The organism is Micromonospora yongxingensis, assembly GCF_052601155.1.
Genome location: NZ_JBQXEO010000010.1, coordinates 170607 through 214892 on the forward strand (window position 1 = coordinate 170607; position 44286 = coordinate 214892).

The 44286-nt window shown below is 68.9% G+C and carries 35 protein-coding genes and 1 pseudogene; 23 read left to right on the forward strand and 13 right to left on the reverse strand.

Annotated features, from left to right (window positions below):
* Positions 1-91: 91 nt before the first annotated feature.
* Entirely contained in the window at positions 92-916 is an 825-nt protein-coding gene (locus ACTWLT_RS15050; protein WP_445318924.1) for a phytanoyl-CoA dioxygenase family protein, read from the reverse strand.
* Between the two features lie 129 nt (positions 917-1045).
* Here ACTWLT_RS15050 and ACTWLT_RS15055 point away from each other — a divergent pair, with 129 nt between their 5' ends.
* Together ACTWLT_RS15055 and ACTWLT_RS15060 are read left to right on the forward strand one after the other, a co-directional pair.
* Entirely contained in the window at positions 1046-1903 is an 858-nt protein-coding gene (locus tag ACTWLT_RS15055) for a helix-turn-helix transcriptional regulator (RefSeq protein WP_445318925.1), read from the forward strand.
* 75 nt (positions 1904-1978) lie between these two features.
* A protein-coding gene (locus tag ACTWLT_RS15060; protein WP_445318926.1) for an IS5 family transposase occupies positions 1979-2828 on the forward strand; the annotation gives its coding sequence in 2 pieces (ribosomal slippage) (positions 1979-2343 and positions 2342-2828; 852 coding nt in all).
* Positions 2829-2893: 65 nt separating this feature from the next.
* On the opposite strand, the gene ACTWLT_RS15065 is transcribed toward ACTWLT_RS15060, so the two are convergent.
* Positions 2894-3883, reverse strand: a complete 990-nt coding sequence (locus ACTWLT_RS15065; RefSeq protein ID WP_445318927.1) for a hypothetical protein — start codon at positions 3881-3883, stop codon at positions 2894-2896.
* Between the two features lie 686 nt (positions 3884-4569).
* Between ACTWLT_RS15065 and ACTWLT_RS15070 the strand changes: the two genes are divergently transcribed.
* The gene (locus tag ACTWLT_RS15070) at positions 4570-5301 is read left to right on the forward strand and encodes a class I SAM-dependent methyltransferase (RefSeq protein WP_445318928.1); all 732 of its coding nucleotides are present in this window, start codon (positions 4570-4572) and stop codon (positions 5299-5301) included.
* Between the two features lie 566 nt (positions 5302-5867).
* On the opposite strand, the gene ACTWLT_RS15075 is transcribed toward ACTWLT_RS15070, so the two are convergent.
* Both ACTWLT_RS15075 and ACTWLT_RS15080 read right to left on the reverse strand, forming a co-directional pair.
* Complete coding sequence (locus tag ACTWLT_RS15075; protein ID WP_445318929.1) at positions 5868-6224, reverse strand: VOC family protein; 357 nt, start codon at positions 6222-6224, stop codon at positions 5868-5870.
* Positions 6225-7115: 891 nt separating this feature from the next.
* Positions 7116-7610, reverse strand: a complete 495-nt coding sequence (locus ACTWLT_RS15080; protein ID WP_445318961.1) for an SMI1/KNR4 family protein — start codon at positions 7608-7610, stop codon at positions 7116-7118.
* Positions 7611-8146: 536 nt separating this feature from the next.
* Here ACTWLT_RS15080 and ACTWLT_RS15085 point away from each other — a divergent pair.
* The 3 genes and pseudogenes from ACTWLT_RS15085 to ACTWLT_RS15095 all read left to right on the forward strand — a co-directional run.
* Positions 8147-8695, forward strand: coding sequence for an RNA polymerase sigma factor (locus ACTWLT_RS15085; protein WP_445318930.1), 549 nt, complete (start codon positions 8147-8149; stop codon positions 8693-8695).
* A 1-nt stretch (position 8696) separates the two neighbouring features.
* Positions 8697-9734 (forward strand): CU044_5270 family protein, encoded by a 1038-nt coding sequence (locus tag ACTWLT_RS15090; protein ID WP_445318931.1) that lies wholly within the window; start codon positions 8697-8699, stop codon positions 9732-9734.
* A gap of 498 nt (positions 9735-10232) precedes the next feature.
* Positions 10233-10313: pseudogene (locus tag ACTWLT_RS15095) on the forward strand (VOC family protein); the annotation flags it as partial.
* A gap of 80 nt (positions 10314-10393) precedes the next feature.
* On the opposite strand, the gene ACTWLT_RS15100 reads toward ACTWLT_RS15095, so the two are convergent.
* The gene (locus ACTWLT_RS15100) at positions 10394-11020 is read right to left on the reverse strand and encodes a hypothetical protein (RefSeq protein WP_445318932.1); all 627 of its coding nucleotides are present in this window, start codon (positions 11018-11020) and stop codon (positions 10394-10396) included.
* Here ACTWLT_RS15100 and ACTWLT_RS15105 point away from each other — a divergent pair.
* The 3 genes from ACTWLT_RS15105 to ACTWLT_RS15115 all read left to right on the forward strand — a co-directional run bounded on the left by ACTWLT_RS15105 (position 11007) and on the right by ACTWLT_RS15115 (position 13373).
* A complete protein-coding gene (locus ACTWLT_RS15105; protein WP_445318933.1) occupies positions 11007-11213 on the forward strand; it encodes a DUF7919 family protein in 207 nt (68 codons plus the stop codon). The genes ACTWLT_RS15100 and ACTWLT_RS15105 overlap by 14 nt on opposite strands.
* A gap of 775 nt (positions 11214-11988) precedes the next feature.
* Complete coding sequence (locus ACTWLT_RS15110) at positions 11989-12321, forward strand: PadR family transcriptional regulator (RefSeq protein WP_445318934.1); 333 nt, start codon at positions 11989-11991, stop codon at positions 12319-12321.
* Positions 12318-13373 (forward strand): hypothetical protein, encoded by a 1056-nt coding sequence (locus ACTWLT_RS15115; protein ID WP_445318935.1) that lies wholly within the window; start codon positions 12318-12320, stop codon positions 13371-13373. The genes ACTWLT_RS15110 and ACTWLT_RS15115 overlap by 4 nt, the downstream gene beginning before the upstream one ends.
* A 264-nt stretch (positions 13374-13637) precedes the next feature.
* On the opposite strand, the gene ACTWLT_RS15120 is transcribed toward ACTWLT_RS15115, so the two are convergent.
* The 4 genes from ACTWLT_RS15120 to ACTWLT_RS15135 form a co-directional block, all read right to left on the reverse strand.
* Positions 13638-13940, reverse strand: a complete 303-nt coding sequence (locus ACTWLT_RS15120; RefSeq protein ID WP_445318936.1) for a DUF6308 family protein — start codon at positions 13938-13940, stop codon at positions 13638-13640.
* Positions 13858-14082, reverse strand: a complete 225-nt coding sequence (locus tag ACTWLT_RS15125) for a hypothetical protein (RefSeq protein WP_445318962.1) — start codon at positions 14080-14082, stop codon at positions 13858-13860. The genes ACTWLT_RS15120 and ACTWLT_RS15125 overlap by 83 nt, the downstream gene beginning before the upstream one ends.
* Before the next feature lie 216 nt (positions 14083-14298).
* Positions 14299-14871, reverse strand: coding sequence for an AAA family ATPase (locus ACTWLT_RS15130; RefSeq protein WP_445318937.1), 573 nt, complete (start codon positions 14869-14871; stop codon positions 14299-14301).
* Between the two features lie 311 nt (positions 14872-15182).
* On the reverse strand, positions 15183-15821 hold the full coding sequence (locus ACTWLT_RS15135) for a class I SAM-dependent DNA methyltransferase (RefSeq protein ID WP_445318938.1): 639 nt from the start codon (positions 15819-15821) through the stop codon (positions 15183-15185).
* Between the two features lie 589 nt (positions 15822-16410).
* Between ACTWLT_RS15135 and ACTWLT_RS15140 the strand changes: the two genes are divergently transcribed.
* The 5 genes from ACTWLT_RS15140 to ACTWLT_RS15160 all read left to right on the forward strand — a co-directional run bounded on the left by ACTWLT_RS15140 (position 16411) and on the right by ACTWLT_RS15160 (position 24577).
* Complete coding sequence (locus ACTWLT_RS15140; RefSeq protein ID WP_445318939.1) at positions 16411-17649, forward strand: hypothetical protein; 1239 nt, start codon at positions 16411-16413, stop codon at positions 17647-17649.
* A gap of 632 nt (positions 17650-18281) precedes the next feature.
* Positions 18282-20879, forward strand: coding sequence for a class III lanthionine synthetase LanKC (lanKC, locus tag ACTWLT_RS15145; RefSeq protein WP_445318940.1), 2598 nt, complete (start codon positions 18282-18284; stop codon positions 20877-20879).
* A gap of 5 nt (positions 20880-20884) precedes the next feature.
* On the forward strand, positions 20885-21004 hold the full coding sequence (locus ACTWLT_RS15150) for a SapB/AmfS family lanthipeptide (protein ID WP_013734295.1): 120 nt from the start codon (positions 20885-20887) through the stop codon (positions 21002-21004).
* Positions 21005-21074: 70 nt separating this feature from the next.
* Positions 21075-22802: an ABC transporter ATP-binding protein gene (locus tag ACTWLT_RS15155; protein ID WP_445318941.1), complete on the forward strand. Its 1728-nt coding sequence runs from the start codon at positions 21075-21077 to the stop codon at positions 22800-22802.
* Positions 22799-24577: an ATP-binding cassette domain-containing protein gene (locus ACTWLT_RS15160; RefSeq protein ID WP_445318942.1), complete on the forward strand. Its 1779-nt coding sequence runs from the start codon at positions 22799-22801 to the stop codon at positions 24575-24577. The genes ACTWLT_RS15155 and ACTWLT_RS15160 overlap by 4 nt, the downstream gene beginning before the upstream one ends.
* 21 nt (positions 24578-24598) lie before the next feature.
* Here ACTWLT_RS15160 and ACTWLT_RS15165 read toward each other — a convergent pair whose 3' ends face one another.
* Together ACTWLT_RS15165 and ACTWLT_RS15170 are read right to left on the reverse strand one after the other, a co-directional pair.
* Entirely contained in the window at positions 24599-25183 is a 585-nt protein-coding gene (locus ACTWLT_RS15165) for a response regulator transcription factor (RefSeq protein ID WP_445318943.1), read from the reverse strand.
* Between the two features lie 120 nt (positions 25184-25303).
* Positions 25304-25912 carry a response regulator transcription factor gene (locus ACTWLT_RS15170; protein WP_445318944.1) on the reverse strand — a complete coding sequence of 203 codons (609 nt, stop codon included), beginning with the start codon at positions 25910-25912 and terminating at the stop codon, positions 25304-25306.
* A gap of 1765 nt (positions 25913-27677) precedes the next feature.
* Here ACTWLT_RS15170 and ACTWLT_RS15175 point away from each other — a divergent pair.
* Positions 27678-28661 (forward strand): hypothetical protein, encoded by a 984-nt coding sequence (locus ACTWLT_RS15175; protein ID WP_445318945.1) that lies wholly within the window; start codon positions 27678-27680, stop codon positions 28659-28661.
* Between the two features lie 461 nt (positions 28662-29122).
* Here ACTWLT_RS15175 and ACTWLT_RS15180 read toward each other — a convergent pair whose 3' ends face one another.
* Positions 29123-31642: a S8 family serine peptidase gene (locus ACTWLT_RS15180; RefSeq protein ID WP_445318946.1), complete on the reverse strand. Its 2520-nt coding sequence runs from the start codon at positions 31640-31642 to the stop codon at positions 29123-29125.
* 922 nt (positions 31643-32564) lie between these two features.
* Between ACTWLT_RS15180 and ACTWLT_RS15185 the strand changes: the two genes are divergently transcribed.
* The 7 genes from ACTWLT_RS15185 to ACTWLT_RS15215 all read left to right on the forward strand — a co-directional run bounded on the left by ACTWLT_RS15185 (position 32565) and on the right by ACTWLT_RS15215 (position 42795).
* The gene (locus ACTWLT_RS15185) at positions 32565-34997 is read left to right on the forward strand and encodes a M14 family metallopeptidase (RefSeq protein ID WP_445318947.1); all 2433 of its coding nucleotides are present in this window, start codon (positions 32565-32567) and stop codon (positions 34995-34997) included.
* A 591-nt stretch (positions 34998-35588) separates the two neighbouring features.
* Entirely contained in the window at positions 35589-35930 is a 342-nt protein-coding gene (locus ACTWLT_RS15190) for a hypothetical protein (RefSeq protein ID WP_445318948.1), read from the forward strand.
* A 766-nt stretch (positions 35931-36696) separates the two neighbouring features.
* A complete protein-coding gene (locus ACTWLT_RS15195; RefSeq protein ID WP_445318949.1) occupies positions 36697-38145 on the forward strand; it encodes a serine/threonine-protein kinase in 1449 nt (482 codons plus the stop codon).
* Between the two features lie 340 nt (positions 38146-38485).
* A complete protein-coding gene (locus tag ACTWLT_RS15200; RefSeq protein WP_445318950.1) occupies positions 38486-38914 on the forward strand; it encodes an ATP-binding protein in 429 nt (142 codons plus the stop codon).
* Between the two features lie 24 nt (positions 38915-38938).
* Entirely contained in the window at positions 38939-39268 is a 330-nt protein-coding gene (locus ACTWLT_RS15205) for an STAS domain-containing protein (protein WP_445318951.1), read from the forward strand.
* A 2388-nt stretch (positions 39269-41656) separates the two neighbouring features.
* A complete protein-coding gene (locus ACTWLT_RS15210; RefSeq protein ID WP_445318952.1) occupies positions 41657-42325 on the forward strand; it encodes a hypothetical protein in 669 nt (222 codons plus the stop codon).
* A 236-nt stretch (positions 42326-42561) separates the two neighbouring features.
* Positions 42562-42795 (forward strand): hypothetical protein, encoded by a 234-nt coding sequence (locus ACTWLT_RS15215; protein ID WP_445318953.1) that lies wholly within the window; start codon positions 42562-42564, stop codon positions 42793-42795.
* A gap of 125 nt (positions 42796-42920) precedes the next feature.
* Here the strand turns inward: ACTWLT_RS15215 and ACTWLT_RS15220 are convergent, their stop codons facing one another.
* Entirely contained in the window at positions 42921-43082 is a 162-nt protein-coding gene (locus ACTWLT_RS15220) for a hypothetical protein (protein ID WP_445318954.1), read from the reverse strand.
* A gap of 497 nt (positions 43083-43579) precedes the next feature.
* Here ACTWLT_RS15220 and ACTWLT_RS15225 point away from each other — a divergent pair.
* A partial coding sequence (locus tag ACTWLT_RS15225) for an IniB N-terminal domain-containing protein (RefSeq protein WP_445318955.1) occupies positions 43580-44286 on the forward strand: 707 nt, incomplete at its 3' end.

A 44286-nucleotide genomic window follows, 5' to 3' on the forward strand; every position in this document is an offset into this window, starting at 1 on the left:
CGCGGCGGTGTCCCGTCCGGCTTGAAGTGGCACCTGGTGGTGAGCGCTGAGCCGGCGCAGCCGATGACCGGCGATCCGCGGCTGGCCCGGCTCAGCCGGCCGTCGGCAGGAGGGGGTTCAGTTCGGTGGCGGCCACGTCACCGGGCCTCGCGCCGGGCAGCCAGGTGGCCAGGTCGTTGATCTGCGCCGGGTTGGCCGGCGGGGAGACGGTCAGGCCGTCGGCGAACCAGATCACGGTCATCACCTCCCGCATGGTCGTCGACGCGTTGGGCAACGCCTTGTGCACGGTCCAGCCCGAGTGGAAGCTCGCGTCTCCGGCCGCCATTGCGATCGGCGCCGCGATCGGGAACCGCCGGTCGGAGACGAGCCGTTCGAAGTGCTCCTCGGAGGCGTCGGAGATGACGACGTCACTGAGCGGACCGGCGGTGTGACTGCCACTGGCGAAGCACATGCCGCCCGCCTCGGAACTGACGTCGACCAGCGGCATCCACATGGTGATGCACCGATGCCCGTCCAGCGGCCAGTACATGGCGTCCTGGTGCCAGGGCGTGTGACCGCCCTGCGGCTCCTTGAACAGCGCCTGGTCGTGGTAGAGCCGAACCCGCTCAACGCCCAGTAGCGCGGCGGCCACGCCCGCGAATCGGTTGGCCAGACTGAACTGGGCCGCCGCCGGGTCGTGCCGCCATAGATTTCCGACCTGCAGGAACGCGCGACGGTAGGTGTCGCGCTCGTCCATTGGCGTGTCCTCGGTGCTCAGTTGCCGTACGCCGGCCGCGATCACGTCACGGAAGGCGGAGACCTCGCCGGCGTTCGCGACGCCGCGCAGCCGGACGTGACCGTCGCGCCGGTACGACGCCAGGTCCGCGGCGGACACCGGGTACGGGCTGGTCAACGGCGGCAGGTGGGTGATGGTCATGGCGGGATTTCCCTTCGCTCGGTGATGCTGTTTCGTCGCACCGTGTTGTGCCGACAGCCCACCAGACGGCTGATGGCCACTCCCGGAACGACCTGGCAGGAGGGGTACGTTGTGGTCTACCGTCCCGGGATGGCACCCGTTGCGGAGGTGGTGTCCCGACGCGGCGTCGCGCGTCTCGGGCACATCCGACTCGCGGGGCGGATCGAGGGTGGGACCGGGATCCCAAGCCGTGCACCGCGCAGCTATCCGTCCTACGCCCTGACCTACGTCACCGCCGGGGCCGGCCGGTACCGGGACGCGACGCATGACATCCCCGTGGCACCCGGCACGCTGATCCTCATCTTCCCCGGACTGCCGCACTGGTACGGCACGGCAGGCGACGCCACCTGGGACGAGACGTTCCTCGTCTTCGACGGGCCGTTGTTCGAGCTCGCCCACCGGTCAGGCGTTGTCGATCCGGGCCAACCGGTGCACACGGCGTTGCCGGTGGCCCTGTGGCAGGCCCGCTTCGACGCCTTCCGCCGCCGCCCCCGTGCCTCGTCACCGGGGAGCGGCGACAGCGAGGGGTTGGAACTGTTGGGGCTCATCGTGGACGCAACCAGCGCCGCCGGCAGGACGAGGGAAGGCGTGCAGGCCGGCTGGTTCGCCCGTTCGGTGGAACTGCTCGAGGGTGACTTGGAAACGCACATCGGCATGCCGGAGGTGGCCCGAGCGGTCGGAATGCCGTACGAGACCTGGCGTAGAGCCTTCCGCGCTCGTGCCGGTACTGGTCCGCAGCAGTACCGGAACCGGCACCGGCTGGACACCGCAGCGGAACTGCTGGAGCACACGTCAATGAGCACGAGAGACATTGCCGCCGTCCTGGGATTCAGCGACGAGCGACACCTCATCCGTCGCTTCCGCGCCCGCACCGGCATGACCCCCCGGCAGTTCCGGGACAGCCGGCACGGTCAAGGAGCGGGTAGGCGGCCTTCACCGCGGCGGTGAACCGGTATACGTCAGCCCCGGTTGGCCGCCCTAGGCAGTGTCTTCAAAGGATCTTGGTGTCGGATGATGTAGGGCGTGGGTCGTCGCTACGAGTTGTCTGACGTCGAGTGGGAAGCGCTGTCGCGGTATCTGCCGTCGGTGGTGACTGGTGGTCGGCCTCGGGTCGATGACCGGCGGGTGCTCAACGGGATCGTGTGGAAGATCCGGGCCGGGGCGGCGTGGCGTGATGTGCCCGTCCGCTACGGGTCGTGGCAGTCGATCTATACCCGTTTCCGCAGGTGGGCCCTTGATGGCACGTTCGAGCGGATGCTGACCGGGGTCCAGGCCGACGCGGACGCTGCCGGGGACATTGACTGGCTGGTGCCGGTGGACTCCACGATCGTGCGCGCCCACCAGCACGCCGCGGGCGCTAAAGGGGGCCTGCGAATCGGACGAACCACAAGATCACGCCCTCGGTCGAAGTCGAGGTGGACTGACCACCAAGATTCACCTCGCCTGCGACGGCCTGGGTCGGACCCTGGCGTTCGTGCTCACCGGCGGCAACGTCAACGACTGCAGCCGCTTCACCCACGTCATGGCCGCCATCCGGGTCGAGCGGTCCGGACCCGGCCGACCTCGGGTCCGCCCGAACCACGTCATCGCCGACAAGGGCTACAGCTCCAAGGCCATCCGGGCGGACCTGCGCCGACGCGGTATCGGGCACACCATCCCCGAACGCGCCGACCAGCAGGCCAACCGCCACCGACGAGGCAGCCGTGGCGGCCGACCACCGGTGTTCGACAAGCAGCTCTACAAACGCCGCAACGTCGTCGAACGCTGCTTCAACCGGCTCAAGCAGTGCCGCAGCGTGGCGACCCGCTACGACAAGACCGCGACCTCGTTCCAGGCCACAGTCACTATCGCCGCGCTACTCCAATGGTTGTGAACCTTTGAAGACACGGCCTAGGGGCCTGCGTTTCGGAGGCCGGCAAGCCATGGAGGGAAACCCCGTCACTGCATAGCGGTGGCCGGGGGATGATCGAATGATTCGGGGCAGCGGAAGGTGTACAGCGAGTAGCCGCGCCCGATCTGTACGCCGACGATGTCTGGGGACGCGGTCGGGTTTTCCTCGGACGGGCGCCAGCTGCAATGCATGCCGTTCCAGTCGCCCGAATCCACGGTGAAAATCAAGGTCATCGTGGTGCCGCAGGCAGCACAATCCATCGGGTACGGATCGGTCAACGACCAGTTCGCGTACCCGCCGACCTTCCATCCAGGCGCCAGCGACAAGTCGCTCTGATAGTGGGGACGGCTCTCGTCTTCGTCGTCATCCCACTCGTCGAGCCGTTCGCGTAGGTCATCGGGGAGCAGGTCGGCGTATTGGTACTCGCGGACCTGCTCGGGGTGCACCACGCACGGAACCGGCAGGTACATGTCGCTGATCACCGGCGGTTCGGGAGGCGCTTCGAGCAGCGGGCCGACGGCGGAACTGTCGCGCCAGTAGAGGAAGACGCGAGGACTGTAGTGCCGGTCCGAGTGGTCCACCGGACACCACAGCACCTGGAGCAGGTCGGTGCCGTCCGGACCGGCGTAGTCCGGGATATCTTCTTGGTACAGCTGCGCGACCGGAACCAACGGGATGGGATCCTCGATCAGGTCGTCCAAGTCCAGAGCATCCGCCGCATCGAGCTCGGCCCGCTCCTCGACAGTCAAGAAGTCCCCGCCCGGCAGCGGCTCCCGCGCTTCTGCGGTCGCGAGGATCTCCCGCCTGCGGTGCAGGGCGGCCGGGGTCGTCAGGCCCCATGGCTCGTGCGCCCCGACGTCGTCGCAGACCGGCCATACCTCGTCGTCCGGCCACAGCAGCGGTCCACCGACCGAGCTATCCGTAACGGTCGGAGCGCCGGGCCGGGGATGCAGGCGGGTAGCCGTGACGGAATGTTCCCGCAGTTCGGGGAAGAGTGCGGTGATGTCTAGAGGACGCGGAGGCGTGGTGCGGACCATAGAAGTGAATTTTATTGCCCGCGTGCTGGTGCCTGAGTTCTTCGCCTTGCTAAGCAGCGACGGTCCCGGCTCAGCCGGATCGTCGGGATTCCGCTGCATCCACCATGCGGCGAAGTCGTGCAAGTCGTGTGGAGCCGTCCCCGTCTGCCGCACCAGGACACCTCGCCCCAGAATGCCTCTGCCGGAATGGGAGCCGGCCCAGCCAGGACAGCAGGATCGCCGCCCTGCCGGTGGCTGAGGGCGTGGCGGCGGTGAGCCGTCGACGGACATCTTCGACGTGTGTATCGGACAGCTCGCCGCATTGCTGACCGGTGGCGGGCGACCAACACGGGATACAGCGCGCTAGGAAGCCCACGCTCAATCAGGTACCGCTTGCCCTCTCGCCCGGTGGGCCGGAACTGCGGGCGGCCCTCCTGCAGGTTCAGCAAGTCGGCCAAGGGCGCCAGGAATGACGTCAGTCGATCCGGTACACCGAGCCCTGCCAGAAAACACGTGGACCTTCGACAATCTCACGGCGTGCGCCCGAGACCAGACATCGTCAAGCCACTCGATCATGGGGACCTCCTGCGCCAACCCAACGATCATCGCAGGCGCGCTCACGCCGACCACCCACTCAGGACACAGCGCACTTTCATGCCGCTGATCGAGGGTTCGGCCTGAAGAGCTGCTCCTGGGATGATGTTGGTGTGGTCGACCAACGCGCCAGTTTCGAGTTGCTTGGCGGCGACGCCTTGGAGCAATCCGCGGTGGTGGCGAACTGCGCCATGAACCGCGAGCGGCAGCTGTCCGGGGTCAACAGCTACACCCGGGAGCTGGGGTTCAACCCTCTTGACGTTCTCGCCGCCGGCCCTGTTGGCGCCGGCCGGGCTGATCCTTTTGCAGCCGCTGGGTGGTTGGATCTGTGCTGCGGCACTGGTCGAGCGCTGATCCAAGCTGCCGGGGAGCTGCGGCTGGCAGGGTTGACCGAGCGGACAGTCCTCGTCGGGGTGGACTTGGTTGACGCCTTTGATCCCGTACCGGCACCACTACCGAACCTGGAGCTGATCTGCGCCTCCGTGACCAACTGGGCACCAACGCGGACGTTCAACTTGATCACCTGTCTGCACGGACTGCACTACGTCGGAGACAAGCTCGCCGTCCTGACCCGCGCGGCCGGCTGGCTCACTCCCACCGGCCGGCTCGTGGCCGACCTGGACCTGTCCAGCATTCGGCTTCCTGATGGGCGACCCGCTGGGCAGCGCCTCACCGCCCGACTCCGCGCCGCCGGGTTCTCCTACGACTCCCGTCGCCGCCGGATCAGCTGCACCGGCCGCCGTGACGCCCGCCTCCTGTACAGCTATCTCGGCGCCGACGATCGCGCTGGTGCCAACTACACCGGACAACCCGCCGTGCATTCCTACTACGCCGAAAACCACTGACCGCACCGACAGCGTCCGCACATGCCGCGATCCGCGCGTATAGGCGACCGCGTAGCCACAGCCACGGATTCGGTCGAGGCGTCCTACCGCCTCATCGGCAAGGGTCTCAGCTCGATCGACCTACTGGTATGGAGCATCCGGTAGTCGCGCACTGACACCGGACCGTACCGGCTGCGGCCAGTCCGGTAGGGCACGTCCCCGCCTGCAAGCCGGCGTGCGGTCGATGATGCGATGTCCTGTGCCGCTTGCAGAAAGCCCTCGGCCCACATCAGAATTTCTGAGCGTCCGCCGTCGCTGCGGTGCGCGTATAGGGTCATAGACAAATTCTCTGCGTCGCTCGGATCGGCGCCATGGGCCAGAAGGTGCCGCAGCCGGCGAGCATCGAGCAGGTAGTCCCGAAGGTCGGGGCCGGCCGGGTAAGTCCAGCGCCAACGCTTGTCACCACCATGTTGGCCGGGAGCCACTCGAACCCGTGCTCTCCACGTTTTCGTCAGGTTGGGCACCGCGAGTCGCTGTTCACAACGAGCCGTTCAGGGCATTTTGTAATTGAGGATTTCCCGTCCGGATCAGTTCATGCAGAGGCAAAAGGGGTGACCTGCCGGGTCGAGGAAGACACGGAAAGACGTACCGGGTTGGTGCGGATGTTTGGTTGCGCCAAGATCGAGCACTGCCGCCTCGGCGGCATCGAGGTCGTCAACGATCACATCGAGATGGATCTGCTGGGGCAGCTCCTGGGTTGGCCACGTCGGCGACCTGTACCCATCCACCTGCTGGAACGAGATGCACTGACCGTACTCCGCGCGGGCCTCAGCCCAGTCGGAGGAGACGTCGACCTTCCAATCCAACATCGCGCCGTAGAACCGTGCGAGCGCACCAGGGTCGGGACAGTCGATGACGATGCTGGGGAAGCGAGCGATGGCCATGCCGGCCATGTTACGGGCGATTGGACGATCCACGTCCGGATGATCGTTCACCTCTCCGATGCGGTCGCACACTCCGCCGCTTGCCGATTCGACTTATCCGGATCTGCCGCTGACAAGGCGCGTGAGCGTGCTGCCCGATCGACCGAAGCGGCTGCGGGCGCCGACGCTGGCACCAACCAATGCACTGGGCCGACAGCTCACGATCGGTCGGCGGTCGGCGGCCCGGGGTGAGCCCGGTTTGGGGGAGCGGGTTGGGAGCAGCGGGCTGTCCTGAACGGCCTTGAACTGCGTCCAACGGCATCGAACGGTACTCAACTGCACCCATCACCACCTGCGGCTCCGCGTTGCCGCAGGTTAGAGTCGGCGCGGCGTCCTGTTTCCGCGGGCTTGGGCGGCAGTCGACTGCCTTCTATCTTCCCTGGCGGGGGACCGTGCGCAGGTCACGGTGGTAAGGAGCTGCTGTGTGGTGTTGCCTTGCAGGTGGGAGCAGATTGGGTGCAGGTTGGCGAAGTGGTCATCGCGACCGAAGCGCTCACCGAATCAGGGTGGGGCCGAGGGCTCTTGACCTGCGATGAGCTGGCCGAGCGGCCCGGCCTGACCTCCCAGAGAAAGACCGAAGTGGTCAGGGGTTGACGGCTGCTCGCCCGGCTGGTGCCGGCTGTCGTCCTGGGGACCTTCGACGCCAGTCAGAAAGTCCTACCGCATCGATGTATGGCGCAGGGGCGTACCGTGCTGGCGACGGCACGTATCCCGAGAGCTGAAGCTCGAATCCCGCCGACAATCCGCTGACCAGGGCCTCATGCTCGGCGACCTTTTCGGAGTACCCGAAGGCGTCAGTGACGGGCGCCCACTCTGCACTCAGGTGTCGCTGCGCGGGTGCCGAGCGGGCGATCAATCGTCTCCATCAAACTCGGTTTCGTCGACGAGGCCGCCTAGGAACGTCTCGAAGTCGGGGGCGATGATCGTGATCTGGTAGTTCCACTCCTGGTCGACGTGTACGACTGTCGGCTCGCCGGGGGATCGGTAGTCGAGGGCGATCATGTCGTGGCCCGCTGAGGGGCAGTCGGCGATGTAGATGCCGATGTCGGGGTAGCCCCACTCCGCTATCCAGAACGCGTTCCCGAGCTCGCCGCACAGGCTGAAGGAAGCAGTCCGACCGATGGCCGCCAGTGTGTACACAGCCACATAGTCTGCGGACCAGGAGGTTCGGCTGGGCGAGGGGTGGGCGTCACGGGCCAACACTCCGCCGTTGTGTCGCTGGGCCAGGTCGACGTACGCAGCGGGTAGCTTGCATCCAAGCTGCGCCTCCACCTCCCGCAGAACCTCGTCTGTGAGCGGGCTTTCCAGCGGACCGGAGGTGTCGAAGACGATCGTGGGATCGAGCACGCGCTGACGGTAGTCGCTTAGCACCAGTTGCAGGAACAACGCCAGCGCCGCGCTCTGACCGCTGTCCGTGGCGGCGCGCCCGGCTGTCTGCTTCCGGGGGATGACGCGCGCTGGGTTCATGGGTCCCTCGCGCATCGCAGCGGCGGACGTGCCATTCATTATTGAAGATTGCGCTGCCCCGCTGTGGTGAGCCGGAACCTGGTCCCCTCAGCTGAGAGCCGGGTCCCATCCGCAACGCCATCACCAGCGCATCCACTCTGGAGACCTTTTCGTCGGTGGACCCGAAATGTCAGCTATGGTCCCCGGTCGTCAGTCGGGCAACGTCCGCTCATGTCAGTCAGGCAACGTCCGCTAAGTAGCCGCGATCCGCGCGGCACGCAGCGTGACGGCTGGAGCTGCCGCTCAGGGTCAGGATCTGCCGAAGAGGTTGGACGATCGGACCCGCCTCGATGACGCGGGCGGTGCCAGGTTGGGTGGTTCCGCCGGCGAGGCGTGACGTTTTGGCTGGTGCCGGACATAAGCACGTAGGGGGTGTGATGGACGCTGCGAAGGAGCAGTTCACCGAGTTGTACGAGTGCCATCACGGTGACGTGTGGCGGTACGTCGCTCGGCGGGTGGGTGCGTCTGACGTCGGTGATGTTGTTGCCGATGTTTTCCTCGTCGCGTGGCGTCGTCTGGACGATGTGCCGGCCGGCTCGGCGTTGCCGTGGCTGTACGGAGTGGCGCGTCTGGTGCTGGCCAACGAGGCCAGAGGCCGCCGGCGATGGCAGGAACTGACGCTGCGGGTGGCAGCGGAGCCTGATCAGGCGGTGCAGGTGGATCACGCGGACGGTGTTGTCAGCCAGCGTGACGTCGCGGTGGCGTTCGACCGGTTGTCCGCCAGTGACCAGGAGATTCTGCGGCTGGTGGCCTGGGAGCGGTTGGCGCCGGCCGAGGCGGCGGCCGTACTGGGTCAGTCGCGGGCGACATTCGCGATGCGGCTGATGCGAGCCCGTCGTCGGTTACGAAGGCAGCTCGGCGTGAGCGGGGACGGGGCGGGGCGGACCTCGAGCGCGGCGCCGTCGATGTCGAATTGGGGTGGATGACATGGATGCCGTGGATGAGGTGCGTCAGGTGTTGGGCGACTTGGACCCGGCCCGTACCGTCCCGCCATGCGATGACAGCCGTCGCGGGCAGGATCTGGCTCGTATCCTCGCCGACGACCGCAGAGCCGGCACCCCCAACCGGTCAGTGCCGCGACGTCGGCTTGTGCTGGCCGCGGTCAGTGCGGTGGTCGTGGCGGCGGCCGGTGGTGGGGTAGCGGTTGAGCTGTACCGCCAGCCGGCGCCGGCCTATGCGGCCACCCCGTTGATGCTGACCTACAAGCCGCCGGCGACCGCGGAACCGGCCAGTACCCGGCTTCGGCGGCTGGCCGCCGTGGCGGCGCAGCAGCCGATGCCGCCGCGGCCCGCCGGCACGGTGGAGCACCTGGAGTCGACGAACTGGTTTCTGAACTCCTCCATCTCCGGCGGTAGGACCGTATCCGCTGTGGTGCCGCAGCAGTGGAGGTCCTGGCGGACCGATGACGACGCGGGCCGCATGGTCCGGAAGGATCTGCCGCCGGTCTTCCGTTCAGACGCTGACCGTAGGCAGTGGCAGAAGTGGGGTGGTCGCGTCGAGTCGTCCGAGGAGACGCTCGACTACGCGCCCGGCGAGTTTTGCAGCGGCTTCCGCGGTACGGTCCCGACGGACGCCGCCGCGCTGCGCGGCTGGCTGAGGGCAGGCGGGTCCGCGCCTCAGGCGCCGGTGCAGTACCTGGAGGACGCCGCCCAACTCGCCGGGATGCGGCTGTTGAACCCGGCCCAGCGCGCAGCGGTGCTCACGCTTCTTGCCGACCTCCCGGGCATCACGGTCACCGGCACCGTGACTGACCGCGCCGGACGCACCGGGGAAGCCTTCTCCATCACCACCAACGCTCACGGCCTGCCTGCCCAGTACACCCTGATCGTCGATGCGGACTCCGGCGCGCTGTTGGGATACGAGGAGGTGCTGACCACCACCGCGGGGAAGCTGAACGTGACGATTCCCGCAGTGATCACCTACCGCTCGTACCTAATAGCCGAGTACGCCGCCACGCCACGGTGACACCCCCTTGACCACCCGTGCCACCGCCGATCCAGGCTCCCGTCCAGGGTGGGAAGCCCGTGGGTTCGGCGGTCGGGGTGAACTGCGGATCAGGGGAGCCGGTGGGGAGCAACGGGGTGGCGTGAACGGCACCGAACTGCGTCCAACGGGTGTCGAACGGCCCTCAACTGCACCCACCCTCACCTGCGGCTCCACGTTTCCGCAGCTCGGAGTGGGTGCAGCGTCCTGTTTCCCGCGGAGTGCTCCGCGATTTGCGATGCAGTTGACAACGCTCTATGTCGCCTGGTGGGGGAGTGTGGACAGGTCAAGACGGTAAGGAGCCGATAGTTGGCTCGGCCTTGCAACTGGGAGCAGATTGGGTGCAGGTTGGCGAAGTGGTCTCTGCGCCCGAAGTGCTCACCGACGTCGGAGAGAGACGAGGGCTTTGGCCTGTGGTGATGCGGTCATGCGGTGCGGTGTGACCTCCCAGAGGTTGGCGAATTGGTCAGCGAGCGAGCGCCACGAACCGAGCCCTACGGCCGGGTCGCGGTCTTCCTCGACATCGCCGGCAACCGGTGGGCCCTGCTTGGGGCCACCTGACGTCGCGCACTTGCCCGCTGAGGCGCCAAGGTCACCGATCCTGATCGGCCGCTGGTCGAGTGATTTTGCCGATGACAGCGCTAGCGGAAGGGCTGTACGTCCAACGGCGCCGTGATCGCGAAGTTCTTGTCGATCGCTTTACCTAGAGCGGTCCCGCGCTGCTGCAGTCCGACCCGCGTGGCCCATCCGGTGAGGGCGTCGAGGAAGCCGACCAAGTCCCGCTGCACGCCGCTCAGCAGACCGGGTAACGCACGGTGTGGCAGGTCGACGTGGATGCCGGCCCACCGGCCGCGATTAAGGTTCGGGCCGCCGTCCTGCCACACCCGCAGACCGTCGCCGACGATCTCGACCTCGGGACCTGGGTCATGTCCCAGCCACGGCGAGTCGCCGATCAACACCTGCGCCCAGTCGCGCCAGTCCTCCAGCCCGGCACAGCAGCCCGGCGTCACCACCGTCCCAATGGTGCTGTCGCGGACCTGTAGGCCGCCGGCGGCAATGAGAAAGTCCTCAGCCAGCAGCGCGTTCACGACCTCATCGCGGCCGCCAGGAGGCTGAACATCAAGCCGACCCGCGAGCGCCGTCACGAACAGCCCGACCCGGTCATCGGCACAGCCGGCGTTGAGCACCAACCACGAACCGGGCGCCATCGCTGCCACCGGCCACGGCGATCCGCCGGTGACCGCGGGAACCTCGATGACCGCTTCCATAGTGATCACCACGGCATTCAACGCTCCCGATGTTGCGCACGGGAACGGCGAGATCTGGCTCACCGGAGTGGACGGGACGAACTTCCCTGCACCGGCGCTGATCGGCCACTACGTTGAAGAGCATAGCTACCTGCCACCTGATGGCTTCATCGAGGCGGTTCGGACCGGTGTCCCCACCCCCGGCGTCGCATAGTGGGGATCCGGCTTCTGCCGCACTCGGCTGCCAAGTGAAGGTCAGTCGGGCCGGCACCAGAGGGCCGCATAGACGCAAGGTGGTCGGCAGACGTCGCGTGCGCAGTAAGGCCGACGCCCTTGCTTAACTGCCGGACCACGTCGAAGTGGTCCATCGCCAGGCCCTCAAGCGCTGCCGATAACCGCGTAGCCGTCTGCGTCTCGGGCCGCGTCGGCCGCTCGACCCTTCTGTCACGCTCAGTGCGGTTAGCTCAGCGGGACATTCGGCTCCACGCAATCGTCGCGCGGAGGGTTACCGGATCTGCCGCGAAGCGCTCGTCACCGAAGGTGACGTCGGCACCGGTCTGCGACGTCCGGACGTGCCGACGCGGTCGTTCGCTAGCTTCCGGCCCCGTTACGGATGATCGTCGGCGCTGCCCGTGAATCCTCTCCAGCTCCGCCGCCAAGGTCACTGCTTGCGACTGGGGGCAGCGGCCGAACCCATTGCGGGGTCCGGGGCAGTATGACCTGACCGCTGTATCCGGGACCAAGAACGATGGCCGCCCCGTTGGTGGGCGGGGCGCCGACGACGCTGCTCTCCACCGCCGGTATCGCAGGAGCGAAATCCGGCCCGCCCAGGTCTCCGGCGTCCGCCGCGTCACCGTCGCCCATGATCACTCCTTCTTGTCGTGGGCCCCGCGCATGCCGGGGCGCGGTGAACCCGCCGGCGCCAGCTTGGCCTCCGGCACACAACATATCTTGTCTTCCACTATATTAGGTGGATGAGTCCTCGGGCGATGACCGAACCAGCCTTCTTCATCCTCACCGCGCTGCTCGACGCTCCACGCCACGGCTACGGGATCGTCGCGGAGGTGGCGGAACTGTCGCGGGGCCGCGTGCAGCTGAAGATCGGCTCCCTGTACGGGGTCTTGGACCGACTCGTCGGTGATGGCCTGGTCGAACTGGACCGCGAAGAGGCTTGGCAAGGACGGTTACGCCGGTACTACCGGTTGACCGAACAAGGCCGCGACGCCCTCGACGCAGAGGCTCAACGGCTGACCGCCAACGCGCGCCTCGCCTCGATCCGGTTGCGCGAGCGGCGGAACCCGATCACGGGGACTCCGTCGTGAGCCGGCTTGAGGAGCGCTACCGGTTCGTTCTTCGGCTGCTGCCCGCCGCATACCGGCAGGAATGGGAAGACGACATGGTCGCCGCCTTCCTGGACAGCATGGACACCGGCGACTCCGAGACCACCGCGTATGTCGCGGACTACGGCCGGCCGAGCCTGTCCGAGGTCGCCAGCATCGTGTCCCTCGCCGTGCGGTTGCGTCTCGGCGGGGCGGACGCGCCACCCCGCTCGTACGCCTGGGGGCAAGCCGTGCGACTGGCGACCCTGATGGCGATGCTGACCCACGCCGTCATGGTCACCGCCAGCATCGCCGTCACACTGTGGCTCTCCGGGAAGATCGCCTGGTTGCCGGCTCTTGCACCCGAATGGGCACTCATCCCGCCGGAGAGCATCTTGCACACCGCCTGGGACCTGGCCGGCTACGCCTGGTTACCGGCCTACATTGCGCTCGTCCTCGGACACCGACGCGTGGCCCAGGGAGTCGCCCTGCTCGCCGTCGTGCCTCCCGCCATCACCACCGCCGTGCAACAAGCCGGTGATATACCGCTGTCCGTGTCGCCCTGGGCGATGCTGCTCATCGACGTCGTCTTGCTACTCGCCATGGCGGCCTTTCACCACGGCGCCCCACCGGTGCCGCGCCGCCCCTGGCTCCTCGCGCTGCCGGTCGGCATCCTCCTCGTTCCCGTGCCGCTGTTCACCATCCAGGCGACCACACCGGCGCTGAGGCTCGTCGACTGGCCGGGCCTGTCCTGCGCGGCGGTTACTGCTGCCATGGTGATACACCTGGCCGTTCGAGTATCGCGTCGTCGTCCTCGCACGCTGCCGTGGTCGCTGGCGCTCACCCTGCTCGCCGTCGCCACGCTCGCCCTGCGAACCGCAACCCTGCTCGATTACAGCGACCAGGCACAGCACGCAACCCTCGCCACGATCGCTTCCGTGCAGGCAATCGCCGTCCTGGCGGTGGGCGTACCGGTCGCCGTAGCAGCCATCCGGGCGTTGCGCCGACTTCCATCGATCCCCACCGTCGGCCCAAGACCCACCACACCTTCGTAGGACTCGCCCAACCTCGGCCCCACCGGCCCGAGACGCAAGCCCCATCGGCCGCGCAGACCAAAACGGGAAGCGCTGTCATGTAGCCGCGATCAGCGCGCCCGCTCACCGGTCGCTGAACGACCGGATCTGTCGATGACAGGTTGTCAGTCGCTGCGTGTCATCGGCCGCTGAGCGCACGGACCGGAGCCTCTGGGAAACTGGCGCATGCCTCTCTCGAACCCTTGGCTCGCCGGACCGTCCCCCGATCGCGGCCGCCAGCATCACCTACAGCTGCTCCTTCGGAGGAGCGAGCACACGAAGCACGATTTCGTCATGGACGGGCACAAGCCGGGGCCGCTTGCGGGCAAGGAGCTTGCTCGCATCACCGGGCCGACTCCAGGCAGGCCGTCGAGGCACCGCCGCTGGCTGTCGGTCTTCAGGACCGGCGTTCCATAGATCTAGGTCGGCGTTGATCGCGGCGAGCGCCGCGCTGACGTGGTTGCCGTCAGCGAGGAGTGCCCGGATAGCGAGCGGGCGCCAGGAGATATTCAGCAACTGGTTGCGAGCAGGTCGTCCAGAGCAGGACATCAGGCGGGTTCTCGCCGACCAGGTCGAATGACATACCGGCGAACGGCCCGTCGGAGCTGAAGTAGGCGGCGACGAGCCCATCGACGCCGGGAACGGCGAGCACTTCACGGATCCGGGCTCGGACTAGATCCTCAGCCTGCACTGCGAAAGCATGCCACGCCGGGGTTCGTGGAGCAGATCATGTTCGACCTGCAGTAGATCGCTTCTCGCTTGCGTGGTCTTACCCGGCCACCCGAAGCAACCCTGTAGCCGCGATCCGGGCAGCGCTGGCCGCAAGACCGGGTACACGCTCATGCCGCTGAACACGCGCGACTCGCCTTGCGTCCTCGAGTGTTGCGAGTTCGATGGGCTGTAGCCCCTACAACAGCCGTCCGTGGCCGTCTTCAGGTCTCGGCGGAACAGAGCCCGGGCTTCCTTCGGTAGCTCGGAGGGCGATCTGCAGGGCGGCCTGGGCGGGCGTGAGATGCGTGGAGTCGATGACTTCGGCCTCGGCATGTAGCCAGGTGCGGGCCGCCTCGGCGTAGGGCTCAAGGTACCTGAGGCGGAACGGGGAGGGGACGGGGTGTTCCCTCTCGATCCGCCAGCGGAGGGTGTCGTCGTCGGCGTGGAGGACGAAGTGCCTTACCGGGATGGAATGGTGGGCGAGGCCCGTGCTGATTTCGCGCCAGTACTGCTCGACCAGGACGGTCATGGGTATCACCAGAGTGCCGCCGGTGTAGTCGAGCACGTGGCGGGCGGTCTCGACGACGAGTTGGCGCCACGGCGGCCAGTGCTGGAAGTTGTCGGTCGCGGGCAGCCCTGGCGTGATGTCCATGAGCATCTCGCCGACCTTCTCGGCGTCGAACACGCGTGAATCTGGGATCAGTTGCTGTATGAGCGCACTGGTTGTCGTCTTGCCCACGCCGTGGGTGCCGTTGAGCCACACGATCATGGGACACATTAACGCCCGTGAGCACCATGGTCAGGCAGAAGGTGAGTCCGACCGGCCGGGTAACCTGCGCCCACACTTCCTCTGTCAGAGGCGGAAACGGCCCTGCGTTACCACCGCCGGCGGCGCGAGGGCAGACGGCCCGGCGGTACGCGCGACCCGCATGTCGAAGGCTGGGGCCCTGCCCCTCGACGCTTAGATCAACGAACCCAGGCCACCGCTTTTCAAACCTGGGCAGTGCAAGCCCTCGCGAGGGTGGGCAGACGAGCCGTCGGGCCCGTCTGCATCCGCGGGTTCGGATGCCGCCGCCTACTTCAGCAGTGGGCGAAGACGAACCCGCCCTCGACGTTCGGCGCTGGCCGGTGGATCATCTCGGCCTCGACGGTGAAGCCGGCAGCCTCCAGCCAGGCCGCGATCCGGTTCGGCGGGCGGCGGTGCACGTAGACGTGCATCGGGTGACCGCCGTAGCCCTCGGTCTTGAGTCGACTGCCGTTGCCGGCGTGGAATCCGAGCAGCACGACCCCGCCCGGCCGCAGTACCCGGCGGAACTCGGACAGGACCCTCGGTACCTCGTCGTCGGGGACGTGGATCAGGGAGAACCAGGCGAGCAGGCCGGTCAGACAACCGTCGGGCAGGTCGAGGCGAGTCATGGAGCCCACCTCGAAACGCAGGCTGGGATGGTCGCGCCGGGCCATCTCGATCATCGCCGGTGACAGGTCGACACCGAACGCGTCCAGGCCGAGGCCGTGGAGATAACCGGTGAGCCGGCCCGGGCCGCAGCCGACGTCGGCGACCGCCCCGTTCCCTTGGGCCCGCACTAGCTCGGCGAACAGCGCAAGGATGCCCCGCTGGAACGGTTCGCCGGCGAGAGCGTCACGCAACAGGTCGGCGTAGCTGGCCGCCACCGTGTCGTATGAGGTCCGGGTGTCGTCGAGCCAACCGGTAACGACCATGCGCTGCACGATAGCGCCGACAAGGCGAACGGCATCGGCCGGGCCGACACCATGACCGGCCTGCGTCAGTCAGACCATAGGCATGTCTTCCATTAGCCCATGATCACGTGTACGGATCTGCCGCGATCCACGCGACTGCAGCTGAACTCTTAGGCCTCGGTTGAGCCGTTTCGGGAGCCCGCTCACGATGAGCGGGCTCCCCGGAGCCTGGCCCGGCTCGAACGGTGCTGCCATCCCTGAATCAGTGACGTGCGGTACCGGCGCCGCACGTTGGGCAGGCCGGCCTCCGAGGTTAGTGCGTCCAAGCCTTGGTGGGGGGAGTTCGTATACGTCGCCGGTTGTTCCTGCTCCCCATTCCGGTGGGGCCTGCGCTACGACCGGGCCCGCAAGAATCTCGACCGGCACCCCAACTACATCCTGGCCGCGTACATGGCCTCCGGGACGTAGACAGCGCTCGCGGCTTTGCCGATGAGCGGATGCGGTGAATCTGCGGTGGACTGGGCGCCCGGCGGCGGTCGATTCGAATAGTCGCCGATGCGCCGCATCGTGGGGACAGCGGGCGCCCGCCGGTCGATGACAGGATCGGCCAATGCGCGTTCTCTTCGACGGCGAGGCTCCGGTCGCTTACGGGCAAATCTACGTGACGAGTCGCGAGTTGCCAGACATGGGCGGCGCGTTCGCTGGGCAAGCGAACGGCCTCTGCGGGGGCGGTCAGCCGGGCGCGCTGTTCCTGATGACTGGCACGCACTCTGGGCGGGTCCGGTTCACGATTGAGTTGCACGACGTTGAGCCGTCGGCCGCAGCGGAAGAGTGGGAGGAGGTGGTGGAGGTGTCGTTTCTGCCGAGGGCTGCGGTGGTCGACCTGGTTCCGTGGGGCGACGGGTCGCTCGCCCGGCTACCGCTGACCCACGAAGGGCAGGACACCGGCCGGCTGCCGGTCTACCGCGTGCGGTACTGCGCCACCGCCATGGACGAGGGGCATGACCCGTTCGGCGGGCTCGACCCTGACGAGCTTGACGACGGCGACAACACCTACATGGATCGACGGCCGGACCGCTACCTGCTGTGCTTGTGGCCGGAGGGCATAACGGGCGGCGGCCCGAGTGACGGCGTGACGCGCACCGACGCGATCCTGCGCCAGACCAGCGACGCCGCCGCCTACTGGCACGCCTGGGCCTGCGCGTTGCCGTCCCCGCCGACACTGTGGGAGCAGGCCGAGGCTGAGATGCTCAAGCGGTTGGAGCGGGAACGTCGCGACCAGGAGTACCGAAGGCGGGATGAGCTGCGGCGCTGGGGCGGGCGCCCTCCGAGTGAGCGGCTCCGGCGGGTCGGCGGCAACATTTATGGCATCGCCTTGCTGGACCGAGACCTGGTCGACGGGGTGGCCGGGGCCGACGTCGTCATTCAGCGGCAGATCGCGATCTGGGCAGCGCGGCAAGCGTTCACCGTCGCCGGCATTGCGGACCTCGACTGGATGACGCCGGCGTGGACGGCGCTGGATCGGGGCGTGCCGCTACCCGCCGAATTCGCTGACACGGCAGCGCTGCTGACGCGCATCCGGGGCGAGCCGGCCGTCACGTTCTCCTTGGTCTCGCTGCGCCCGACGGGTCGGGGCGCGGGTGATCCGCTCCGCACAGTTCTCGACGCCCCGGTGGACCCGGTCGCGATGGCACTGCCGGCACTCATGGCCGCTGGCGAGTCGGATCCGCTGCAGGCTGCGTTGGAGGCGCTATGGGCGGCGGTCACCACCTACGCTGCTCGGCGGACCGAGTTCCTGGCGGAAGTGCGGCGGGCCTTTCCGGTCGTCAACCAGCGAGGCCCGAACTGACCCCGTCAGGAACCGTGCCTCGGCCAGCACGGTCCGCGAATCTGCCGCGAACCGGGCGGCGGTCGGGATAACAGTTCGAGGTCGAAGGGCCGCGTGGGGCAGGATGTAAGTGTGATCCTGTTGGTTCCCGCGAACCCCTCTACGGCCGCGCCACCCGGACGAGCACTTCGCGGCGGAGACACAGGCCGCACGTGCTGCCGGGCTCGATGTGGCGGTGGTCGACCACGACGCGTTGGCACGGGGCGGAGATGTGCGTCGGGCGGTCCGGCCGGCGCCAGGTAGGGCGGACGGCATGAACCGCGCCGTCCTCTGCGTTGCCCTGGCCGGCCCAGGTTGCGGCGCAGATGGTGGGTGAGACGAGCAGGACGGCGAAGCGGACACGCCGGGCAGTGGGGAAGGCGAGCACAGGGTGGTCTGTTCCGTTCCCTGTCGGCGCGACCACGTTCTGACGGCGGTGCCGCTCCGCCGACACGACCTGACTGCGGCCGTGTGGACCTGACTATTGTCATGAGTACCTGTGCGCCCCGCATCGAACGTGGTGACTAAGCGCACTGGAGCCTGCCACGTGCTGTCGATGAGACTCGATTCGACGCCGGAACAACAGCCGGCCGAGTTCGAGGGGCGGCGGGACGGTGGACGAACGCTACGACAGCTACTGCGCCGCAGATCGGCTGTTCTACGACTCGCTCGGCAGCGCCGTCGCACAGCCCGTCTTCCCGGCCGCCGAACGGCCGATGCCGACCGGCTGGCGGCGCGAGCCGCTCGACGACTGGCTGATCTACGCGCCCGACGACGGCTCGCTGCCGCAGCAGGGCTGGAAGATTCATGTGTCGGCGGGTCTGACGAACGCCGAGCGGGTGCTGGACTCGGTCTGGAACTACTGCGTCCCCCGTGGCCTGTCCTTCAAGTTCCTGCGCGGGCCGCGCACGCTGCTGCTGCGCAATTCCAAGTACGCCGCCCGGGCCGCCAGCGGCAAGTTCATCACGGTCTATCCCCGCGACAACGCGGAGTTGGAGCTGGCCTGCAAGGAGCTCGACGAACTGCTCACCGGCGAGCCCGGGCCGTACATTCTCAGTGATCTCCGCTACGGCGCCGGCCCGGTCTACGTGCGCTACGGCGGCTTCGCCGCCCGCTACTGCCACTCTCCCGACGGCCAGTTGGTACCGGCGATCGAGGACGATACCGGCACGCTGGTGCCGGACCGCCGTGAGCCCGTCTTTCACGTACCGTCCTGGATCACCCTGCCCGACTTCCTCGGTCCGCACCTGGCCGCCCGTAGCGGAACCAGCACGGACCAGGTGCCGTACCGGATCGAGCGGGTGATCCACTTTTCGAACGGCGGCGGGCTGTACGTGGGCAGGGACCTGCGTACCGACACCGAGGTGGTGCTGAAGGAGGCCCGACCGCACGCCGGCCTGGACGCCGACGGCACCGACGCCGTCGCCCGGCTGGCCCGCGAGGCGGAGGCCCTGCGGCAACTCGCCGACCTGCCGCAGGTGCCGCGGGTGCACGACGAGTTCGTCCTCGGCGAGCACCGGTTCCTCGCGCTCGAGTTCATCGAGGGCCGACCGCTGAACAAGGTGCTGGTCGACCGGTACCCGCTGATCGACGCCGACGCGACGGACGGTGACCGGGCGGCGTACGCCCGATGGGCTCGCAAGATCTACGAGCAGGTCGAATCCGTCGTGGCGGCGATCCACGAGCGCGGCCTGGTCTACGGGGACCTGCACCTGTTCAACATCATGATCCGGCCGGACGACCGGGTCGCCCTGGTCGACTTCGAGGTGGCCGCCCCGATCGCCGGGCACCGTCGACCCGGGCTGCGCAACCAGGGCTTCGCGGCACCGAGGGACCGGACCGGGCCGGCGGTCGACCGGTACGCCCTGGCGTGCCTGCGGTTGGCGTTGTTCCTGCCACTGACCCAGCTGGTCCGGCTCGCCCCGGCGAAGGTGACTCACCTGGCCGACATCATCGCCGCGAACTTCCCGGTGCCGAGGTCCTTCCTCGATCCGGCGGTCGAGGAGATCACCGGTGACCCGCGGGTCACCGCGGACCCGCGAGGGGCTCTTGCCGCGGATGACTGGCGCACCATGCGGGACCGGCTGACGACGGCGATCGTGGCCAGCGCCACTCCCGAGCGCGACGACCGGCTCTTTCCCGGTGACATCGAGCAGTTCCGCAGCGGCGGCCTCAACCTCGCCCACGGGGCGGCGGGAGTGCTGTACGCGCTCGACAAGAGCGGTGCCGGGCGGTGGCCCGAGCACGAAGACTGGCTGGTGCGGCGGGCGACAGCGCCCCCGTCCGGCACCCGCTGCGGGTTCTACGACGGGCTGCATGGCGTCGCCTACGCGCTCGTTCACCTCGGACGCCGGCAGGACGCGCTGGACGTTCTCGACATCTGCCTGCGGGAACCCGTGGACGGGCTCGACCACAGCCTGGCGAGCGGACTGTCCGGGATCGCGCTCAACCTGGCCGAGATGGCCGCGCGTACCGGGGAGGTGTCGTTGCGTGACGCCGCGTGGCGGGCCGCCGAGCGGGTGATCGGGCAACTGGCCGACGACCCGGGCCCGGACGTCAGCGGCGGACGTAACCCGTACGCCGGGCTGCTGCGTGGCCGGACGGGACCGGCGCTGATGCTGTTGCGGCTCTACGAGCTCAGCGGCGACGACGAGCTGTTGGGGCACGCCGCCACGGCATTGCGCCAGGATCTGCGCCGGTGTGTGCTGCGCCCCGACGGTGCCCTGGAGGTCAATGAGGGCTGGCGCACCATGCCCTACCTGGCGCACGGCAGTGTCGGTATCGGGCTGGTCCTCGACCAGTACCTGCGCCACCGGGCCGACGACCGGTTCGCCGAGGCGAGCGAGGGGGTCCGCCGCGCGGCGCGTTCACCGTTCTACGCACAGTCCGGACTCTTCGCCGGCCGGGCCGGCATCATCGCCTACCTCGCCGCCTCGACGGACGACGCCGACCGCCGCGAACTCCGCTCGCAGCTGGATCGGCTGACCTGGCACGCGCTGCCGTACCGGGACGGGACCGCATTCCCCGGCGAGCAGTTGCTGCGGCTCTCCATGGACTTCGGCACCGGCACCGCCGGCGTGCTGTACGCGCTGGCCAGCGCGCAGCAGGACCAGCCGCCGATGCTGCCCTTCCTCGCGCCCCTGCCGGGCGCGAACAGACTCCCTCGCGACAGCGGGGGCGACCTGATCGGCGAACGGATGGAAGGGAGGTGAACGACATGGCACTTCTGGACCTCCAGGGCCTGGAGATGGCTCCGGCCGACCGCACGGGTGGCGGTAGCCGGGCGAGCCTGCTGCTCTGCGGCGACAGCTCGCTCTCCGTCACGACCTGCAACTGATCCACGTACACGTGGGCCCTGGGTGGGTAGACGTGCCCACCCAGGGCAACGCGTACCAACGGGAGGACCGATGCCGACGTTCGCCGTGGGGGACAGGCTGCTGCGGCAGACGGTCCTGGCGGGCGGCGGCTGGACCGCCGGACTCGCTGCGGTCGCGCTGCTCGGCGCGGCCGCCGAACTGTTGCTACCCGCGGCCCTCGGCCGCGCCGTCGACGCCGCCCTCACCGGCGGCTCCGCCTGGTGGGCGGTGTCCGCCTGCGCCCTGGTCATCGTCCTCATCTGCGTCGACACCCTCACCGACCTGGCCAGCGGGTTCGGTGCGGCGCGCGCCACCGCCCGGCTGCGCCGGCACCTGCTGCGTCACCTGTTCGCCCTGGACGTCCGCGCCACCCGTCGGCACCCGGTGGGTGATCTCGTCGGCCGGTTGGTCGGCCAGGCCGCCGACGCGGGACAGGCCGGCAACGCCGTGGTCCTGGCCATCGTGGCGGTGCTCCCGCCGCTGGGCAGCGTCGTCGCGCTCACCATCATGGAACCGGTCCTCGGCGTCACCATGCTCGTCGGCCTTGCCCTGCTCGCCGTCCTCATGCGCGCCTTCGTGGCCGACGCCTCGGCCGCGACCGCCGGGTACCAACGGGTGCTCGGCACCATCGCCGGCCGACTGCTGGAGTCGCTCACCGGTGCCCGGACCATCGCCGCCGCCGGCACCACCCATCGCGAGGAGGACCGGGTGCTAGCGGCCCTGCCGGAGCTGGACCTGCACGGCCGGCGCGCCTGGGAGCTGCTGGCCCGGGCAGGTTCGCGCACCTCGGCCGTGGCGCCGCTGCTGAACCTGAGCGTCATCGCGGTCGGCGGGTACGCCCTGACCACAGGCTGGCTCACGCCGGGGCAACTCGTCACCGCGGTCCGGTACGCGGCCATGGGCGCCGGGCTCGGTGCGGTGCTCGCCACCCTGAACCATCTGGTCCGCAGCCGCGCGGGAGCACACCGGGTCGCCGAGCTGCTGACACAGCCCGCCACGCCGGCCGGCGATCGGCCTCTTCCACCTGGCGGCGGTGCCCTGCGACTGCGTGGGGTGTACGTGCACGCCGACGAAGGCCGGCCCATCCTGGACGGCATCGACCTGGACGTGCCGGCCGGCGCCACCGTGGCCGTCGTCGGAGCGTCCGGTGCCGGCAAGTCGACCCTGGCGGCCGTGGCGGGACGGCTGTACGACCCCGACGGCGGTGAGGTGCGACTGGACGGTGTGTCGCTGCGGGACCTCGACGCGGCGGCGCTGCGCCGGGCCGTCGGCTACGCCTTCGACCGGCCGGTGCTGATCGGCGCGACCGTCCACGACGCGATCGGCTTGGCGCTGCCGATCGACTCGGCGGCACCGCCGGCCGATCGGAGCCCGGCCACCCCGGCGGTTCTGCGAGCGGCCCGGATGGCGGCGGTCGCCGACGTGATCGACCGTCTGCCCGACGGTTACCGCACCCCGCTGGTGGACACACCGCTCTCCGGGGGCGAGACCCAACGCCTCGGCCTGGCCCGAGCGTTCGCCGCCGAGCGGCTGCTCATCCTGGACGACGCGACGTCCAGCCTCGACACCGCGACCGAACACCGGATCACTGAGGCGGTGGTCGGGCGGGCCGGCGAGCGTACCCGACTGGTGGTCACCCACCGGACCGCGGCGGCCGCGGCGGCCGACCTCGTTGCCTGGCTGGACGCTGGTCGGCTGCGCGGCTTTGCGCCGCACCGGCAACTCTGGGCCGACCCGGACTACCGTGCTGTCTTCCAGCCGGCCGGCGGTGGATCGTGAGCCGTCCCGGCGTACGGCGGGTGACCTGGCGGGCGCTGCGGGCCCGCCGGCGGGAGCTCGCCGGGCTTGGCGGCTGGTCGCTAGTCGAGTCGCTGCCCGCGCTGCTCGCCGGCAATCTGGTCGCCCGCGCCGTCGACGAGGGTTTTCTGGCCGGACGTCTCCTCAACGGCCTGGCCTGGTTGGGGGTCCTCGCCGTGGCCGTGCTGGTCGGCGCGGCGGCCACCGGTCGGACGTACCGGAGCCTCGGCGCCGTGGTGGAGCCGTTCCGTGACGATGTGGCCGCTCAGGTGGTCCGGGGTGCGCTACGCGACGCCACCCGGGCGGGTGGTAGCCCGGACAGCGCGGCCGTGACCCGGCTGACCCACCAGATGGAGATCGTCCGCGACACCTTCGCCGGTCTGCTGATGGTGACCCGCGGTTTCTTCTTCTCCGCTGGCGCGGCCCTGCTCGGCCTGCTCGCCCTGGCGCCGGTGGTGGCGGCGCTGGCCGCCGCGCCGCTGGTCGCCGGCCTGGTGGTGTTCCTCGCCGCGCTGCCGGCCATGGTCACCCACCAGCGCGCGTACGTACGGGCCGGTGAGCAGCTCGGCCAGTCGGCGGCGGCCGCGCTGGCCGCTCACCGCGACGTGCTGGCCTGCGGCGCCCAGACACGCGTGACGGCCGAGGTCGAACGCTGGGTGTCGGCGCAGGCCGCCGCCGAACGCATGCTCGCCCGGATGGCGGCGATCCGCAGCCTCAGCCTCGGCATCGGCGGCTGGCTGCCGCTGCTGGTGCTGATGGTGACCGCCCCGTGGCTGGTCCAGCGCGGTCTCACCGCCGGCGCGGTGCTGGGCGCGCTGATCTACGTCTCCACCGGGCTGCAACCCGCCCTGCACGCCCTGGTGCAGGGCCTCGGCGGCGGCGGGCTGCGCTACGCGGTCACCCTGGAGAACATCCTGCGCACCTATCCGGTCTCCGACGACCAGCGCCCGTCGGCCCCCGCCGCCCGGACGCCCCGCTGCCAACCGCCCATCGGTCCTGCCGGCCGCCCGCCAGCCGTCGAGGTCCGGGGATTGACCTTCGGCTACGGCCCGCGCGCCCAGCCCGTCCTGCAGAACTTCTCGCTGACACTGGCCGACCGGGACCATGTCGCCGTGGTGGGCCCGAGCGGTTCGGGCAAGTCGACACTGGCCGCCCTGATGGCCGGTCTGGTGCCGCCGCAGGCAGGCACGGTCCACCTGGCCGGCGCGGCGGTCGCCGAGATCGAGCCGGCCGTTCTCGCCCGGATGCGGGTGCTGGTGCCTCAGGAGGCCTACGTCTTCACCGGCAGTCTCGCCGACAACCTCCGCTACCTCCGGCCGGACGCCGACGACCACACGTTGGAGGTCGCCCTCGACGCGCTCGGTGCGCGTCCCCTGGCGACCCGCCTGGGTGGCCTGCGCACGCCGGTCGCGCCGGCCCTGCTCTCCGCCGGCGAGCGGCAGCTCATCGCGGCGGTCCGGGCCTGGCTGGCACCCGCCCCGCTGGTGGTCCTCGACGAGGCGACCTGTCACCTGGACCCGGCGCTGGAGGCGACGGTCGAGGCCGCCTTCGCCCGGCGGGCCGGCAGCCTCGTGGTGATCGCACACCGGATCAGCTCCGCGCTGCGGGCCGGTCGGGTGCTGGTCCTCGACGGCGACGAGCCCGTGGTGGGGACACACGAACAGTTGATGGCCCGCTCGGCCACCTACCGGGTGCTCGTCGGCTGCTGGGACGACTCGGCGGTGCCGTCCCGGGCGGCGTCGGCGCGGCAGGGCTGAACCCCGCGCCGACCGTGCCGGTCAGATCCAGCCCGCCTCACCTGCCTTCCGCACAGCCTCCACCCGGGTACGCGCGCCCACCTTGCGGGCGATCCGACCGAGATGGTTGCGGACGGTGCCACGGGTGAGCCCGAGCGACACCGCGACCTCCGCGACCGGTGCCCCCGCCGCTGTCAGCCTCAACACCTCCGTCTCGCGGCTGGTCAGTGGGCCGTCCGAGCGCAGCGCCGCGACGACGAGATCCGCGTCGAGCACGGGCTCCCGGCGGGCGAGCCGGCGGATCCCGTCGATGACCCGCTGGGGTGCGGCGTCACTGCGCAGGATGCCGAACGTCCTGGTCGGGCAGAACATGCCTCGCAGTCGCCGGGCCCGACACGGGTGGGCCAGCACCAGAACGGGGCACAGGCCGAGGCGGACGGGATCGACTCCCTCGACGACATCGAGGTCGGCCACCACCACGTCGGGGCGTTGGGCGCGGACGGCTGCGGAGACCGCGTCGCCGCGATCCACCTCCGCCACGACACGGATGTCCTCCTCGGCGGCGAGGACGAACGACAGCGCACCAAGAACCAGAGCACCGTCCAAGGCGAGCAGGGTACGGATCACGATGAACCTTCCCGCACTCCGATGGTGATCACACAACGTCAACATTCAAACACGCCTCCGGCGGTTCCGCATGGTGACGGGGACGGGTCCGAACATCTGCACCGGGCCCGCCCCCGACGGCTACAGCCAGCCGTTACGCCGCGCGCGTGACACCGCCTCCAACCGGTTGCGAGCCCCGGTCTTGCGTAGGATCACCGATAGATGGTTGCGCACCGTCCCATGTGCCAGGTAGAGGCGGACGGCGATCTCCTTCAGGGGCAGACCCTCGGCCGCCATCCGCAGCACGTCCATCTCCCGAGGCGTCAACGGCATCTCCGGGGGACTCAGCACCGCCACCGCGGCGGCCGGGTCGATCGCCCGATCCCCGGCCGCGAGCGCGCGGATCGCCCGTACCAGCTCCGCCAGTGAGCTGTCCTTTCCGACCAGGCCGCGCGCGCCGGCTTTCAGCGCCGCCTCCACCAGGGCTGGGCTCCACCGAGGGCTCATCGCCAGCACGGCGGCGTGCGGCGCCTCGGTGTCGATCCGGGCGACCACCTCCACCGGGTCGGGCAGTTCCGGTGTCAGTGCCAGCACCACCACCTGCGGTCGGCAGCGCCGGACCACCGTCAACAGCTCGTCGACACCCTCGACGTCGGCGACCACCTCCATGTCCTCCTCACGTGACAGCGCGGCGCAGAGCGCCCCGCGGAGCAAACCCATGTCCTCGGCGACGACAACGTGGATCACCACGTTTTCTCCGATCTCAGGTACGCGTCACGACGGCCACCGATCCCGGAACGTCCACGGGTTGGTCAGGGCGGTCGCGCGCTACAGACGGGTAGGCATCGGTCCGCGGTGCCGTCACGGCGGATGGGCGCGGGCACTGTTCGACCGGCCAGCGGGTGGAACAGGCCACGCGGGCCGGCCACCGGGGTCGGTCGACCCGCCTCAGCCCGGGCGGGTGATCGCAGACAACGTTCGGTTCGCGATCAGAAGCGGCACAAGATCGCAGGGCGGCCCAGCACCGAGACGCGACTGCCGATCCACCGGCCGGGCCAGCCCCGGCCCGGGCCTCGATCCATTGTCGACACCTGCGGCTTCCTGGTCGGCCGGCGCGACGGGTCGGCTCGAAAGCTCACCCCCCGCGGCCACCGAGTCCGGGTGTGCGGCGAGGTGCCGCGTCGAGGCCGTGGGACGCGCGGGGCCGACGACGGACATCGGCGGTGGCGCGGCCGGGGTCGGCTGCGCTGCGGCGCGTACGGGAGCCAGCGCCGGATCCGCCGGTGGCGTGGGCGCTGTCGGCAGGGGCGCCAGGTCGGTCACCGGCACGGCGGCCGGCCCGAGCGCTGGGGGAACGGGCAACGGAGGCGTCGCCGCCGGGACGGTCACCGCGCCGAGAGCGGGTGGCAGAACGGCGTCGACGGAACGGAGGAGCGCCATGACGACGGGCCGGAGCGGCACTGTGCTCACGATGTCGACGACGTACGGCGGTGGGGCGGTGATCAGGCCCACCGCGGGCGAACCGACCGGACCGTGCACCGTGGGTGGATCGGGCGCGGCGGTGGCTGGCCGTCGCGGGGGATCAGCGGCCAGCCGCGACAGGTCGGCACGGTGAGCTGAACGCTGAGCTGCGCGAGCTACGGAGGCCGACCGGAGCCTTTCCCGCTCCGCCGCGCCCGGTGGGACGGATGCGGCAACCCGGGGCAGCGGCACGGACACGGGCGACGCGCCCATCGACCGTCGAGGCCCCGTCGAGGATGTCGCGTCGCGGGGGGCGACGATGCCACCGATGGTTCCTGCCAGCGGTGCGCGGAGCCTATCGTGACGGCGGTCGTCGGCACTCGCGGCGTGCTGGCGCTCATGGCTGGGGCGCTCTGCGACCGTGAGCCGCGCGATCGGCTCGACCAGCCCGCCGATCCGCCGATGAGGCTCGTCACCGGACCCGCTGCGCATTCCGTCGGCGGCGGCCGGCCCCTCAAACAGGGCGGCCACGAGGAAACCGGCCCCGACGGCGGCCGCGATCAGCACCATCCGCTGGGCGAGCCTGCGCAGCCGGTCGGCCACCAGCGGCGCGGATCGGCCCGGCGCAGACGTCGGTGCGGTTCCGTTGACGGGACTTCGCACGTAGGTACGACCCCTTCCCTCTGGATTGCTGACCCATGGTAGCGATCCGATCACGCAGCCGCATCCGGTGATGTGTGCGCTCGTCGGCCGGGTGCGGCCGCCGCGACCGCGCCATGCCTGATATGGAGACGGACTGCCCGGCACCCGACTGGTCCCCCTGAGCCACTTTCGACTCCCTGAACCGCGCGCTCAACCCGAAGGCGAACTGGCCGCCCTGCTCGAAAAGGCAGCGGAGTACGGCTACCCGGCCACTGTGTAAGACGCTGCTGCACGTCGGTGCCGCCGCCGCACCAGCGCCAGGACGACGAACAACAGAGGCATGGCGAGCGCGGCGTACAACCACGGTGGCGCGGCGAATCTCTGCCCTGTGCCCGGCGGATAGCATCGCGCGATGCAACCGACCTATGTGACCTTCGCCCAGAAGCCGGCGTCGACCGCGAATGCCGTCCTGAGCATCAACCGCGGCACCGCGACCGGAGGGCATCTCACGCTGGACGCCGACGGGTCGATGGAGATGATGTTCGACGTTCCGGCGGCGGACGCCAACGGCGAAGCCACCCTGCGGATCGTGGCGCTGGTGTCGAAGCTGGGCAATGCGGTTGGGTTCGCGCCGCTCGACATCACCGTCAACGATCGGTGCCTGGTGCACGGCTGGCACATCCCGGGCGGGGGTGACCTCCCCCAGCAGATGGACTTCGCCGTACCCGCCGGGCGGCTGCGGCCGGGCGTCAACAAGCTCCGGCTGGCCAGTGCCATCGACGCCCGCAGCATGCTCTGGATCTACCGGATCACCATCGACGCGGTATTCGACCGGGGCCGGTCCGCGCGGGCCATCGAGCACCGTGAGGCCGAGGAACCGGTGCTCCGGTACTCGACCCGCAGATTGCCGGCCAGGGGCGGCGCGTGGCAGCCTGGCCCGGCAGTCATCGCGTACGTGGACCGCGGCGAGCAGAGCCTGCTCGAACACCTCGCCTGGGCAGACGCTTCCGGCGCGGAGTACGCGGTCACCTTCACCGCCGAGCTGGACGGCATCTACGGCTGGTGTCGGCCGGCTGGCGCGGAGTCGCCGCACGAGTTCCGCGGCTCGCTGGCCGGGCGGTGGCGGGCTGACCATCCCGACGCCGGCGTAGAGAAGCACTGGTTCCAGACGGAGGAGGGATGGGGCGGCGGCTGGCACCGTTCGAACGGGATCACCTTCGCGATCGGCGCCGACTCGTTGCCATTGGCCAGGGCGAGCTGGCGGGATCGGCGCGGCAACACCGGGACGGTCGCGTTCACCGGCACCGGCGACGCCTTCGTCGGCACCTACCAGCGGGTGGGCGAGGGTGCCATCGGCTACCGCGGCCGCTCACCCGCACCGACCAAGGGCGAATAGCACCAGGGCCCGGTACGGCGGCGCTTTCCGGTTGCCGGGGTGCGGCATCGGGCAGAGGATGGCGGGATGTCCCAGCAGGCTGCCACCTGCGGATGCTCACCCTGAGTACCCGTACGCCGTTCCCCGCCGACTGGCCACGCTGTCGGGCGGTGCTCGTCGACGGGCTTGCGGCCGGACGTGGTGGCCCTGCACGATGCCGGCGGCGGGGACGCGGACGAGGCCGGTGACCGGCTCGGGCCGGACTGTCACCTCGTCCCGGCCGCTAGTCGACGCACCAAGGCCCAGTTGTTCGGCCGCGGTCGAAAGCTCCGCTGTTGTCGCGCCGACGACCGGCCCATCGGAACCGGCCCCCACGACAGCAGCCCACCTTCCCGCAGGACCCGCCGGGGACGGCTCAGGGGCGGCGGAGGCGGAGGCCAGGCTCAGGCGAACCTGAGCCTGGCTGGCCAGGCCACGTGCGGCTAGACGCCGCCGGACCCTGCCCCGCGCAGCGTCCGTACGACGGTCAGCGTCACAGCGCCGTCCTGGTAGGACACCCTGAACATGTGGTGGCCCGCGTTCAGGATCCGCCGTTCCGGCAGGGAACGGAAGTTGCCCTTGATCGACTCGCCGCTCATGATCGTCAGTACCGTGCCCGGAGTGAGGGGTGCGCGAATGTCCAGGGCGAGTTCGCCGTCCAGCACCAGGTCACCCGCGGCCCGCACGCTCGTGTAGTTGTGGTCCCCGGAGATGGTGATGGCGAGGCGACCCGCTCGGCTGACGGTCACGTCGCTGCCGACGTTCAGGACGTTGCCGGGTGCGACGTCGGTGAGGGTGATGGACGCCGCGGACGCCGCTTCCCGGGACGACAGACCGGGCTGCAGCACGCCGCTGTCGACGTCGATGCTGCCTGCCACGAAACCGCTGCCGCCGAGCGTGCCGCCCTTGACGTCGATCGAGCTTGCGTGCGAGCCGGTGATCGAAAGCTTACCGCCTTGAACCGTCGTGCCGCCCTCGTAGGTGTCGTCGCCCGTCATGATCAGCGTCCCGGGGCCTTGCTTGGTCAGAGAAGCCGTGTAGAGGCTGTTGTCGATGTTGTTCTGGATGTAGGCCGCGCGCTCGTCCATCCATTCCTTGCGCCACTTGACGGCGTCTTCATAGGTGATCTTGTCGTACAACTCAGGATGGCCGTTAGTGATAGCTTCGATGTAAGGATCAGCCAAAATGCCCTGAAGCATGAAGGCCTGTTCGTTAAGCGTGCCGTCCGGGTTCAGCACGTTGGGGCTGAATTCACCGGCGTAGGCAATGCCTTGCTTCTTGTAGCCCGCCAGCCACTCCAGATCTTCCCTTTCCCTTTCCTTGATCGCGATCTGGCTGATGTCGTTCGACCAGACGTCCATGGGCGCTTTATCCATGTTGTAGGTCATGGGGCTCAGGAGTTGGCCGGGTCCGTACATGCCCTTGGCCAGATCGGGAATGCCCCAGCCCCAGCGTTGGTCCGGAAGACCGTCGGGAGCGGTCCAGGCGATGGACGCCCCGGAGGGGGAGGTTTGCCCGGTGCCGAGGAATCTCACGCCGTCGGACATCTTGTTGTTCGCCGTGGTGAACATCAGCTCACGCACCTGCTTGGCGTCCATGTTCGGATAGCGGGAGAGCAGAACCCCCATCACCGCTGTCGCAACGGGCGTTGCCGGTGACGTGCCATTTGAGTTTGAATAGTTAGTGTCACCACCGCTGTTCGTGGTCCGAACGCTGTTTGAAGGGGTAGACACGGTCCACCATTTAGCGAGCCCCGCCTCGTTATACCCGAACTGCTTTGTGTATTCGGGATTGGCCGCAGTGGGCGGTTGCACCCCGCCGACGGATACCCACTGCTTCTCCGCCAAGGGATTGAAGAAGGGGTACGCGGGGCGAAAATACGGGTTGCTCCAGTCGTTGTTGCCGGCCGATCTTACGTTGACGGTGCCGCTGTCCTTGATAGCCTCCCAGATGGCATCCATGAACGAGAGTCCGGGGTAGTTCGGATTGTATTGAATGCCGCCTTCCGAGTAGCTCTTCTTGAAGAGGAAATACTGGTACTCCAGATCCTTCAGGTACTCGTTGGGGATAATGGTCGCCATTGCCGTGGCGCTGGCGCTGTCTTTGCCACGCAGTTCGTAAGCGTTGGCGAGGTTGCCATTGACTCCAAGGTCGTTTCCAAAGCCGTCAAAGCGGGTTCTGTCGATAGTCTGGACGTAAGAGCCCCAACTGCTGTTGATGACCTGGGCACCTGCGTCGACCAGGGCCTTATTGGCTGTATGCCAGTACACGTAATCGTGGAAGGGGCCGTGGGACTGGGTATCGGAACCGCCGGTCTTGGCAACATATATCTTCGATCCAAAGGCGATGCCGTGCTGGTCTTTACCATCGCGGATGCCGGAGGTGACCCCAAGCATGCCGGTCCCGTGCCCGTAGTCACTTGTTCTCGCCTGATCACCGGCCAGAGTGAATGGCTCGCCCGCAGTAAACGGGTTCGCCGGGGTTGCTGCGTTTCGATACCCGAAGCCGGACGTGCCGTAGACACCCTCTGCTCTCACCGAAGCAATCAGCTCGGTCTGAAATGCTTCGTGTGAAGCCCTGTAGCCCGAATCCATCATGCCCAGCGTGACGCCCTGCCCGCGGTACCCCAGGGCGTAGGCGGTGGATGCGTTTACCGCGACGAGCTGCCATGGGGAATTGACCGCTGTGCCAGGAGTAGAAGGATTATGGCCGGTATAATAACCATATTCCGGCGTTTCCCAACTGGCTTTAGCGGCATCTAGTTCCCCTGGACTCCTGGCGACAAAGCCGGGGTCTTCCGGGTACGCCGTCCCGCCGCCGGTATGGCCAGGGGTCGATGTCGGACCGGTCTTGGACGATGCCGAGGCGAACCCGGCCGGAAAAAACGCGATGCCTACTCCGGCAGCAAGGGTGCCTCCCAGTCGCCGCAGGAACTGCCGCCGACTCGTGAACCTCATGCTCATCTCCGGCTCCTTCCCGATGGGTCAATATCTCTAATGGACCGGGGCGGCCTGTTGCATCCCAGCCTCATGATCTACACGCGCTGGTCGAGACGAAATAAGGAAACCCGGCCACGTCAGAACGGCGAACTGGAACTCTCCCACGCGTGGCCTCCCGATATGATCATCAATTAGACTGCGGCAGAAGTGCCTCGTCAAGAGGGCAATTTCTATCCATCAGAAGCGGTTTGAGCGACCGCCTACATCGATGTGCGTTACTGTTATGGGCCGGGCCATGGGCTCCTCGCGGGACCGGACGAGTGACGGTCCTGGTCGAGACTCGGCCGGTGTTGAGCTGGGGTCCCCACGTTGGTGCTCGCCACCGCACGCCCTGCTGCACACCGGCTGGCCGGCTGGGCCGCGGTCACCGGCGCAACCGCACGGCTGCTGCGACCCCACGCGTCCGCCGTACCCTCGACCGGCTCACCGGCGCCGTCCACATCGGCCTCGGCGTCCGCTCCGCGGTGACCTGACCCGAGACAGCAGGCGGTCCGTCGACGCCTTCTGGCCTCAGGAAGGCTTGGCGCGGGACCTGCCCCACCTACCCGACCTCTTCGGCGTGTTCGGTGGAGACTTCCGCCCGAGAGTCAACGGGCCCGGCAGAGGATTGACAGTTGACGCTGTGACAGCTGAGGATTGCCTCAGTCCACCAACTGTCACCGGAGAGCCTCCGTCACCCTCGTTCGACGCCTCGCAATTTGGCGATGCGGGTCCTGTCGAGGCGACGGAGCCGGACGACGTCACCTTCCCCTTTCTCAGCGTGTCGCGCGCTCGGTTGCCGCAACGACCGCACGCGACCCAACGGATGGAGCCGCGTACCCCGGGCGTGCCCCTCGGCCATCTCCTACGGCCATCAGGCCGAGTAGCCAGAAGGGCAGACATCACCATGCCGAAATCCCTACCCGCGCGGTGGCGACGCCGCCTCCCGGTCCCGGCGGCGCTGGCCGCCGCCATGGCCGTCGTGCTGCTGGTCAGTCCGGCCTCGGCGACCGCTCCGGACGCCGCCGCACCGGCCGATTCCGGCCCGGTCGCCGGTGAGCCGGCGAACGTCGTGGAGGTGCTGCTCGCCGGCACTGCGGAGCTGGACGCGCTGGTCGCCACCGGAGTGGACCTCGACCACCATGTCGAACGCTCGGAGAACGGCGTGGTCGCGCACGCGGTGATCACGCCGAGCGAAGCCGCCCGGCTGACCGCGGCCGGCTTCACCCTCGGCGACGTGCTGCATCGCCCCGAAGACGCCCGGGCCCGCGTCGAGGAGCGCGAGTCGACCATCGCCGCGCACCTCGCTGAGAACCGGGAGTTCGCCGCCGCCGCGGCCGACCCGACCGCTCCGGACGTCTCCGACATCAAGATCATCCGCGCGGACTACTACACCTCCGGGACCAGCCAGGTCCTCTCCGTCGAGGCGAAGTGGGCGCAGGGCCAGACGGCCGGCAACACGCTCACCGTCGAGCGGGACAGTGGGCCGGGCACCGCGGTCGGCTCCGGCGGCACGCAGACCATCTCCCGCTTCGTCGACGCCGGCGTCTACCTCTACCACCGTGGCGCCTCGGCGGTGACCAGCCGGCCGGACCGTATCCGGATCACCAGCCCCACCGGGGACGTGGCCGAGGTCAAGGTGCAGGAGTGGCTGCCCACCCCGGAGACCAGCCCGGAGGGACCGGGCTACCAGAAGGACTTCGTCACCAGCTACCTCACCCCGACCGAGCTGTACGCCCGGATCCACCAGCTCGCCGCCGAGTTCCCCAACCTGGCCGAGATCGTCGAGCTGCCGTACAGGACCAACGGCTACCGACGGCACGCCCAGGCCGTCCTCGGCAGCGCCAACGCCAGCCGGGTCGCGGTGGACTCCCTGGCCTGGGGGCATCAGGGTGGCAACGACATCTCGGTGGAGCTGGTGAACCCGGGCGCCGGCAACGCGGCGCTGGCGGTGACCGTGAGCGGTAAGGCCATCCGGGTGACCCTCGGTACCGACGGCGCGTGCGCGGTGACCAGCACCGCCGCCGAGGTCGTCGCGGCGCTCAACGCCGCGGCCGGGTCGCTGGTCAAGGCGTACACCTATCGCGGCAGCCCGGGCAACGGCGTGGTCGCGCCGGCGGCGCGGACCGCGCTCACCGACGACCTGAGTGCGCCGGCCTCCGTCTCCCGCGATCCGCACCCGGTGTACGCGATCCGGATCGGCAAGGTTAGGGACGGTTCGAAGCCCGGGGTGCTCGCCTACGCGCAGGAGCACGCGCGGGAGTGGGTGCCGCCGCTGGTCGCCGTCGAAACCGCCGAGCGGTTGCTGCGCAACTACGCACACGACGGGCAGACCAAGCAGCTGCTGAACAACCTGGACATCTGGATCGCCCCGTCGGTCAACCCGGACGGCGGCCACTACTCCTTCTACGACTTCAACTCGCAGCGCAAGAGCATGACCAACCACTGCCCGCCGAGCGGGGCCGCAGACTTCCTCGGCCGGGACTCGTGGGGCGTTGACAACAACCGCAACTACACCGAGTACAGCCTCTTCGACGGGTACTCGGGCGCGTCGAGCAGCTGCACCAGCGGCACCTATGCCGGGCCGAGCGAGCTCTCCGAGCCGGAGAACCGCAATGTCGACTGGCTGGCTGCCCGCCCCAACATCAAGTTCTCGATGAACCTGCACTCCTCCGGGAACTACTTCATGTGGTCGCCGGGCGCGTACGCCCTGCCGGACCGGACCTCGGCGCCGCGGCCGACGCTGGCCGAGGAGTCGGCCTTCTGGGGCGCGTCCTCGCGGATCCTGACCGCCATCAAGCAGCACCGGAACATGGCGGTCACCCCGGCCCGCACGGGCCCGATCTCCGACGTGCTCTACTCGGCGGCGGGCAACTCCGGCGACATGCTCTGGTACAAGTACGGCATCTACGCCTGGAACTTCGAGGTCGGCACGTCCTTCCAACCGGACTGGGAGGAGGCGCACTCCGAGGCGATGGAGTTCTCCAATGGCCTGGTCGAGCTGATGCGGGTGGCCCGGGACTTCGCCAAGGACCGGACCCGCCCGGGAAGCACCCTCACGGTCGCCCCCAGCTCGACACCGGGCATGGTGAACGCGACCTTCGCCGTCTCCGAGCCCGCCTCGGTCTTCTACACCCTCGACGGCGCTACGCCGACGTACTCGTCGACGCTCTACGGCTCGGCGGGCATCCGCGAGGGCGGGGAGACCCTGACGATCCCGGCCGGCACCCGGATCAACTGGTTCTCGGTCGACTCGGCCGGCAACGTCGAGAACAACTACACCCCGGACGGCAGCGGCAAGAACTACCGCAAGGGCCAGGCGGTCCTGCCGACCAGCTGACGAATCACGGCAGATAGGGACGGCCGCGGCGCTCCTGGGCGCCGCGGCCGTCACCGCTCAACCCAGGAATCCGGCCATCGTCTCCACGAACCACTCCGGATCGTCGAGCCACGGATAGTGCCCGGCGCCCGGGCTCCGCCGCCAACTCGGCCCGCGGGAACAGGCCGGCGTACTCGGCGGCGCGCTTCGGCGGGAGCCCGATGTCGTACTCGCCGGCGAGCAGCAAGACCGGTGCATGGCACGCCCTACGAGGAAGTCCCGTGGCCTTCCGCTGTTTCACCTACCCGAGGCGGTGATTCACCCAGCGTGGACAGCGACGTCCACCATCGCCGGTGTGCCCCGACTGGACATCCCCGTCGAGGAAGTACCCATGACCGTTCCCAGATTCGACTGGTACCTGCAGCACCTCCACGAGCAGGTCATCACCACCGCCGTCACCGCTTCACCCGCCAAGCTGTACGAGCGTTGCCACTGGATCCGCCCGGGGGCGCGCAGAGCAGGACCTGGGGGAGGGCATGTCGGACCTGCTCGGACTGGCAGCCGCAGTCGCCAACCGGACCCGCTCTCCTTGCGGGAAGGGGTGACTCCTCCGTGCAGGTCTTTCAGGTCAGTCTCATCCTGTTAATCACCGCACCCGAGGACGCCTCGCTGCCAGCATTCATCGACGATCTGTGCAATCAGCTGACGCTGCTTCAGCACCGGTGGGAAGGCGTCATCGCGCCGACCTTTCGCGGCATCAGCGAGACACACACCTGCGAGGTGACCCTGAGCGCCATGTCCGACGACATCACCACCGCCCCCATAGCCGCTGGCCGGGTAGTCGCTTACGCCGCCGATCGTGCGGCACCCTCCTACCGAGTCGCCATCGGGCGCATCACCGTTCAGAGACCACCTCGGCCAACCAGCCTCGCCGACCTGCCACCACTTCCTTGACCCGGCCAGGCCCGGGGCGCAGGTACTCTCCACGCTCTTCGCCCGCATTCACGGACCCGGCCCGCCTCCGCCCCCGACCGACGCGTGGTTCGGAACCTGCAAAAGGCCAACAACGCCGGCTACGGCCCGTACTACCGCAGCCTCTACCCCAGTACGCCTGGTACATCGACCGGAACAAGGACGGCGTGGTGTGCGACTGATAAGTCCCCAGCCCTGGCGGAACGGAGCAACCGATCATCACCTGTGCCCACCGCTAAGCCCTTGCCGCTCCTGGCCGACCCGCGCCAAGGTCGCCCACGGTGAGTGCGGCGAAGGCGGCGAAGGGGGCGGCGCCGGACGAGTGTAGATGTAACGCCCCACATTCCCGGCACGCCTGTAAATGATGGAAAGGCCGAGTGCGCGGCCTGACGAACGGGCGGGACCACACCACCCCCGCGATCTCGCCCGGTACCTGGTCCGAACAGCGCACCATGAACCCCGTCGGGAGACATCCCAATGGCTAATGCGACACCACGTACCCCACCGCCGCGCTGGCCGGGCCGCAACGGAGTTGCCCAACCTGCCCTCTGGAACCTGCCAACCCAACCACTTCCCCAACAGCCGCAACGCTCAGGCGAGTGGTGGCCCTATGCGGTGTTCGGCGCAGTGGTCCTACTGCTCGGGTCATTGGCGATGGTGGTCGTCCTGCTGGCCGCGTAGCCGGCGGGCGGGGCGGATGACCGATGGCGACACCGGGCGGGCAGACTGGATGACCATGTCGCCGTTCATGCCCACCCTCCGATTGCACGATCGGTACTTCCTGCGCGAGCGCATCGGGCTCGGCGGGATGTCGGAGGTGTGGCGGGCCGACGACGAGGTGCTCGGCCGGCCCGTCGCCATCAAGGCACTCGCCGGCGAGTTCGCCGTCGACCCGCAGCTGCGGGCCACCATCCAGCGGGAGGCCCGCGCGGCCGCCCGGCTCACCCACCCGCAGATCACCCAGGTGTACGACTACGCCGAGGCGACCCTGCCCGGCGGCACAGTCGTGCCGTACCTGGTCATGGAGCTGGTCGACGGGCACAGCCTGGCCGACCGGCTCACCAGCGGACCGCTGGCCTGGCCGGAGGCCATCCGGGTGGCCGGGCAGATCGCGGCAGCGCTGGCCGCCGCGCACCGCATCGGCGTGGTGCACCGTGACATCAAGCCGGGCAACATCATGCTCACCGACACCGGCGCCAAGGTGCTCGACTTCGGCATCGCCGCGCTCGCCGGCCCGCACCACCCGCTGGCCGGGCAGACCGGCGAACTGCTGATGGGCACGCCCGCCTACTTCGCGCCGGAGCGGCTGGCCGCCGGCCCGCCCAACCCGGCCAGCGACGTCTACGCCCTCGGCGCGCTGCTCTACCGCACGCTCACCGGACGGGCACCGCTGCCCGTGCGGACCTGGGAGGACGCGCTGGAGGTGCACGGCCGGCACAGCCCGGTGCCACCGCTGCGGATCCCAGGCCTGCCCACCGACATCGCCGAGCTCACGCTCGCCTGCCTGGCCGCCGATCCGGCCCGCCGGCCCACGGCTGCGCAGCTCGCCACCCGGTTCGGCGCCGGCCAGCCGGCCGACCCACCCACCGCGATCCTGCCCACGCTTAGGGGCGGCCCGGCGGCTGTCGCTCCAGCGCACCCGCCCACGCTGATCGACCGACCCCCGATCGCACAGCCGCAACAACTGGGACTTCCAGCCGGCTCATCCCGCCAGTCGAACCGGCTCCTCGGCTTGCTCGTCGCGGCGGGCCTCACCCTCGTCGTCGGTCTGGTCGGGGTACTCAACCTCGGCGACGGATCGGGCACTCCACCCGCTGCGGGACCGTCCAGCTTCACGCCCGTCGACCAGCCGACGTCGGAAGCGCCGCGCCCGCCCTCCGAGCCAACTACCGCTGCGCCACCGACCGGCGGGATCACTTCGGTCACCCTGCGGCAGTTGGCCGCCCAGCTGACGGGGGTGATCGACAACGCGGAGCGCCGGGGCGAGATCGACCCGAAGACGGCCGAGGAGTTGCGGGACAAACTCGCCGAGCTGGATCGGGGTAAGCCGAAGGACCGGGCCAAGCGGATCGGGGAGCTGAGCGAGCGGATTACTCAGGCGGGTGACCGGGGCCGGATCAGCGCGGACACCGCGAACCGCCTGCAGGACCTGCTCGACGGGTATTCCCAGGAGCGCCGCGGCGAAGACGACGACTGACAGCTCAGGTGGCTGGGTGCCGCGGTGCCGTTCACCCTCAGCGCGATCGACACGAGGTGACGCAGGGCGTGGCGTATTAGCCAATTTGTCCTGGCCCGTTTTCCCGTGCGTGTTATGTGGTGGCTGTTGGGCACCCGGATTCCACCGCGAAACACGCATTCAATCTGCGGGCTTCCACGGAGGCGACTTGGTGCAGATTTGATGCCCTTGCATCATTGCAGTGCTTGTCGGAAAGCAATGGTCGCGGATCCGCCGTTGGCGGTTAGCCTGTTGGCATGAGGACGGCGGTGGCCTGGTGGGCGTAGGGGTGGGCCTGGGCGTGCACGGCATACAACCGCCAGTGCTGCTATCGCAGCCGTTCACGGGCGCCACGGTGACGCAGGTGCGGCATCTGCTTGCCGCGCGGGTCGCGGCGGCCGGGTTGTCCGGCGATGCCGCAGAAGACTTCGTGCTGGCGGTTCATGAACTGGTGACCAACGCGGTGCGCCACGGCGGTGGGGCAGGCCGGTTGGAGCTCTACCTGCGCGCTGACGTGGTGGTGTGTGAGGTGACCGATCACGGTTCCGGCATGGGTGACCTGCTCGTCGAGATGCCGGCGGCGGACGTGCCGGGCGGCCGAGGGCTGTGGTTGGCGCACCAGCTAACCGGGACGCTGATGGTGGTTGCAGGGCCTGCCGGAGTCACTGCCTCGGTGAGCGCCTGCCTCACCGCGCAATCGACACTTGTTGTTCCGGACAGCTCAATCTCTGAAAGGGATAGGGTGGACTGATCTGCCGATGAAGGGTGAGCAGGCGTGAATCCGGAGCAGAACTGGCAGTATCAGGTCCGTGCCGACGGTGACGCGAGGACTGTCGCGCTGTCCGGCGAGATCGACATCAACGGTGCCGAGGAGTTGCACAGGCTGCTGCAGGAGGTGGTTGAGGTTGATGCAGGCAGCGGGGTGCAGGTCGACCTCGCCCGAGTGACATTCATCGACTCCACCGTCATCACCGCGCTCATCAAGTCGCGGAACTCGGCGAGGGCTGCAGGTCGCCCTTTCGCTGTGGTCAATCCCGCCGCCCAGGTGAAGCGGGTACTCGCGGTGACCGGTGTCCTGAACGCCCTGACATCCGGCACTCGCTGACTGCCACAACAGGCCAGGGGTCGAACAGGATCCGGCAGCGATGGCGCAGGGACGCACGGCGGCAACAACCTCCACACCTGGCTGGATGAGCTAGAGGCCGAGGCCCGTCCACTACGTGCCTCCGTCCACGGGCCTGCGAACGACCTGCCCGCTGTCCGCCGGGCTCACCCTGCCCACAGGCGACGGTCCTAACGAGGACGCGCACCTCAGAATCAAGTTCCTGAGATGGCAGATGTACGGCAAGCTCGACGCGGTCCAGGACGTCGGACGCGAGGTGGTCACTGAGCTGCGGCGGCTGCTCGTGATCCTTCGCGGCGCGAAGGCGGCCACTGACCTCACAACACAACGGGGCCCGCCATCACCTCAGCGACTGCTTCCCAGCCGCTGAAATCTACTACCAAGATCGCCGGAAGCACCGTTAGCGGGATTGCCCGCGATTCGGTCAGCCCGGGGCCGACCATCCTCGGGCCGCCTCCACCAACCCGACCATTGCACGCCGGTTCGCCAACGGCTTCTCCGACCCAACGACTTCCAGAACTGGTCCATGACACCCGACGCCGCGGACACCTACCTGACCACACTCGCCGCCAACTGATCCACCGACCACAGCGATCGTCTGCGGGTACATCATCCGCAAGCGACTTACGGCGGGTCTGTCTCGCTGATCGTCCCACCGAAGATTCGTCGATGCCTGGCCCGGTACGACCTCCCTGTCGTCTACGTCATCCGAAGTGGTTGCCACCCGGGCCGGTGTGGTGTCTCTGCGAACGCCGACGTCTGTCAACATCCTGCCGGGGAGCTTTCGATGGGCTCTTGAGGATGAGCCGTTAGAAGCGTTGGTGAAGCGTCACGTCGGGGGCGGGTGGCCGTCCTGCCGTTAGTGAGCTCGCGCTGACACTCGAGCGGACTGTACTGACCCTCATGTCGGAGGGTGACCGGCTGGCGGCTTTCGGGCACAATGGGTGGAGTTGCTGGGCGATTGTCGACGAGCCGGGAGGTGCCCTGATGCGACGTCGCGGCCGGCCGCTGGCTCAGACGACGGTGCGCGGGATGCTCCTACTCGGTGGTTTCATTGCCGTCTGGGGCGCCTATGAGGCGATCATGCAGGTGCCCGCCTACGCCGTCGACAATCCTCGCCCGGGCCTCGTCGGCCCCCTCCTGGACGACGCCGGGGCGCTGATCGACGGTGTCCTTGCACCCTCACCCGCGGGGTCAGTGACGGGTGAACGCAACCGGAGCGAAACCGAGGCGCTAGGCGAGCTGGTGACCGTGGCCCCAGCCACAAACGGCGGAGCCACCTCTGGCCGCGCGGGAACCAACCCTGCCGTGCAAATACCACCCGTTGGTCGGTCTCCGGCGGTGCCGCCGCTGCCTCGTGCCACGAGCCGCGCGGCCGGTACGGGGCTGACGAGAGTCGTCGACGCCGTGGCGCCGGTGACGCGTCCGGTCGTGGATGCGGCAGCACCGGCGGTGCAGGTGATCGCCGGGACGGGTGAACTCGCACCTGTGGGCGCGGTTGTCCGGCCGGTGGCCGGGCTCATCGTCGAGACACTGAGCCCGGTCCTCGCGCCGGTGCTCGAGGTGACCCGGCCGATCCTCGGCCCGCCAGCGCACCCGGTGGCTCCCCCCAGTGAGCCGGTCGAACCGGAGCCTGGGCCCGGAGCGCTGCCCGGCATCCCTCCAGGCAGTTCAGAGCACTCCGTCCCGGCTCCGGCGGTGGTTCCGGCGCGCTCGCAAGGCGGGTCTCCCGCGCTGCCCTGGAACGTGTCAGTGGAGCGTTGGAGGGGCAGCGAACCTGCCGAACCGGATGCCGTCGACGTGAGTCGTAGCCAGGGGCGCAGCGGTGGGATTCCCTCCGGTGGCCTGACGCCTGCCGCGTCCGGCAGTGCGACCAACTCGGGTTCCTCAGCCGCCGGTACGGCGGGGGCTGCCGATGTCTCGCCCCACTGGTGGACGCCGCAGCTGGTATCCCAGCGCTGCGTTTCGTCCCGGTGCGACACGTTCACCGGACGATCGCCCGAGCCCGACACCAGACCTGCCTGAGGCGTCACCTCCTGCCGCGACAGCGAGCACAGGCAGCAGCAGCGCGATCTCTGCCGTGTCCACTCCTGCCCGCCGCAGCCGGGCGATGCGGTGATCGACCGCAGATGACCCAGGAGCACCTCTGGCCCCAGCGCACCTTCACGCCGGCGCTGCCGGCGGTGACCAGTGTCCGGGCGCAGCCGGGTGGTGGGATGACCTTGTCCTTGTCTTTCGCTGACGTCGATCCGTGACGCGTGCCGGCATGTCCGCTCCAGTGGCCGGCGACCTGACCCTGACTGCACACCCTCGCCCACCGGGACGTACCTCCCCGTCGGGCAACCACGCCACATCCACAGGAGATGTCCCATGCGACGTATTCCGCCCACAGTCCGCGCCCGTTGGTGCGACAGAGGCCAGGTATCGAGCCTCGTCGCCGATTCTCTGCACAATGCGGCGATCGGCGCCTGGCTCGTGCCCGAACACGACCAGCGACGCGACGTGCTCACCGCCGTTGCCCACATCTGGGTCGAACACGCGCTCCTGTTCGGCGAGGCCTACCTGCTCGCTGACCGCTCCGCCGCCGCCGTCTGGCTCCACCGCTACCGGCCCATCCCGCCGCCAACCAGCTACCGCCAGCGGCTCGCCGCCGCCTGCGGTGACCACCTCGACCGCTTCCGTTGCCTGGACCGCATCCTCAAGGTGCACCGTCCCGCCGAGGCGCACAACCACCTGGCGTTTCTTGCGGTCCCGCCAGCCGCCGGGTGCGTCACCCGCACTTCGGGCCTGCTTGCCAGCTGCCTAGTCCGGATGGACCGCCTCGCGCTTCCCTCCTACGCGGAGGCGATGACTGCCGCCGAGACTGCCATCTACGTCCGGCACGGCTACAACGCCCGCGAGCTCTTCCTGCTTCCCGACGGCACCCCAGTCCACCAGCTGTCGCGTCGGCCAGCGGCGCAGCGGCCTGCCCCGACGGTCAACACGTCCCACATCCGCACAGGGCCGGTATGGGGCAGGACGCGAGTAACGGCACTGTGAGCGTGGGGCCTGTTCGTACGGGTACAACGCTTTTGCTCGACGGTGTGACGAGCAGCTGGAAGTCGCCGCGGCGAGCTTCACCTACCACTCGCCAAGACCACCTAAGACGGAGCGGGCCGCGCGCCCCCGCGCCACCGCCAAAGCTGCAGGTCAACGATGCCCGTGCGGCGGCTGGCAACCACGATCAGCTCCCGCCGCCCGTTCTGACGCCAACCTAAAGTTGATCAGGGGGCTGCATGGACACGGCCGTGATCTGGATACCTGCCGACATCGATCCCATCGAGCCGGCCGTGGCGAAGTGCCTGGACTACAGCCGCCGGCGAGGTTACCGGCTAGAGGGCATCGTGCGCGGACCGTGGGAATCAGTGAGCTGGATGGTGACAAACCGTGAGGTGGACGTGGTCATCATCCCCGTCCCGGCGTGCCTGCCCCCAGCCGCGATGCCCCGAATCGAGGTAGCGGACAACTAACCCACCCGGCGGTGCGCCAGTATGCATCTCCGATCGCGATGACAACACATCAAATGGCGCCAAGCACCAAGCCGCCGGCTTCCGAGTTGGCAGCACCGGCATTGACAGCGCTGACGAATGTGGTCTTACCCTTCGACATCGCGGCCATCCCGGGCCACCACCTCCCGGCCGAGCCGGTCCACGCCGTGCGCCCGCTCCGCCCGCAACGCCTCATCCTGCGCCGGCGTGTGCTTGCGGACGGCGGCGAGCACCGCAGTGAACGCCTGCCACCACATCTTTGCCCTCACTGACACCCCCGTCTGATGTCGCTCGCGGCAACATCTCCAACATCAACTCCTCGACGGGAAGACAGCGCCGCCTTGGCTGCCCGCGTTACGGATGCCAGTTGCCGCCCAGCGCAGCGGTGACGACGGCCTTGATCTCGGGAGCGGGAGCCACATCGCGGTGGCGAGGTGAGGCCGCCAACGCGTCGTTCAGACCCGGTACACCGCGGTCGCCCATGCGGTGGTCGTGCCGGGTAGGCGTTAAGGCGGGGAACCCAGTGAGGCGAGGCCGGCTCGGCGACCGGCTGCTGCGCATCACCCCACTGGGGCTATCGACGGGGGCTTTCGCGCAAGAACCCCGTAACCCCCTAACGCCGAACGCCACCCATGCCCTAACCCGGCGAGGCAGGGCTGGGGTGCACCCCCGATGCCCGATACCGCAGTTCAACCTACGGTCGATCGTGGGTCGGGCGATCTTGTCTGGACCACGTCCTAAAACACCCATCGAGGGGACCGGCAACATGAGCGAAAGCGCCCGCACAAACTCAACCGCCGACGTGAACTCCACCTCCGCCGCCGATTGGACCGGCAACACGGAGGTAACCGCCGATGCGAACTCGACGACCAGTCTGGAGTCCACCGACAACGCGGGGTCGACGGCCGAAATGGGCGTAGCCGCTGAGATGGTGTCACCGCAGAGTCTGCAGGACTTCGTATTCGGCCTGCTCACCAACGTCGACGCCCGGGCGGCGTACGAGGCGGACCCGCAAGGTGCGCTGGACGGCGCGGGCATCAACGACGTGACCCCGGCCGACGTGCGGGACATCATTCCGCTGGTCGTCGACTCCGCTCCTGTCCACGGCGTCACGTCCTTTCTTACCGGAGACAGCCTCGGAGCTAGCGCGGGTGCCACCGCCGACGCGCTGGCGCTCGGCGGCGTGGCCAGCACCCTCGACAGCACCTTGGGCGGCCTCGGCCTCACCGGTGTGACCGGCGACGTGGGCGCCACCCTCGACAGCGTGAGCCTCAGCGGCGTGACCGGCACCGTGGACAACACCGTCGGTGGACTCGGTGTCAGCGGAGTCACCGGCGGCCTGGGCGGCACGGCGCACGGCGCCACCGCCCTGGCAGCCGGCATGACCGGTGACGTCGGTGGCACCCTGGACAGCACCGTCGGCGGGCTCGGTCTCAACGGCGTGATCGGCGACGTCGGCGGGACTTTGGACGG

Bases quoted from the DNA above. Each gene is read 5' to 3' on its own strand.
- ACTWLT_RS15210 (WP_445318952.1), top strand. From the start codon at position 41,657: ATGCGACGTATTCCGCCCACAGTCCGCGCCCGTTGGTGCGACAGAGGC.
- ACTWLT_RS15110 (WP_445318934.1), top strand. From the start codon at position 11,989: ATGACCGAACCAGCCTTCTTCATCCTCACCGCGCTGCTCGACGCTCCA.
- ACTWLT_RS15130 (WP_445318937.1), bottom strand. From the start codon at position 14,871: ATGATCGTGTGGCTCAACGGCACCCACGGCGTGGGCAAGACGACAACC.
- ACTWLT_RS15055 (WP_445318925.1), top strand. From the start codon at position 1,046: ATGGCACCCGTTGCGGAGGTGGTGTCCCGACGCGGCGTCGCGCGTCTC.
- ACTWLT_RS15150 (WP_013734295.1), top strand. From the start codon at position 20,885: ATGGCACTTCTGGACCTCCAGGGCCTGGAGATGGCTCCGGCCGACCGC.
- ACTWLT_RS15175 (WP_445318945.1), top strand. From the start codon at position 27,678: ATGCAACCGACCTATGTGACCTTCGCCCAGAAGCCGGCGTCGACCGCG.
- ACTWLT_RS15100 (WP_445318932.1), bottom strand. From the start codon at position 11,020: ATGGAAGCGGTCATCGAGGTTCCCGCGGTCACCGGCGGATCGCCGTGG.
- ACTWLT_RS15155 (WP_445318941.1), top strand. From the start codon at position 21,075: ATGCCGACGTTCGCCGTGGGGGACAGGCTGCTGCGGCAGACGGTCCTG.
- ACTWLT_RS15215 (WP_445318953.1), top strand. From the start codon at position 42,562: ATGGACACGGCCGTGATCTGGATACCTGCCGACATCGATCCCATCGAG.
- ACTWLT_RS15195 (WP_445318949.1), top strand. From the start codon at position 36,697: ATGCCCACCCTCCGATTGCACGATCGGTACTTCCTGCGCGAGCGCATC.
- ACTWLT_RS15185 (WP_445318947.1), top strand. From the start codon at position 32,565: ATGCCGAAATCCCTACCCGCGCGGTGGCGACGCCGCCTCCCGGTCCCG.
- ACTWLT_RS15140 (WP_445318939.1), top strand. From the start codon at position 16,411: ATGCGCGTTCTCTTCGACGGCGAGGCTCCGGTCGCTTACGGGCAAATC.
- ACTWLT_RS15050 (WP_445318924.1), bottom strand. From the start codon at position 916: ATGACCATCACCCACCTGCCGCCGTTGACCAGCCCGTACCCGGTGTCC.
- ACTWLT_RS15085 (WP_445318930.1), top strand. From the start codon at position 8,147: ATGGACGCTGCGAAGGAGCAGTTCACCGAGTTGTACGAGTGCCATCAC.
- ACTWLT_RS15105 (WP_445318933.1), top strand. From the start codon at position 11,007: ATGACCGCTTCCATAGTGATCACCACGGCATTCAACGCTCCCGATGTT.
- ACTWLT_RS15065 (WP_445318927.1), bottom strand. From the start codon at position 3,883: ATGGTCCGCACCACGCCTCCGCGTCCTCTAGACATCACCGCACTCTTC.
- ACTWLT_RS15135 (WP_445318938.1), bottom strand. From the start codon at position 15,821: ATGGTCGTTACCGGTTGGCTCGACGACACCCGGACCTCATACGACACG.
- ACTWLT_RS15120 (WP_445318936.1), bottom strand. From the start codon at position 13,940: ATGTCCTGCTCTGGACGACCTGCTCGCAACCAGTTGCTGAATATCTCC.
- ACTWLT_RS15075 (WP_445318929.1), bottom strand. From the start codon at position 6,224: ATGGCCATCGCTCGCTTCCCCAGCATCGTCATCGACTGTCCCGACCCT.
- ACTWLT_RS15090 (WP_445318931.1), top strand. From the start codon at position 8,697: ATGGATGCCGTGGATGAGGTGCGTCAGGTGTTGGGCGACTTGGACCCG.
- ACTWLT_RS15180 (WP_445318946.1), bottom strand. From the start codon at position 31,642: ATGAGCATGAGGTTCACGAGTCGGCGGCAGTTCCTGCGGCGACTGGGA.